Origin of the sequence: Oceaniglobus roseus (genome assembly GCF_002869745.1) — a bacterium.
In the GTDB taxonomy this organism is placed as follows: Bacteria; Pseudomonadota; Alphaproteobacteria; order Rhodobacterales; family Rhodobacteraceae; genus Oceaniglobus; species Oceaniglobus roseus.
In genome coordinates, this window is record NZ_PNOS01000001.1 from 333073 (window position 1) to 377580 (window position 44508).

Sequence of the window (44508 nt, forward strand, 5' to 3'; positions counted from 1 at the left end):
AGAACGACAACATCGTCTACATCGGCGACCTGATCCAGAAGACCGAGGCCGAGATGCTGCGCACCCCGAACTTCGGCCGCAAGTCGCTGAACGAGATCAAGGAAGTGCTCTCGGGCATGGGCCTGCACCTCGGCATGGATGTCGAGGAATGGCCGCCGGAGAACATCGAGGACCTGGCCAAAAAGTTCGAAGACCAGTTCTGATCCCCACCGTAGGATGGGTGATATCACCCATCCTACCCCCGAAGGCCCGGGCAATCCCGCCCCAACAGAGCGGCAGACACGCATCTGACCGCCGTACAAAGCACAATCAGGAGACAATGAAATGCGTCACGCCCGCGGATACCGCCGCCTCAACCGTACTGCCGAGCACCGCAAGGCGCTCTTCGCCAACATGGCCGGCTCGCTGATCGAGCACGAGCAGATCAAGACGACCCTGCCCAAGGCGAAAGAGCTGAAGCGGATCATCGACAAGCTCATCACCCTCGGCAAGCGCGGCGACCTGCACGCCCGCCGCCAGGCCCGCGCCCAGCTGAAGCAGGACGCCCACGCCGCCAAGCTGTTCGACATCCTCGGCCCCCGCTATGCCGAGCGCCAGGGCGGCTACAGCCGCGTCCTGAAGGCGGGCTTCCGCTATGGCGACATGGCGCCCATGGCGATCATCGAGCTGGTCGACCGCGACCCCGACGCGAAGGGCGCCGCCGACAAGGCCCGCCTCGAAGCCGAGGAAGCCGCCGAGTAAGACCGGAACCCCCGCCGCACCGGCGGGGTTTTTCGTTTCCCGGATCCGTCCGATTTCGCGGACGGACGGAAGCGCGGCCCATCCGACCGGCCGCGCTTCACTCCCCGGCCCGGAGCCCCTAGATTGGGACATGGCCGATCTCTTCGACACCCCCTCCGAGACCCCTTCTGGCACGCCGCGCGAAAGCACCGCGCCGCGCCCCCTGGCCGACCGCCTGCGCCCCCGTGCGCTGGATCAGGTCATCGGGCAGGAGAAGGTGCTGGGCCCCGACGCGCCGCTGCGCATCATGCTGGCCTCGGGCACGCTCTCCTCGCTCGTCTTCTGGGGGCCGCCCGGTGTCGGCAAGACCACCATCGCCCGCCTTCTGGCGGACGAGACGGACCTGCATTTCGTCCAGATCAGCGCGATCTTCACCGGCGTGCCGGACCTCAGGAAGGTGTTCGAGGCGGCGAAGCTCCGGCGTGCGAACGGCAAGGGGACATTGCTGTTCGTCGACGAGATCCACCGCTTCAACAAGGCGCAGCAGGACGGCTTCCTGCCGCACATGGAGGATGGCACGATCGTCCTCGTCGGCGCCACCACGGAAAATCCGTCATTCGAGTTGAATGCCGCGCTTCTCTCCCGCGCGCAGGTGCTGGTGCTGGAGCGCCTGTCCATGGCCGACCTCGAACGCCTCGCCCAGCGGGCGGAATCCGAACTCGCCCGCCCGCTCCCGCTCGACGCGCCCGCCCGCGCCGCGTTGCTGGAGATGGCCGACGGCGACGGCCGGGCGCTGCTGAACCTGATCGAGCAGGTGGCGGCCTGGAAGACGGAGGGCAAGCTCGACACCGGGGCGCTCACCACCCGCCTGATGCGGCGCGCCGCGCAGTACGACAAGTCGGGCGATGCGCATTACAACCTGATCTCCGCCCTGCACAAATCCGTCCGCGGCTCGGACCCCGACGCCGCGCTCTACTGGCTCGCGCGGATGCTGGAGGGCGGCGAGGATCCCCGTTACCTCGCCCGCCGCATCCTCCGCATGGCGATCGAGGACATCGGACTTGCCGATCCGCAGGCGCAGACGATCTGCCTGCACGCCTGGGAGACCTACGAACGGCTCGGCTCGCCCGAGGGGGAACTGGCGCTTGGGCAGGCGGTCACCTACCTCGCCCTCGCGCCGAAATCGAACGCCGGCTATGCGGCCTACAAGGCCGCGCGGGCCGCGGCGAAGAAGACCGGCAGCGAACCGCCGCCGAAGCACATCCTGAACGCCCCGACCGCGCTGATGAAGGACCAGGGCTATGGCGCGGGCTACGCCTACGACCACGATGCCGAGGATGCCTTCTCGGGGCAGAACTACTTTCCCGACGGCATGAAGCGCGGCGTCTATTATGTCCCGGTCGAACGGGGCTTCGAGCGCGACCTGAAGAAGCGGCTCGGCTGGTTCGTGTCGCAGCGGGCCAAGCGCGGCGGTTGACATCGCCCGGCAACCGGAGGAAGCACCGGCCATGATCCCGACCCTTCTCCAGATCGCCCTCGGCGGCGGCACGGGCGCAGTGGCGCGCTATCTCGTCGGCCTCGGCGTGACCCGCATCGCCGGGCCCGGCATGCCGCTTGGCGTGATGACGGCCAACATCCTCGGCTCGTTCCTGATCGGCGCCTTCGTGGTCCTGGCCGCGCACAAGTCGCTGACCCACCTCTCGCCCCTGGTCGTCACCGGCTTCCTCGGCGGCTTCACCACCTTCTCGTCCTTCTCGCTCGAAACCGTGACGCTGATCGAACGGGGGCAGACCGGCACCGCCGCGCTTTACGTCCTGCTCTCGGTCGGCGCCTCGCTCGGGGCGCTGTTCCTCGGCCTTCTCGCCGCACGGGGGATCTTCGCATGAGCGGCGTCCAGATGCAGACCGTGGGCCCGGACGAGGGCGACCAGAGGCTCGACCGCTGGTTCCGCAAGCGCTTTCCCCAGGTCAGCCAGGTTCAGATCGAGAAGATGTGCCGCAAGGGCGAGATCCGCGTCGACGGCGGCCGGGTCAAGGCCAACAGCCGCGTCGAGGCGGGGCAGGAGGTGCGCATTCCGCCCCTCCCGGACGAGCGCGGCCCCGCGGTGGACCGCAGCGATACCCGCATCTCGAAGGACGACGCGCGGGTGATGCGCGCCGCGGTGCTGTACCAGGACGAGCACATCATCGCCCTGAACAAGCCCGCGGGCCTGCCTACCCAGGGCGGCAGCAAGCAGCACCGCCATGTCGACGGCCTGTCCGCCGCGCTCCAGGGCGATAACGAGGAGAAGCCGCGCCTCGTCCACCGGCTGGACAAGGACACCTCGGGCGTCCTGCTGCTGGCGCGCACCCGCCTTGCCGCCAAGGGCCTGACCGAGACGCTGCGCCACAGGGGCACGCGCAAGATCTACTGGGCCGCCGTCGCCGGCGTGCCCAGCCCCCGCATGGGCACCGTCAAGTTCGGGCTGGTCAAGGCGCCGGGCCACGGCGCGAAGGGGGAGGGCGAGAAGATGCTCTGCATCCACCCCGCCGAGGTCGACCGCACCGAGGGCGCCAAGCGCGCCGTCACCAACTATGCCGTGCTCTCGGCCCTCGGGCAGCGCACCGCCTGGGTCGCGCTGGTGCCGATCACCGGGCGCACCCACCAGCTGCGCGCCCACATGGCCGAGATGGGCCACCCCATCGTCGGAGACGGCAAGTACGGCGGGTCGGGGCAGGAGAACCTGGGCGACGGCTGGGGCGCGCAACTGGGCGGCGACATCTCGCGGAAGCTGCACCTGCACGCCCGCTCGCTGACCTTCAGGCATCCGGCGACCGACGCCATGATGACCGTAACCGCGCCGCTGCCCGAGCACATGCAGCGCACCTGGGAACAGCTGGAGTGGAACGCCGCCGAGGTGCCCGCCGACCCCTTCGAGGACGAGTTCTGATGGCCGAATGGACTGCAAAGCGCTTCTGGACGGATGTCACGGTCGAGGACGCCGGGACGGGCTGGACGATCCGCCTCGATGGCCGCCCGGTGAAGACGCCGCTGAAGGCCGAGGTCGTCGTGCCGACCCGCCCCCTGGCCGAGGCGATGGCCGATGAATGGCGGGCGCAGGGCGAACGGATCGACCCGCTGTCGATGCCCGTCACCCGCAGCGCGAATGCCGCGCTCGACAAGGTCGCGCCGCAGCGCGCCGCGGTCGAGGAGATGATCGCGGCCTATGCCGGCTCGGACCTGCTGTGCTACCGCGCCGCGACGCCGCTGGCCCTGGCCGAACGGCAGGCGCGGCACTGGACGCCGCTGCTCGACTGGGCGGCCGAGCGGCACGGCGCGCCGCTCGCCATCACCGAGGGCGTGATGCCCGTGGCGCAGCCCGCCGAAAGCCTTGCCGCGCTGGCCCGCGCCATGGAGCCGATGTCGGCGTTCCAGATCGCCGCCTTCCACGATCTCGTCGGCCTCTCCGGCTCCTACGTCCTTGGCCTCGCCGTCGCGGAACGTCACCTGAGCGGAGAGAACGCCTGGAGCCTGTCGCGTCTGGACGAGGACTGGCAGGCGGAACAGTGGGGGCGCGATGAGGAGGCGGAGGAGGCGGCGGCGATCAAGCGCACCGCCTTCCTGCACGCCGAATCGTTCTATCACGGTGCCACGCGGGATTGATCCGGAGGCAGACCGCCTGTTTCGAAGGCGGTTTCCCTGGGTCAGCTGCCTGCATTTTCATCCGCTTCCGTGATCGCTTGCTTGACGTCCCGCGATGAATGGCGCCAAACTTGCCATCGCACGGGGCCGATCCCCTTAATGCAAACCAACACGGCCCGCAGGGGCCGGAAACTGTCCATGGAACGGCAGTCCAATCAGGAAGAGGTAAATATGAAGAGAACGGTATTTCTCGGCGCGCTGGCTCTGAGCGGCCTTGTGGCCGGAGCGGCCGCAGCGGCCACGCTGGACGACGTGAAGGCCCGCGGCAAGGTCAACTGCGGCGTGACCACCGGCCTCGTCGGCTTCGCCGCGCCCGATGCGAACGGCAAGTGGGAAGGCTTCGACGTCGCCATCTGCCGCGCCGTCGCCGCCGCCATCTTCGGCGACCAGGAGAAGGTCGAATTCGTGCCGACCACCGGGCAGACCCGCTTCACCGCGCTGGCCTCGGGCGAGGTCGACCTGCTGGCCCGCAACACGACCAACACCTTCTCACGCGATGTCGACCTGAAGTTCGAGTTCATGCCGACCAACTACTATGACGGCCAGGGCTTCATGATCCCGAAGGCGCTTGGCGTGACCTCGGCCAAGGATCTGGACGGCGCGACCGTCTGCATCCAGACCGGCACCACGACCGAGCTGAACCTCGCGGACTTCTTCCGCGCCAACAACATCAGCTACGAGCCGGTGCCGATCGAGACCAACGCTGAAGCCCAGCAGCAGTACCTGGCCGGCGCCTGTGACGTCTACACCACCGACGCCTCGGGCCTCGCCGCGACCCGCGCCACCTTCGAGAACCCCGGCGACCACGTGATCCTGCCCGAGATCATCTCGAAAGAGCCGCTGGCCCCGCTGGTCCGTCACGGCGACAACGACTGGGGCGATCTGGTCCGCTGGACCGTCTATGCCCTGATCGCCGCCGAGGAATACGGCGTGACCTCCGAGAACGTGAAGGAAATGGCGGCCTCCGCCGGCTCGAACCCCGAGATCAACCGCCTGCTCGGCACCGAGGGCGACCTCGGCGCGATGCTGGGCCTCGGCAAGGACTGGGCCGTGAACGCCATCGCCGCCAACGGCAACTACGGCGAGATCTTCGAGGCCAACATCGGCGAGTCGACCCCGATCGGCCTGGCCCGCGGCCTGAACGCCCAGTGGACCGACGGCGGCCTGATGTACAGCCCGCCGTTCCGGTAAGATCCGAGGGGAAGGGCGCGACACCTCGCGCCCTTTCCGCTTTTACGGCCAAGATCAAAGATTTCCCACCGGGCAAGAGGGCGACAGGCCCCGCAGAGCCGGACAAGCGGGAAACAGGGGAGCGTCCACATGTCATCCGCCACCGATGCCCCACGGGCATCCTTCCGTCTCAGCCAGCTGATATACGACACCCGCTACCGCTCGATCACGATCCAGGTCATCGCCCTGATCCTGCTGATCGCGGCCTTCTGGTGGCTGATCAACAACACGGTCCAGAACCTTGCCATGCTGGGCAAGGACTTCGACTTCAGCTTCCTCGGCGCGCGTGCGGGCTATGACATCAACCAGATGCTCATTCCCTACGACAACTCCATGACCCACGGCCGGGCCGCGCTGGTCGGGATCCTGAACACCCTTCTCGTCGCCTTCATGGGCTGCGTCACCGCCACCGTCATCGGCGTCTTCGTCGGTGTGCTGCGGCTGTCCAAGAACTGGGTCGTCTCGCGCCTGATGGCGGTCTATGTCGAGGGCTTCCGCAACGTGCCGCTGCTGCTGTGGATCGTCCTGATCTTCGCGCTGATGACCGAATCCACGCCCCAGCCCCGCGACTTCCGCGAGGGCGGCAGCGCCTCGCTCCTGTTCGGCGACTCGGTTGCGATCACCAACCGCGGCGTGTTCATCCCGATGCCCACCTGGGGCGACGGCGCGGCGATCCTCGGCATCGTGCTGGTGGTGTCGCTGATCGCCGCCTTCCTCTATCGCCGCTACGCGAAGAAGGTGCTGTTCGACACCGGCCGCCTGCTGCCGATGACCTGGCCGGCCCTGGCCATCGCCATCGTGCCCACCGTGCTTGTCTACCTCGCCTTCTCCTTCACCACCGGCGGCGTCCGGATGCAGCTGATGGGCGCCGAGGCGACCGAGGGCCAGAGCGTCGCCGCCTATGCCGAGGCGAACGGCCCCCTCTCGGTCTGCATGCCCGAGGGCACGATCAAGCTGAACATGCAGCGCATGCTGCGCGCCAACGACATCCGCTATACCGAGAAGGACTTCGCCACCGAAGAGGGCGCCGTCCAGGCCTTCCGCAACGGCGCGTGCAACCTCGTCTCGGTCCCCGCCGCCTCGGTCGCCGCCTTCACCGAGGGCACCGACCTCGCCGTGGCGCCGCTGGCCGAAACCTCGCCCCGCGGCAAGCCGCTGGAGTTCGAGAAGCCGGTGCTCGGCGGCTTCAACTTCGAGGGCGGCGTGCAGGTGAGGAACTCGCTGATCGCGCTGTGGCTGGCCCTGTCGCTCTATACCGGCGCCTTCATCGCCGAGATCGTGCGCGCAGGCATCCTGTCGGTCTCCAAGGGACAGTCGGAAGCCGCCTTCGCCCTGGGCCTGCGGCCCAACCGCACGATGAACCTGATCATCCTGCCCCAGGCGCTGAGGGTCATCATCCCGCCGCTCATCTCGCAGTTCCTGAACCTCACCAAGAACTCGTCGCTCGCCATCGCCGTCGGCTACATGGACGTGCGCGCCACCCTGGGCGGCATCACCATCAACCAGACGGGACGCGAGCTGGAGGGGATGCTGCTTCTGGGCATGTTCTACCTGACGCTCAGCCTCGTCATCTCGGGCGCCATGAACGTCTACAACAGCTCCACCAGACTGAAGGAGCGCTGAGCCATGAGCGACACCCACGCCCAGACCGCAGCCTATGTCCGCGAGTCGATGATCGGCCAGTCGGCCCCGCCCACGGGCCAGTCCGGCGCGATCAGGTGGATGCGGGAGAACCTGTTCTCCGGCGTCACCAACACGATCCTGACCCTGGTCTCGATCTACGTGATCTGGGTCATCGTCAGCCACCTGTTCCCGTGGTTCGCCAACTCGATCTGGCGGGCCGACAGCCTGACCCAGTGCCGCGAGATCCGCGACGCCACGGTGGGCGCCGACGCTCCCGCGGCCTGCTTCGCCGTCATCGTCGACCGCTGGCAGCAGCTGGTCTTCGGCTTCTACCCGCAGGACAAGTACTGGCGCCCGGTGCTGGCGCTGGTGGTCTTCCTTGCCGCCATCGCGCCGATCCTGTTCCAGTCGCTGCCGCGCAAGGCGCTGTGGTTCTCGGCCGCCGCACCCTTCCTCCTGTTCTTCCTGCTCTGGGGCGGTTCGGTCTGGCTGCCGGTCTGCGTGGCCCTCGGCTTCGTCATCGGCGCAGTGGCCTACCGCCTGCTCGTTGCATCGGCTGGCACCCTGACGGCGACCCTCGCCGCCATCGTCCTGCCGCTTCTCTACTGGCTGTTCCTCGCCGGTCCGCTCGACGCCGCGCTGACGGCCGTGGCGCCCGTCGGCCTGGAATACGTCCAGTCGAAGGATTTCGGCGGCTTCACCCTGTCCTTCATCATCGGTGTCGCGGGCATCGCGCTGTCGCTGCCGCTCGGCATCCTGCTGGCCCTCGGGCGGCAGTCGCACCTGTTCATCATCAAGATGATCTCGGTCGGCTTCATCGAGGTCATCCGCGGCGTGCCGCTGATCGTCTGGCTCTTCACCGCCTCGCTGCTCCTGAACTACTTCCTGCCGCCGGGCACCAACTTCGACCTGATGCTGCGCGTCATCATCATGGTCACCCTGTTCTCGGCCGCCTACATCGCCGAGGTCGTGCGCGGCGGCCTCGCCGCCCTGCCGAAGGGCCAGTACGAGGGGGCCGACAGCCTGGGCCTCGACTACTGGCAGTCGATGCGGCTGGTGATCCTGCCGCAGGCGCTGAAGATCTCGATCCCGGGCATCGTCAACACCTTCATCGGCCTGTTCAAGGACACGACTCTGGTGGTGTTCATCGGCCTGCTCGATCCCATCGGCCTCACCAACGCGATCCGCGCCAGCACCGACTGGAACGGCGTCTATTGGGAGCTCTTCATCTTCGTCGGCCTGATGTTCTTCATCGCCTGCTTCAGCATGGGCCGCTATTCGCTTTTCCTGGAGAAGAAGCTCCAGCGTGAACACCGTTAAGGAGACCGCAATGGCCGATATCGCCCAAGCCCCCGCCGTCGACCGCAGCCAGATGAAGGTCTCGGACGAGGTCGCCGTCCAGATCACCGAGATGAACAAGTGGTACGGCACGTTCCACGTGCTTCGCGACATCAACCTCACCGTCTACCGCGGCGAGCGCATCGTCATCTGCGGCCCCTCCGGATCCGGCAAGTCAACGCTGATCCGCTGCATCAACGCGCTGGAGGAGCACCAGGCGGGCAAGATCACCGTCGACGGCACGCTCCTGTCCTCGGACCTGAAGAACATCGACAAGATCCGCTCCGAGGTCGGGATGTGCTTCCAGCACTTCAACCTGTTCCCGCACCTGACCATCCTCGAGAACTGCACCCTCGCCCCGATCTGGGTCCGCAAGATCCCGAAGAAGGAGGCCGAGGAGACGGCGATGCACTTCCTGAACAAGGTCAAGATCCCCGACCAGGCCAACAAGTACCCAGGCCAGCTTTCGGGCGGCCAGCAGCAGCGGGTCGCCATCGCGCGCTCGCTCTGCATGCGGCCGCGGATCATGCTGTTCGACGAGCCGACCTCGGCGCTGGACCCCGAGATGATCAAGGAGGTGCTCGACACCATGATCGAGCTTGCCGAGGAGGGGATGACGATGCTCTGCGTCACGCACGAGATGGGCTTCGCCCAGGCGGTGGCGAACCGGGTGATCTTCATGGACCAGGGCCAGATCGTCGAGCAGAACGAGCCGAAGGAGTTCTTCAACAACCCGAAGAGCGACCGCACCAAGCTGTTCCTGAGCCAGATCCTCGGGCACTGACGCCACAAGGCCAGACCGAACAAGACGCCCGGCCCTGCGCCGGGCGTTTTCATGTCGTGTTCAGGAAACCGGAGTTTGGGAAACTCCGCGCACACCTGCGGAGATGTCATGCCCGGCGGCAACGCCGGGCAGCCCCCGACCGCCCCCCCGGGCGGGGGCCACCCTAAGTGCGTAGCGGAGGCGTTTCAGTTTGCCGGCGTCGCAAGCGACCGGATCAGGCCCGCTTCCCCACGCTCGCAACTCCCAGCACCGACAGCACCTTCGCCTCGATGTCAGCCGCGTTCAGCCCCGCCACCGCGTACATGTCCGTGGGCGACGCCTGATCGATGAAGATGTCCGGCAGCACCATCGAGCGGAACTTCAGCCCCCCGTCGAACACCCCTTCCTCGGCCAGCAGCTGCGCGACGTGCGAGCCGAAGCCGCCGATCGCCCCCTCCTCGATCGTGACAAGCGCCTCGTGCCGCGCCGCCAGATCCAGAATCAGCGCCCGGTCCAGTGGCTTCGCGAACCGCGCATCGGCCACGGTCGGCGTCACGCCCTTCGCCGCCAGCCCCTCGCAGGCGACCTCGACCTCCGAGAGTCGCGTCCCGAACGACAGGATCGCGACGCCGGACCCCTCGCGCACGATCCGCCCCTTGCCGATCTCCAGCGGCACGCCCCGCTCGGGCAGGTCCACGCCGACCCCCTCGCCCCGCGGGAAGCGGAAGGCGATGGGCCCCTCGTCGTGGGCCGCCGCCGTCGCCACCATGTGGACAAGCTCGGCCTCGTCCGCCGCCGCCATCACCACGAAGCCCGGCAGGTTCGACAGGTACGCCACGTCGAAGGCCCCCGCGTGGGTCGCCCCGTCGGCCCCCACCAGCCCCGCGCGGTCGATGGCGAAGCGCACCGGCAGCCGCTGGATCGCCACGTCGTGCACCACCTGGTCGTACCCCCGCTGCAGGAAGGTCGAATACATCGCGCAGAACGGCTTCATCGCCCCGGCGGCAAGTCCGGCGCAGAAGGTCACCCCGTGCTGCTCGGCGATCCCGACGTCGAAGCAGCGCGAGGGATAGCGCTCGGCGAACAGGTTCAGCCCCGTGCCGTCCGGCATCGCCGCCGTCACCGCGACGATCTTGTCGTCGCGCGACGCCTGGTCCAGCAGCGCCTTCGCGAAGACCGAGGTATAGGAGGGCGCGTTGGCCTTCGCCTTCGCCTGCTTCCCCGTCACCACGTCGAACTTGCCGACCCCGTGCCCCTTGTCCGCCGCATCCTCGGCCGGGGCATAGCCCTTGCCCTTCTTCGTGATGGCGTGGATCAGCACCGGCCCGTCCGCCCGCGCCTTCACCGTCCGCAGGACCGCCAGCAGCTGCTCCATGTCGTGCCCGTCGATCGGCCCGAGGTAGGAGAAGCCCAGCTCCTCGAACAGGGTGCCGCCCACGGCCATGCCCTTCAGCATCTCCTTGGCCCGTCGCGCGCCCTCCTGGAACGGCGGAGGCAGGAAGCCGACGGCGCCCTTGGCCAGCGCCTTGAACTCCTGGAACGGCGCGCCGGTATAAAGCCGCGTCAGGTACGACGACATGGCCCCCACCGGCGGCGCGATGCTCATCTCGTTGTCGTTCAGGATCACGATCAGCCGCTTGCCGAGGTGCCCGGCGTTGTTCATCGCCTCGTAGGCCATGCCCGCGCTCATCGCCCCGTCGCCGATCACCGCGATCACGTCGCCGATCCCGTGCTCGGGCGCGCCGCCCAGGTCCCGCGCCACGGCAAACCCCAGGCCCGCCGAGATCGAGGTCGACGAATGCGCCGCCCCGAACGGATCGTAGGGCGACTCCGACCGCTTGGTGAACCCCGACAGCCCGTCCTTCTGGCGGATCGTCAGCATCCGGTCGCGCCGCCCGGTCAGCACCTTGTGCGGATAGCACTGGTGCGAGACGTCCCAGATCAGCCGGTCCTTCGGCGTCTCGAACACCGCGTGCACCGCCACGGTCAGCTCGACCACCCCCAGCCCCGCGCCAAGATGCCCCCCGGTCTGCGAGACCGAGCGGATCACCTCGCCCCGAACCTCGCCCGCCAGCCGCTTCAAGTCCGGATCGGACAGGCCGCGGATGTCGGCGGGGCTTTGGACGCGGTCCAGCAGCGGTGTGGAGTGGTTCTGGGTCATCGCGCCCGCCTCTTCGGCCTGTGCTTCGGTTTCACCCGAGATAGACCAGCCGCCTCGGAGCGACAAGGGAACCGGGCGCCGCCGCGGCGTCGCGGAGCGGCCTAGCGGTCGCGTTCCACGACATAGCGCGCGCAGTCCCGCAGCGCCTCCGCCGCGCCACCGTAAGGGGCCAGCGCGTCGCAGGCCTCCTCGACCAGAGCATGGGCCCGCGCCCGGGCGCCGTCGACCCCCAGCAGCGAGACGAAGGTCGCCTTGCCCGCCGCCGCGTCCTTGCCCAGAGCCTTCCCGGCCGCCGCGGCATCGCCGGTCACGTCCAGCAGGTCGTCGGCGATCTGGAACGCCAGCCCCAGAGCCGTCGCATAGCGGCCGAGCGGCGTGACGTCGCCCCGGCCCAGCCGCGCCCCGGCCTCGCCCGACCAGCGGATCAGCGCACCGGTCTTGCCTGCCTGCAACGCGATGATCTCGTCCAGCGTCAGCGGCGCCGCCGCCGTCTCGGCCGCGATGTCCAGCGCCTGGCCCAGCACCATGCCCTCCGCCCCCGCCGCCATGGCGAGCGAGGCCACGAGGTCCAGCCGCACCGCCGGATCGGCATGGCACGAGGGATCGGACAGCAGCGAGAAGGCCAGCGTCTGCAGGGCATCCCCCGCCAGCACCGCCGTCGCCTCGTCCCACTTCACATGCACCGTCGGCTGGCCGCGCCTGAGCGCGTCGTCGTCCATGCAGGGCAGGTCGTCATGGACCAGCGAATAGGCGTGCAGCGCCTCGATCGCCGCCGCCGCCGTCACCGCGTCGGCCAGTCCCACCCCGTGCAGCGCCGCCCCCTCGGTCACGAGAAACCCGCGCAGCCGCTTGCCGCCGTTGCAGGCCCAGCGCATGCCCTGCACCGCGGGCACCTCCGCCAGCCCGGCCATCGCCGTGTCCAGCCGCCCCTGCACCGCCGCCGCCGATTCCGCCAGACGCGCCGGAAATCCTCCGCTCATCGCACCACGCCCCGCGTCGCCCTTGCCGAAACACTCACCGGCGGTCCGCCCGCTTCGAGCGCCATCCCCAAAGCCGCGCGGCCGCGACCGGCCGGGCAGAAGTTCCGCTCAACGCGCCACACCCTGCTTCTTCTTTGCAAAAATACTCGATGGCCGTCCGCACGCCTCAGGCGCCGTCCAGCGGCGCGGTGCCCACCGGCTGCCCGTCGCGGTCCAGCGTGATGGCGGCGACCTTCTCTTCCGCCTCCTTCAGCTTGTCCTCGCAGCGCTTCTTCAGCGCCGCGCCGCGTTCGTACAGCGCAATCGACTCCTCCAGCGGCACGTCGCCGGATTCGAGCCGTCCGACCACGCGCTCGAGTTCCGCCATGGCCTGCTCGAAGGTCATACCGTCCACGTTCAGATCGCTCATGCGCCCCGCTCCCTCAAGACATCGACATGGGCCGCTACCGCGTCGCCCAGCGCGTCCAGATCATATCCGCCCTCGAGTGTCGAGACGACGCGCCCGCCGCAGAACCGGTCGGCGATGTCGCAAAGCTGCCCGGTCAGCCAGCGGAAGTCCCCGGTCGTCCAGTTGAGGTTGGCCAGCGGATCGTCGGCATGGGCGTCGAATCCGGCCGAGAGGATCAGAAGCTCGGGCCTGAACCGCGCCAGCGCCGGGAACACCGTCCCCTCGTAGACCTGCCGCATCACGCGCGACCCGGTGCCGGGCTCCAGCGGCACGTTCAGCACCGTGTCGTATTCCCCCGTCTCCTCGGGCGCCCCGGTACCGGGATAAAGCGGCATCTGGTGGGACGACACGAACAGGCAGCGCTCCTCGTCCCAGAGCAGGTCCTGCGTGCCGTTGCCGTGGTGCACGTCGAAATCCACCACGGCGACCCGGCCCAGCCCGTGATGGTCCAGCGCCCGCTTTGCCGCGATGGCCGCGTTGCCGAACAGGCAGAAGCCCATGGGCGTCTCGGTTTCCGCATGGTGGCCCGGCGGACGACAGCCGACGAAGGCGTTGCGCGCCCCGCCCGACAGCACCAGGTCCACCGCCGCGACAGAGCCGCCCACGGCCAGCTTCGCCGCCCGGAGCGTGCCCGCCGACATCGAGGTGTCCTCGTCCAGCGTCACCCATCCTTCGGCGGGCGACGCCTTCTCCAGCCGGTCGAGATAGCGCTGCGGATGGCAGCGCAGGATCTCGTCGTCCGACCCCAGCGGCGCCTCGCGGCGGTCCAGATCCTTGTCCTTCAGCGCCTCGCGCACGGCCAGCAGCCGCGCCACCTGTTCGGGGTGGCCGGGCGGATTGACGTGCTTAAGCCCGTCGTCGTGGAAGAAATAGGCGGTAGTCATGGTCTTCGGTCCTTCCGGCGGGGCACACCCGAGTCATATGCGATCCATGCGGCCCCTGCACACCCCCCGGGCGGCCCTCAGACCACGCTGGCGATCTTCCCCGCCGGCGGCGTGTTGCGCGACCGCCCCGAGGTCACCCTGCCGTCGATGATGGTCATGGCGACCCCCGGCAGGTTGCCGAGCTGCACCGATTCGAGCAGCGTCTTCCCGCCGGAATGCTGCGCCTGGTCCATCAGCACGAAGTCCGCGCATCTGCCGACCTCGATCAGCCCGGTGTCAAGCTTGCGCCGCCGCCCGGTGTTGCCGGTGGCAAAGCAGAACGCCACCTCCGCCGGGACGTTGCCGAGCGCCGAGAGCATGGCGATCATCCGCAGGATCCCGAGGGGTTGCACCCCCGACCCCGCGGGCCCGTCCGTGCCGAGGATCAGCTGGTCGAGCTTCCCGAGCTCCCGCGCCGTGTTCAGGGTCAGGAGCGCCGCCCGCTCGTTGCCGTTGTGCACGATCTCAAGCGCCTGCTTGCAGGTCTCGCAGAGGCACCTGATCTGGTCGTCCGGCAGCGCCGAATGCCCGCCGTTGATGTGGCCCACAACGTCCGTCCCGGTCTCCAGCACCATGTCCGCGTCGATCAGCCCCGACCCCGGGATCGACGGCCCCCCGGTGTGGATCGTGCTCTGGATCCCGTACTTCCGCGCCCATCCGGTCATCTGCGCCGCGGTCTTTCCGTCCTTCACCGACCCCAGCCCAATCTCCCCCAGCAGCCGCACGCCCGCGTCGGCCAGTTCCTTGAAATCGTGCTCTTCCATGCCGTGCTCGATCACCGGCGCGCCGGCGTGGACCTTCACGCCGGAGGGGCGGAAATTGTCGTAGAACCGCTGGTACGCGATCGCCATCGCCTTCAGCCCGACAATGTCCTTCGGTCTGCCCGGCACATGCACCTCGCCCGCCGAGATCATCGTCGTGACGCCGCCGTGCAGGGTCGAGTCGATCCAGTTCAGCTGCTGCTGGCGCGAGGTGTAGTCGCCGATCACCGGGTGGACGTGGCTGTCGATCAGCCCCGGCGCCAGCGTGATGCCGTTCGCGTCCACCGTGGTATCGGCCCCCGCGCAGTCCATGTCGGCGAAACGCCCGATTTCGCTGATCTTTCCGCCCACGGCAATGATGCAGTCGGCGTCCAGGATCGGCTGCTCGATCCGGCCCGACAGCAGGAGGCCGATGTTGCGGATCACCAGCTTCTCGGGGGCGCCGGAGGACGGGGCAGGGGTGGGATCGGACATGGTATCTCTCCTTCGGTCAGACGCCCAGATGGCGTGTCAGGATGGACGGATCGGCCCTCAGCGCGTTGCCGATGAACGCCTCGCGCGATTGCCCGTGGTCGAGGAACACGGCACGGTCGGCCATGGACAGGATCGCATCCATCCGTTGCTCGACCAGCACCACGATCAGCCCTTCGGCCTTCATGCGCAGGACCACCTGTCGGATCTCCTCGATCATCGAGGGCTGGAGCCCTTCCGTCGGCTCGTCCAGCAGCAGCACCCGGGGGCGCAGGCAGAGCGCACGCGCGGTGGCCAGCATCTGCTGCTCGCCCCCCGACAGCGTCTCGGCCCGCTGGGAAAGCCGCTCGCGCAACCGCGGGAAGATCGACAGCACCCAGTCCCGCGTCTCCCTGCCCTCGCCGCAGGCCATCAGCCCGACCTCGATGTTCTCGGCCACGGTCAGTTCGGCGAACAGCCGCCGCCCCTGCGGGATGTAGCCCACCCGCTTCTGCGCGATCCGGTGCGCGGGCAGCCGCGTCAAGTCATCCCCGTCGAGCGTGATCGTGCCCTCCGAGACCGGCAGCAGCCCCGTGATCGCGCGCAGGGTCGTCGTCTTCCCGGCCCCGTTGCGCCCCAGAAGGCAGGTGATCTCGCCCGGTTTCGCGGTCATCGACACGCCGAACAGCGTCCTGACCCGGCCATAGGCGGCATGGATCCCCTGCACCTCAAGCATGGGCCGTCCCGAGGTAGGCCGCCTGCACCTCCGGGTTCGCGCGGATCTCGTCGGGCGTGCCCTCGGCCAGCACCTGACCGAAGTTCAGCACCGTGATCCGGTCCGCCGTCTCCATCACCACACCCATGTTGTGTTCGATCAGCAGGATCGTCGTTCCGGTGAGCGAGCGGATCAGGTCCTTGAACTCCGCGATCTCCGTCTCGGCCAGCCCCTGCGTCGGCTCGTCGAGGATGAACAGCCGCGGCGCCTGTGCCAGCCCCATGCCGATCTCGAGGATCCGCTGGTGGCCATAGCTGAGGTCGCCCGCGATCTGCCCCGCACGGTCGGCAAGGCCGACGCGCTCCAGCACCTCGGCCACCTTCGCCTCGGTCTCGGCCGAGGACGACAGGCGCCGCCGCGCCGCGAGCGCCACGTTCTCGTGCACGCTGAGGCCCGCGAAGACCGAGGTGATCTGGAACGTGTAGGCGATCCCGAGCGCGATCCGCCTGTGGGCGGGCAGGGCCGAGATGTCGCGCCCCGCGAAGGTCACGCTCCCCCGCGTCGCCGGGATCCGCCCGCAGAGCATCCCCACGAAGGTCGATTTCCCGGCCCCGTTCGGCCCGATGATCGCGCGGATCTCGCCCTCGGGCAGGTCGAAGTCGATGTCGGTGTTCGCCTGCACCCCGGCATAGGTCTTGGTCAGGCCGCGGGTGCTCAGGATCACGGCAGCCACGGCAGCGCCCTCCTGCGCAACGTCCCGAGGATCCCCTGCGGCAGGAACAGCGTCAGCAGCACCAGCGCCAAGCCCGCGACCAGCATGTAGGCGGTGGTGATCCCGCTGGAGAGGTCGATCAGGTAGAACATGAACACCGCCCCCACGAACGGTCCCAGCGTCGTCCCCGCGCCGCCGAGCAGCACGTAGAGCAGCGGGAAGATCGAATACTGCACGCCCGCGAAGGTCGCCCCGGCATAGCCGAACAGCAGCGCATAGGCCGCTCCCGCCGCGCCCGAAACGACACCCGAGACCACGAAGGCGATCCACTTCAGCCGCTGCACGTCATAGCCCAGCATCGCCGCCCGCGCCTCGTTCTCGCGGATCGCGATCAGCGTGCGCCCGAACGGCGCCCGCACCAGCGCGCCGAGCGCCAGCAGCACCACCGCGAACAGCGCGAGCGCCGCGAAGTACCGCCCCGCGGGCGTGGTCACGTCGAGGCCGAACAGGTTCCGCACCTCCTGCGGCAGGGCGAACCCCTCGTCCCCGCGGGTCCAGGCGCCGAAGTAGAGCACGGTCAGATACCCCGCCTGCGCGAACATCAGCGTCACGATCATGAACCCGACGCCCCGCGTCCTCAGCGCCAGCACCCCCACGGCGCCTGCCACCGCCAGCGCCGCCCCCAGCGCCAGCAGGAAGGCGGGCAGGGCGGGCCAGCCGCCGATCTGCATGCTCAGCGCCAGCCCGTACATGCCGGCCGCGAAGAACAGCGCATGGCCCAGCGACAGCAGGCCCGTGTAGCCGAAGGCGAGGTTGTAGCCCATGGCATAGACCGCCAGCACCATGATCCGGGCCAGGCTGCCCGAGTGGTACTCCGGCAGCACGAAGAAGGCCGCCAGCAGCACCGCGAGCACGCCGAGGTGCAGGGCCGCGTCCTTGCCCGTCATGCGGCCGACTTGCCCATCAGGCCCTGCGGGCGGAACACCAGCACCATGGCGACGGCGAGGGTGGCGAGGATCTTCGCCAGGGTCGGCGAGAAGAAGACCGAGATGATCCCGTCCGACATCCCGATCAGCACCGCCGCGATCACCGTGCCGGGCAGCGAGCCGAGCCCGCCGATGATGACGACGATGAAGCTGAGGAGCAGCGGATCGCCCCCCATCAGGTAATGCGCTTGCTGGATCGGCACGATCAGCACCGCCCCCATAGCCGCCAGCGCCGCGCCCAGCCCGAAGACCAGCGCATAGACCCGTGCCACCGGGATGCCGAAGGCCTGCGCCATGGCGCTGTCTTGCTGCGTCGCCCGCATCACCAGCCCCGCCTTGGTCCGCGTCATCAGCAGCCACAGCGCGGCGAGGATCACCACCGCGGCGGCGATGACGAACAGCTTGTACGAGGTGATCGACAGCCCCCAGGGCCAGTAGAGCGCGAAGCCGCCGTCCCCGAACTCGAACCACGGCAGGGCGATCCGGCTGTTGAACGGCGCCTCCACCGGACGCGCGTCGGGCCCGAAGGTCATCAGCGTCGTCTGCTGGATGATGTAGAGCAGCCCGATCGTCGCCACGATGGTCCGCTCGGGATCGTAGGAGATCCGCTGGAGGATCAGCACGTCCGCCAGCGCCGCGAGCGACCCGACGAGCAGTGGCGCGATCACCAGCGCCGCGACGAAGCCCACGGCCGGATGCGCCCCGAGCGTCGAGGCCACGAACCAGGCGATCACGGCGCCGAGCATGTAGAATTCGCCATGGGCGACGTTCACCACCCGCATCACGCCGAAGACGACCGACAGCCCCATGGCCGTCAGCGCGAGGATCGCCGCCGTCACCGCGCCTTCCAGCGTGGCGAGCATCAGGTGGGGCCCGAATTCCATGCTGCCGTCAGATCCTCGCTCGGCGTCCTGCTCCGACCGTCACCGCGGGCGGCGGGTGAGGAGGCCCCCGGCGGGAATTTTCCGGGCGGAAGACGGAACGGACATGCTCCTCCTTCCAGCTGGAACCCCTCACGGCCGGACGCTGCCTTTCCACCCGTCGCCGCCGGTTCAGAACGATTGCGTCGTGTAGTCCACCTCGTCCGGGTAGAGCGTGTCGTCGATGCTGGTGGTGTGCGCCAGCACCAGCTTTCCGTCCTTCACCTGGCTGATGTACTGGACGCCGAACACCTGGTGGGTCTTGCCGTTGAACACCTTCGGCCCCTGGGGATGGTCCATCCCCTCGGGCATTTCGGTCATCGCCTCCACGGCCTCGATCAGCGCGGCCCGCTGGTCGGGGCCCTGGTAATCGGCGGCCTCCATCCCGGCCTTGATGATGTTGAGCGTCTCCCAGCAGCCGAACATGTGGGCATAGGTCGACACGTCCTTGGCATCGGACACCGAGGCGCCGTTGGCATCCACCCCCACGGCCTCGCGATAGGCCTTGTCGTACTCGCTCTGGTTCTCCTGGGCATAGCGCGGGTTGCCCTCCCAGAAATACGTGCCTTCCAGGAACTCGAGCCCGGGCGAGGTGATGTCCACCGCCTCGAGTGAATCTATGAAGCCGAAAAGCTCGGGGCGGGAGGGTCCGAAGAACTCGCCCAGTTCCTTCACGAAGGTCAGGACGGCCGGGCCGACCATGACGTGATAGACCACCTCGGTCTCCCGCGGGATCTGCGGGAAATACTTGGTGAACGAGGTCTCGGTCGGCGGAATGGCGATCATCGCCACCACCTCGCCGCCCTGCTCGGCGATCGCCTTCGAGAAATAGTCGCGGTGGTCGTGGCCGAAGGCGAAGTCGGGGAAGATCATCGTGACCTTCTTGCCGAGATTGTTCGCCACGAACGGCGCCATCGCCTGCACCTGGCTCTTCACGTCGGTGATGCCGGGCTGCAGGGTGTAGCGGTTCAGCATGCCGGAGGCGACGTGATGCCCCTCGGATACCACGAAATAGGGCAGCTTCAGCTCGCCCGCCCGCGGCGCCGAGCCGATCACGACGTGGGAGAACAGGGTGCCGAAGCCGATGTCGCAGTTCAGCTGCGTCGCGAACTTCTCGACCACCTCGGCGCCGCGCTTGGCGTCGGTGCCGTCGTCCTCGGCCACGATCTCCACCGGGCGTCCGTTGATGCCGCCCGCGTCGTTGATCCGCTTCACCGCCGCCTGGGTCGTGCGGTCGTACCAGCGGCCGTAGGAGGCGCCGATGCCGGTGCGGTGCACCTGGAAGCCGATGCGGATCGGCGCCGAGCTCTGCGCCTGCACGAAGCGGGGCAGGGCCGTCGTGGCCGCCAGGGCCCCGGCGCCAAGGCCGAGGGTCTTCAGCGCCGAGCGGCGGGAATAGTCGGGAGTCAGCAGTCTCTTGCGGGTCATGTCGAACCTCCGTGTCGGCGGCTGGGCCGCGCCTGTCACCGGATCAAGGTTGTATGTACGCCAACGACCTGTCCAGTCTTTTGTATCGGCCGACCCGGTCACACCCCCCGCGGGGCGGCGAGCAGCCACAGTCCCAGAAGCGTATAGGCCACCATGAACAGCGCAAGCGGGATCTGCCCCAGCAGCGCCGCCCGCCGCCCCGGAAACAGGTCGTGCGAGATCCGGTGTGCCATCAGCACCCCCAGCACATGGGCAAGGACGATGGCGCCCGCCTGGCTCAGGAAAATGACCCGCACCGTGTCGCGGGTGTTGAAGAAGCCGGTGGTGACGTAGAACTGTCCGAGCCCCAGCAGGTCGGCCCCGGTCGCCAGCGGATCGCCGAGGGCGATCAGGGCATACTGGCCGTTGACCAGGAACGTGGTCAGAAAATGGGCAACGTGGTAGCCGAAGGCGATCGGCAGGATCGACACGGCGAGGCTGCGGAACGCCGTGCCGAAGGACACCCGCCCCGATTCGGGCGCGAAGCGGCGCACCAGCAGGCAGCCGAGCGTCGTGCAGCCCCAGAACGCCGCGACGAGGCAGCCATTGACGGCAAGCAGGCCCGCGACCGTCGGTCCGACGATCTCGGAGCGGCCCGGGAAGGCCAGCGGGTTGATCCCGATGCGGGCGAGCCACCAGAAGGTGTCGTTCAGCCCGTCGAAGCTGCCCGTCCCCAGCAGCACCAGCAGGAACACCGCGCCCGAGGTCGCGGGAACGGGAGTCTCCAGCGCCCGCCAGCCCGGCAGGCCCAGCCGCGCCTCCCGCTCCAGCTGCACCGGGGCGAGCCGCGCGAACCAGCGCAGCAGCACGGTGAAGCATTCCGCCCGTGCCAGCCACTCGGCCCCGAACAGCGCCACGCCCGCCAGCGTCAGCAGGGCATAGCCCAGAACGACCGTCGCCAGCCGGTCCGGCGCATCCGGGGCGGGATCGGCCAGCGCGAAGGCCATCGCCAGCAGGAACAGCACCACCGCGGGCCACTGTCCCAGCCCTTCCGGCAGCCGCGCGCCGCCCCCCGCCATCAGCCGCGCCGCGCCGTTCCACGGGCTGACCCAGGCCCAGAGGTTGCCCAGCACTCCCTGCGCCGAAACCAGCCCGATCCACCACAGCGTCCAGATGGCCAGCGGCAGGGGATTGGACAGCGGATCGTGCGGCCCGAGGAAGCCCGCGACGACCAGCAGCCCCAGCAGCGCCAGCGATGCGAGGCTCGTCACCGTCCGCGCCGCCCCGAGGTCGGGCAGGGGGAAAAGGCAATGCGGCCGGAACAGCGCCGAAAGCGCGCCGCCCGGCAGCAGCGCGACGATCAGCGCCGTCGCGGCCACCGTGGCGCAGCCCGCGGCGATGTAGATGCCGGTGGGCAGCAGCAGCACGAAGCCCGACTGCGCCGCATGGGCCAGCGCCGCCCCGGGCAGAAGGGCCAAAAGGAGGCACGCGAGGCACAGCGAATTGACGGGGGGGCGCGGTCTGGACATGCTGCGGAGTTGAGACACAGCCGCCGGAGCCGTCAATGTCCCTGCGCCGCCGCACCGTGGTTTTCACCGGGCTCGCCGCCGCGCTGGGCGGCGCGGGCGTCTGGTCTGCCACACGCGCCCGGGCCGCCGTCAGCATCCGCGACGCGCAGGCCGTCCCGGTCGAGGGCGCGCCGGACGAAACGCTGATCTTCGCGCAGCTCGCTGCCGCCCTCGGACCCGACCGTCTTCTGTCGGCCACGCTTGTCGGAGCGGACGAGGTCCGCATCATCTCGGACGGCGCCCTCGTGCTGCCTGCGGGGAGCACGCCGGTCCTGGCCGCGGACGGCGCGCACCTTCGGGCGCGGTTGCGCGGCGGGCTGGCCGAGGGGCAGGTCCTGCCCCTGACCCTCAGCTTCGAGACCGCGGGCCGCGTCACCACCCGCGCCACCGCCGGGGCGCCGTTCCGGCCCGGCGGCGCCGCGGACCTCGGCCTGCTCTCCCTCGGCGGCATCTGCACGACGGGCCCCGGCGAACCCGCGCCGCGGCTGACGCTCTCGGTGACGCCGGCGGACGGGGGATGGCACCTCGCCGTCGCGGCCGAGGACTTCACCTTCACGTCGCCGGACCGGACGCTGGGGCACTATCCGGGGCAGGGCCACGGGCACCTGTATCTCAACGGCCTGAAGCTTCAGCGCATGTACGCCCCCGAAGCACGCATCGGGCAGCTGCCGCCGGGCGACTACGTCGCCTCGGTCACGCTGAACACCAACGATCACCGGGCCTATGTCGTCGAGGACCGACCGGTGGAGGCCCGGGTCTCCTTCGCCGTCCCATCCGGCGCAACCCATGGCTGAAGGAGGTAGGGTTTTGCGATTGACAGGATCGGGTTCCGGTTCTCTAGTTCGCATGTGCACGAACGATCCTGCGGAGGCGCCTTGAGCTATCTCGCACCCGAAACGCTGGAACAGGCCTTGTCGGCGCTGGCCGATCCGGGGCCTATGCGGCTGGTGGCCGGGGGCACCGACGTCTTTCCCGCGCTCGGCGACCGGCCGCTCCGGGGCGGGCTGATCGACCTGACCCGCGTGGCCGAGATGAAGGGCATCGCCGCGCGGGATGGCGGCTGGCGCATCGGCGGCGCCGTCACCTGGCGCGAGATCCTGAAGACCGACCTGCCCCCCTGCTTCGACGGGCTGAAGGCGGCGGCGCGCGAGGTCGGCTCGGTCCAGATCCAGGCCGCCGGAACACTGGCGGGCAACCTCTGCAACGCCTCTCCCGCCGCCGACGGCATTCCGGCGCTGCTGGCGCTCGACGCCGAGGTCGAACTGGCGTCGCGCGACGGGACCCGCCGCCTGCCGCTGGCCGACTTCGTCACCGGCGTGCGGCAGACCGCGCTGCGCCCCGGCGAGATCCTGTCGGCGCTGCACATTCCCGTCCAGCCGGAGGGCGCGCGATCGTCCTTCCTGAAGCTCGGCAGCCGCCGCTACCTCGTCATTTCCATCGTCATGGTCTCGGCCGTTCTCTGGTGCCGCGACGGGCGCATCGCGGGCGCGCGGATCGCCGTCGGCGCCGCCTCGCCGGTGGCGCGGCGCCTGCCCGCGCTTGAAGCCGCGCTCACCGGCCTTGCGCCCGAGGCGCTGGGCGCCGTCACGACGCCCGATCACCTCGCGCCCCTCCAGCCCATCGGCGACGTGCGCGGCTCGGCCGACTACCGCCGCGCCGCGGTAGCCGAGCTCTGCGACCGCGCGCTGAGGAAGGCCCTCCATGGATAAGCGCACCTCCAGCCCGCTCACCGCCTTCCACCTCAACGGCCGCATCGTCGAGGCCGCGCCGCTGCCGGGCGAACGGCTGTCCCACACCCTGCGCGAACGGCTGGGGGCGCGCGAGGTCAAGGTCGGCTGCAACGCCGGGGATTGCGGCGCCTGCACCGTCCTGGTCGACGGCGTGCCGGTCTGCGCCTGCCTGATGCCCGCCCAACAGGCGGCGGGACGGGAGGTGGATACCCTCACCGGCCTGCTGGAGACGCCCGAGGGGCAGCGGCTGATGCGGTCCTTCCAGGACCACCAGGCGGCCCAGTGCGGCATCTGCACGCCGGGGATGGTGGTCTCGGCCGTCGCCCTCCTGCGCGAGACCCCCGCGCCGACCGAGGCGCAGGCGCAGGACGCGCTGGGCGGCGTCCTGTGCCGCTGCACCGGCTATCGCAAGATCGTCGCCGCGGTGGTGGGCGCCGCCGCGCCGCGGATGGGCGAGGGGAAAGTCGGCGACACGATCCGCCGCCTCGACGGCCCCGCCAAGGTCGAGGGGCGGGAACGCTTCGGCGACGACATCGCCGATCCCGACACGCTGGTAATCCGCGTGATCCGCTCGCCCCATCCCCATGCCGCCTTCAGCTTCGGCGACCTCGCCGCGCTGGAACGCCGCCCCGGCATCGCCGCCATCCTCACCGCGGCCGACGTCCCCGGCCTGAACGCCTTCGGGGTGATCCCGGCCTTTGTCGACCAGCCCGTCTTCGCCGAATCCGTCGCCCGCCACCGGGGCGAGGCCGTGGCCGCTGTCGTCGGCACGCCCGAGGCCATGGCCACCTTCGACCCCGCCGACTTCCCCGTGACATGGGAGCCGCGCGAAGCGGTGCTGTCGGTGGAGGAGGCACTGGCGAAAGGCGCGCCGCTGCTGCACGAGACCCGGAAGAGCAACGTGATGACCTCCGGCTTCGTCGCCCGTGGCGATGCCGCCGCCGCCCTGTCCCGCGCCGACGTCGTGGCCGAGGGGCGGTTCCGGAGCGGCTTCGTCGAGCATGCCTATATCGAACCCGAGGCCGGCTTCGCCCGCTTGGTGGGCGAGCGGCTGGAGGTCCACGCCTGCACCCAGGCGCCGGTGATGGACCAGGAGGGGCTGGCCCAGATCCTCGGCTGGCCGAAGGAGCGCATCCGCATCGTCCCGACGGCGGTCGGCGGCGGCTTCGGCTCCAAGCTCGACCTGTCGGTGCAGCCGTTCCTCGCGCTCGCGGCGCTGAAGACGGGCAGGCCGGTGCGCATCACCTATTCGCGGACCGAATCCATGCAGTCGACCACCAAGCGCCATCCCTCCGACCTGACCGTGAGGATCGGCGCGACGAAGGACGGCAGGCTTTGCGGCATGGACTTCCGCGGCGATTTCAACACCGGCGCCTATGCCAGCTGGGGCCCCACCGTGGCGAACCGCGTGCCGGTCCACGCCTCGGGCCCCTACCGCATCGCCGACTACCGGGCCGCGGCGCGGGGCATCCACACCCACAACCCTTCCTCAGGTGCGTTCCGCGGCTTCGGCGTGCCGCAGTCGGCCATCGCGCAGGAATCGCTGTTCGACGACCTGGCCGAGGCGCTGGGCATGGACCCCCTCGACTTCCGCGCCCTGAACGCGCTGCGCGACGGCGAGCCCACGGTCTGTGGACAGGTGTTCGAGCAGGGCGTCGGCATCGCCGCCTGCTTCGACGCGCTGCGCCCGGCGTGGGAGAAGGCCAGGGCCGACTGCGCCGCCTTCAACGCCGCCTCCGCGACGGTGAAGCGCGGCGCGGGGATCGCGGGGGGCTGGTACGGCTGCGGCAACACCTCGCTGCCGAACCCCTCGACCATCAAGGCGGGGATCACGCCCGACGCGCGGCTGGTGCTGCACCAGGGCGCGATGGACATCGGCCAGGGCGCCAACACCGTCATCGCCCAGATCTTCGCCGAGGCGCTGGGACTGCCGCTTGCCCAGGTCTCGCTGGTCGGCCCCGACACCGACGTGACCCCCGACGCGGGCAAGACCTCGGCCAGTCGCCAGACCTTCGTCACCGGCGCCGCCGCGAAGCTGGCGGGGGAGGCGTTGCGGCGCGAGATCCTGAAGCTCTGCAACGCACCCGAAACGGCGGCGATCGCGCTGGATGGCGACGGCCTCCACGTCACCCACGAGGTGCAGCGCCACGACATCGCGCTGGACCGGATGACGCCCGACGCCGAGGGCTATGTGCTGCGGGCCGAGGAGACCTATGACCCGCCCACGAAACCGCTCGACGCGAACGGCCAGGGCCATCCCTATGCCCAGTTCGGCTATGCGGCGCACCTGGCCGTGGTCGAGGTTGACCTGACGCTTGGCACCGTGAAGCCGCTCCGCTTCACCGCCGCCCACGATGTCGGCCGGGCGATCAACCCGCTGCTGGTCGAAGGGCAGGTGGAGGGCGGGATCGCGCAAGGTCTGGGCATGGCGCTGATGGAGGAATACCTGCCGGGCCGGACCGAGAACCTGCACGACTACCTGATCCCGACCATCGGCGACGTGCCCCCGATCGACACCCTGATCGTCGAGGTGCCCGACGCCCACGGCCCCTTCGGCGCCAAGGGCCTGGGGGAGCATGCGCTGATCCCGACCGCCCCGGCGCTCCTGAATGCGATCCGGAATGCCACCGGCGTTCGTATACGCGAGGTGCCCGCAACGCCGTCCCGCGTGAAGGCGGCGCTGGAGGCCGCGGGAGGGGCAACATGAGCGAGGACAAGATCCGCTGCGACGCCTGCCCGGTGATGTGCTACATCTCCGACGGCCGCTCGGGCGCCTGCGACCGCTACGCCAACCACGGCGGCGAACTGGTGCGCCTCGATCCCCTCACCGTGATCGAATCCGGCGCCCCGGCCGTGCCCTTCCTGTCCGACGTGCCGCCCGAGGAATGGGACGGCGACATCCTGAAGCCCGACCGCCCCTTCGTCACCGCCATCGGCGCCGGCACCACCTATCCCGACTACAAGCCCGCGCCCTTCATCGTCAGCCAGATGATCGACGGCGTCGACATGATCACCGTCGTCACCGAGGGCATCTTCTCGTACTGCGGCGTCAAGGTGAAGATCGACACCGACCGCCACATCGGCGAGGAACGGGCGGTGGTCCGCGTCGAGGGAGAGCCCATCGGCCACGTCACCACCGGCGAATACGGCTCGAAGATGCTGAGCCTCGGCGGGGTCGACCACCTGACCGGCGGCTCGAAGAAGGAGGGCCGCGTCACCTGCGACGCGCTGATGGCGCTCTGCAACCGCGAACCGGTCGAGATGACCATCGACGACGGCGTGACGCTGGTGGTGCAGGCGGGCCGCGCGCCGATCATCAACGGCGTGCCCGAGAAGCTGATGCGCGTCGGCTGCGGCTCGGCCACCATCGGCATGTTCGCCCGCCAGTGGGCGCCGCTGCTGGACGAGGTGATCGTCGTCGACGACCACATCACCGGGGTGCTGACGGAACACGAGGCGGGCAAGCAGCTGGGGATGAGGCCCGCGGGCATCCGCGTGACCGGCCGCCGCTCGACCCCAGGGCGCTATTTCCAGGTGGCGAACCCCGGCACCGGCTGGGGCGGCACGGATGTCGAGGATCCGCTGACGATCATCAAGTCGGTGGATCCCAAGGTGGCATGGCCCGGCCTGCGGCTTCTGATGATCTCCACCACCGGCGAACAGTGGGGATATTTCGAGCTCGCCGCCGACCTCACCCCCAGACCCGCCCCGATCCCCGACGCCGTGCGCGCGATTGCCGAGCGCATCGCCGACAACTGCGAACCCTCGCTCTGCTCGGTGCTGTTCATGGGCGGGGCCGGCGGATCGCTGCGCGCGGGCGTGACCGAGAACCCGGTGGGCCTGACCCGGTCGGTGAAGGAGACGTTGACGAAGGTCACGGTCGGCGGCGCCGCGGGCTATGTCTGGCCGGGCGGCGGCATCACGGTGATGGCCGACGTGATGGACATGCCGTCCAACGCCTTCGGATACGTCCCCACCCCGGCCCTCGTCGCCCCCATCGAGTTCACGCTCCGGCGCGAGGACTACAGGGCCATGGGCGGTCACATGGACCGCATCCGCCCGGTCGACGACGTCGTGACCGCCTCGGTGCGCCGGGTGCCCGGGAAGCGCGCGTCATGACCGTCTGCGCCGCGCGCCTGCCGGGAGACCGCCTGCACCTCCAGCACGGCCCCATCGACCTGATCCTCGGTGCGGACGGCGCGCGCGATGCCGCCTTCGCTGCCGCCACCGCCCGCTTCGACGGCCTGCTCGAGGAACTGATGGCCGAGAACGCCCTGCTGCGCGCCTGGGACGGCCCCCGCCCCGAAGGCCCCGTCGCGCGCCGCATGTGGCAGGCCGTGAACCGCTTCCCCGGTCAGGCGACGCCCATGGCCGCCGTGGCCGGCGCCGTCGCGGAGGAGGTGCTGGCCGCCATGACCGCCGCCGCGCCCCTGTTCCGCGCCTGGGTCAACAACGGCGGCGACATCGCGCTGCACCTCGCCCAGGGGCAGAGCTTTCGCATTGCCATGGCCGGGGGCCGCATCGCCGTGACCGCCGGGGATCCCGTGCGCGGCATCGCCACCAGCGGGCGCGGCGGCCGCTCCCTCTCCATGGGCATCGCCGACTCCGTCACCGTCCTGGCGTCCACGGCCGCCCTGGCCGACGCCGCCGCGACGCTGATCGCCAACGCCGTCGACCTGCCCGGCCACCCCGCCATCCGCCGCGCCCCGGCCGACACGGTGAAGGACGACAGCGACCTCGGCAGCCGCCCCGTCGTCACCGGCCTCGGGGCGCTTTCCGCTGCGGAAGTCAGGGAAGCGCTGGACCGCGGCGCCGCCCGTGCGCAGAAGATGCAGGCAGAGGGGCACATCGCCGCCGCCGCGCTGTTCCTGCGGGGACAGTCCCGCACCGTCGGCGCAAGGCACCATATCGAAGCGAAGGAATCCGCCCATGGCTGACGTCGTCATCCGCAAGATCGTCACCTCGGTCGAGGAGATCTTCCACGAGTTCGGCCCCGCCCCCGCGACGCCCCTGAAGCGCGGCGCGATCATGGCCGTCATCGCCAACCCCTTCGCGGGAAAATACGTCGAGGACATCCAGCCCTTCATGGAAGACCTGAAACCCCTCGGCCTCGACATGGCGCGCCGCCTGCTCGACGCCCTCGGCGGCGATCCGAAGACGGTCGAGGGCTACGGCAAGGGCTCCATCGTCGGCGCGGGGGGCGAGCTGGAGCACGGCGCGCTCTGGCACGCCCCGGGCGGCTATTCCATGCGCGAGGTGCTGGGCGGCGCCAAGGCCATCGTGCCCTCGGCGAAGAAGGTGGGCGGACCGGGCACGCGGCTCGACGTGCCGGTGACCCACATCGACGCGTCCTATGTCCGCAGCCACTTCGACAGCATCGAGGTCGGCATCAACGATGCGCCTCGGGCCGACGAACTGGCCTTCATCCTGGTGATGACCACCGGCCCCCGCATCCACCATCGCTCCGGCGGACTGGCCGCGGGCGACATCAAGGGCGAGGACGGGCTGCGCTGAGCCCCGACGACGAAAGGACCGACACCATGGCCGACACCGGCAAGGCTTCCATCCGCAAGATCGCCGTCTTCGTCGAGGAGACGCGGACCGAGATGGGCCGCCCCGTCGATCCGCCCACCCGCAAGGCCGTCGCCGTGGCGGTCATCGCCAACCCCTTCGCGGGCAGCTTTGCCGAGGATCTGACGCCGCTCATGGACATCGGCGCCGAACTCGGCGGCCTCCTCGGGCAGCGCTGCGTCGCCGCGCTCGGCATCGCACCGGCGCAGGCGCAGAGCTATGGCAAGGCGGCGATGGTGGGCGAGAACGGCGAGCTGGAGCACGCCGCGGCGATTTTGCACCCGAAGCTCGGCGCGCCCCTGCGCGCCGCGGTGGAAAAGGGCGCGGCGCTGGTCCCCTCGTCGAAGAAGATGGGCGGGCCGGGGCAGGTGCTGGACGTGCCCCTCGGCCACAAGGACGCGGCCTATGTCCGCAGCCACTTCGACGGGAGCGAGGTGCGCCTGAACGACGCCCCGCGCGCGAACGAGATCATGGTGGCCGTCGCCGTCACCGACAGCGGCCGACCGCTGCCGCGGGTCGGCGGCCTGACCCACGAGGCGGCCGAGGGCCGCGACGGATTGCGCTGAGCAGCGAAAGGACAGGGCTTGGAGAAGGACGACCCGACCGGCAAGGAATGCACCTATGTGCTGGACGACCAGGTGGGATACATCCTGCGCCAGGTCAGCCAGCGCCACGCGGTCATCTTCCAGGCCGCCTCGCCCGATGGCCTGACGCCCACGCAGTTCTCCACCCTCGTGCGGCTGCACCAGACCGGCCCCTGTTCGCAGAACGAGCTGGGCCGCGCGACTGCGATGGACGTGGCCACGATCAAGGGTGTCATCGACCGGCTGAAGGCGAAGGGCTTCGTCAAGCTGACCTCCTATCCCGGCGACCGGCGGCGCACGCTGATCTCGCTCACCCCGCAAAGCGAGGCCATGATCCCCGCCCTGCACGCCGCGGGCCACCGGATCACCGACGAGACGCTGGAGCCTCTGACCGAGGAAGAGCGCGTCAGCTTCCTCGCCCTGCTGCGCAAGCTGGTCTAGGCCGGACGCGGGGTCAGGCCCGTCTTCTGCGGATGTTGTGGAGCGCCATCCGGCTTTCGGGCAGGGCGGGCAGGCTTTGCATGTCGAGCGCCAGCGCCTGCTCGGGCACCTCGAAGGTCACGTCGCGGACGAGCCATTTCAGGGTCTCCTCCATCACCGCGATGGTGAACCACTCGCCGGGGCAGCGGTGTCCGGTCGCGTGATCGCCGCCGCCCTGGGGGATCAGCGTGAACGGATCGCCCGGCCAGTCGCGGAAGCGGTCCGGGCGGAACGTCCCGGGGCTGTCCCAGGTCGCGGGATCGTGGTTGGTTCCGTAGAGGTCCAGAAGCACCCGGCGGCCTTCCGGAATGGCCACCCCCGCGAACGTCGTGTCGCGCCGGGTGAGGGCGGCGGCGGCCGGGAAGAACGGGTAGTGGCGCCGGACCTCCTGCACGAAGGACCTTGCCGCCTCGTCGTCCTCCGCCAGCGCCGCGGCGTGCTGCGGGTGGTGGTGCAGCGCATGGGCGGCGAAGGTGACGAAGGCCGAGATGGCGACGGTGGGCCGCAGGATGTTCAGCAGCTCGACCGCGGCCACCTTCGGCGGCAGCAGGCCGCCCTCCGCATCCTGGGCGGCGGAGACGACGGCAAGCGCCGAGCCTTCGGCGGGGGCAAGCTCGCCCCGGCGGACGGCCTCGACCAGGCCGCGGATCCAGGCGTCGGCCTCGGTCCTGGCGCGGCGCGCCTTCAGGTGGCCCAGACCCGTGGGCGCGGCGTGCTCGAACAGGTCCGACAGCGTCTCGGCCCGCTCGGCGATCTCCTCGGGCGGGAGCGGCACGTCGGCCCAGGCGCAGACCGCCTTCGTCAGCAGGCGTTCCATCTCGTCCTGCACGACGCAGAGGCCCGGCGCGCGCCCCGCCAGATCGTCGAGTTCCCGCCGGACATGGGCGATCAGTCCCTCGACGCGGGAGGGGCCGACAAGATCGAGGAACATGCGCTTGCGCCGCCGGTGCGCCTCGCCGTCCAGCCCCTGCACGCCGCCTTCGCCGAACAGCCCCTTCTCAAGGAACCCCGGCGCCGCGCCGTCGCGTTGCAGGTCCGGCCCGTAGAAGAACCGCGCCGCCTCGGGGCCGGTGACGAAGGTGGTCCGGGTCAGCAGCAGCCGCGCCTCGAAGATCTCGGTGCCGAGATCCCGGGCCGTGCCGCCGATCCAGCCGTAGGGATCGCGGTACAGGCCGAGCGCTGCGTCGAGGGTATGGGGATCTGGGGCATGGGGGTCGGGGGCGGCAGAGGTCATGGGCGGCCATCCTTTCGTTGTCCCTGTCGAAACCGGCAGGCCGGCCGTTCCGTTCCGGTCCTCCCGTCGCCGCGGCAAGGCCTTGCCGCCGATCGGGGCGAACCGGATCGTGGCGAACCGAATCGGGGGTCGCGGTGTTGCACCATTTTAGGGAAGGAGGGTTTCCATGGCGTCCCGGGCAATCTGGAAGGGCCAGCTGCGGCTGTCGCTGGTGTCCATCCCCGTCGAGCTGCATTCCGCGACCAGTTCCGGCGCACGGGTGTCGTTCCGCCAGATCCACGGCCCCTCGGGCAAGCGGGTGCGCTATGAAAAGACGGTGCCCGGCGTCGGCCCGGTGAAGAACGAGGACATCCTCAAGGGCTACGAGTTGGGCGATGACGAGTACATGCTGCTCGAACCCGAGGAGTTGGACGCGATCCGGCTGGAGACGAAGAAGACGCTGGAGCTGGTGCAGTTCGTCGGCTCCTGCGAGATCCCGCCGCTCTATTACGACAAGCCCTATTACGTCGTGCCGACCGACGACCTTGCCGAGGACGCCTATCGCGTCGTCCGCGATGCCCTGCGCCAGTCCGAGAAGGTCGGGCTGGGCCAGTTGACCATGCGCGGCAAGGAATACCTCTGCGCCATCCGTCCCTGCGGGGACGGCCTCTTGCTCGAGACGCTGCACTATGCGGACGAGATCCGGAAGGCGGATCCGCTGTTCTCGGAGATCCAGGACGACAAGACGGACAAGGAACTGCTGTCGGTCGCGACCGAGCTGATCGACCGCAAGACGAAGGCCTTCAACGCGGAGAACTTCGAGGACCACTACGACAGCGCCCTGCGCGACCTGATCGAGCGCAAGCGCAAGAACAAGAAGACGCCGCGCACCAAGACCGGGGACGGCAAGTCCGGCGGCGGATCGGACGACAACGTGGTGGACCTGATGTCGGCGCTGAAGGAGAGCCTGAAGAAGGACGGCGGCCGGAAGAAGCCCGCCTCCCGCGGCGGCGGCAAGAAGTCGGCCTGATGGGACGCCTCGACCGCTATATCGCCAAGCGGGATTTCGGGCGGACGCCCGAGCCGGGCGACGAGGCGGCGGACAGCGCGCTGGCGCTGCGCTATTCGATGCAGAAGCACGACGCCACGCGCACCCATTTCGACCTGCGGCTGGAGTGGGACGGCGCGCTGCTCAGCTGGGCGGTGACGAAGGGTCCGTCGTTGCAGCCCTCGGACAAGCGGCTCGCCGTGCGGACCGAGGATCACCCGCTGTCCTACCTCGGCTTCGAAGGGATCATTCCCGAGGGCAACTACGGCGCCGGAACGGTCATGCTGTTCGACATCGGCCACTGGCAGCCGGTCGGTTCGGTGGCGAAGGGGCTGGAGAAGGGGCACCTGCATTTCGGGCTGCACGGGCGGCGGCTGACCGGCGGCTGGCACCTGATCCGGATGAAGGGCAACCGCAGCGGCGACAAGGGCCGCGACAACTGGCTGATGGTGAAGGAGGAGGACGAAGCGGCGGGCCGCCGCGACCCCGTCGCGCGCTACCGGCGGAGCGTCTCGACCAACCGCACCTTCCGCCAGATCGCCGCCGACAGCGGGCCCGTTCCGGTCGAGCGGTCGGGCAAGCGTCCGGCCTTCCGCAAGGTGCAGCTGGCGACGCTGGTGGACGACGCGCCCGAGGGCGAGGGCTGGTGGCACGAGGTGAAGTTCGACGGCTACCGCGCGCTGGTCGCGCTGGGCAAGGGCGGCCCGCGGATCTTCACCCGCAACGGCCACGACTGGACCGAGAAGTTCGACTCGCTCCTGCCCGCCTTCGAGGCCGTGGACTGCGACTCGGCCCTGATCGACGGAGAGATCGTGGCGGGCGCCGGGCTCGACGGGTTCTCGCGGCTCCAGGACGCGATCAAGGCGGGCGGGCCGTTCCGCTTCTATGCCTTCGACCTGCTGGAGCAGGACGGCCGGCCGCTGACGAAGGAGACCCTGACCGAGCGGCGGAAGCATCTGGAACGGCTGTTCCGCGACGCGCCGCCGCTGGGTCAGGCCGCGCTCTCGCCGATCATCGACGCGGATCCCGAAACGGCGCTGGCCGCGATCTGCAAGGCGGGGGGCGAAGGGATCCTGTCGAAGCGCGCCGACGGCACCTACAGCGGCCGCCGCAGCCGCGACTGGCTGAAGATCAAGTGCGAGCGGCGGGACGAGTTCGTCGTCATCGGCTGGCAGGAGAGCGACAAGCGCGGCCGCCCCTTCGCCTCGCTCGCGCTCGCGGCCCACGACGGGGGGCGGCTGGTCTATGTCGGCAAGGTCGGCACCGGCTTCGACGCCGACGGGATGGAGGACCTGGCCGCGGCGATGTCGGGCCTGGAACGCAGGACCGCCCCGGCCGAGGTCGACGCGGCCGAGGCGCGGGGCGTGACCTGGATCACCCCGAAACTGGTGGCCGAGGTGCGTTATGCCGAGAAGACCGCCGACGACCGCCTGCGCCACGCCGTCTTCATCGCCCTGCGCGAGGACAAGCCGGCCCGCACCGTGAAGCTGGAGGAGGATCGCATGCCGGAGGAACGCCTGGACGTCGCCGGGGTCGGCATCAGCCACCCCGGCCGCGTCGTCTTTCCCGACGCGGGGATCACCAAGGGCGAGGTTGCCCGGTATTACGAGACCATGGCCGACCGCATCCTCGAAACCGCGGCCGACCGGCCCCTGTCACTGGTGCGGCTGCCCGAGGGACTGGAGGGCGAGCGGTTCTTCCAGAAGCATGCGGGCAAGGGATTTCCCCCGGCCATCGGGACGGTGTCGATCCCCGAGAAGGACGGCGGCACGGCCGATTACATGTACGTCTCATCCGCCGCGGGGCTCGTCGGCGCCGTGCAGATGGGCACTCTGGAGTTCCACATCTGGGGCGCCCGGCGCGACGCGCTGGAAAAGCCGGACCGCATGGTCTTCGACCTCGACCCCGACGAAGGGCTCGGCTTTGCCGAGGTCGCCCGCGCGGCACAGGACCTGCGCGACATCCTCGAAACCCTCGACCTGCCGTCCTGGCCACTCGTCACCGGGGGCAAGGGGGTGCACGTGGTGGTGCCGCTGCGCCGGATGGCGGAGTGGGATACGGTCAAGCTGTTCTCGCGCATCCTGGCGACACACCTGGCCGACACCGAACCCGACCGCTTCACCGCGACGATGTCGAAGGCCCGCCGCACGGACCGCATCTTCATCGATTGGCTGCGGAACGAACGTGGCGCGACGGCGATCGCGCCCTTCTCGCTGCGCGCCCGGCCCGGGGCGAGCGTGGCGGTGCCCGTCGGCTGGGAGGAACTGCCGCGGCTGAAGGCGGCGAATGGCTTCGACATCGAGACGGCGCAGGAGCGCGGCTGGGACGACCTGACCCTGCCCCGGCCCGTCGCCCTGTCGCAGGCCCGGGTGACGGCGCTGGAGAAGCTGGTGGGCGGCTGATCCGGCAGGTCGTGGCGCGAAATCTCGGAACCCGGCCCGTCACGGCACGTTCCGACTGCGACGCCAAACGGTCGATGGAGTTCCGATATGCCCGAACATGATGCCGCCCGCCTCGATGATCTCGAAGAGGGCAAGCCCCACGGAGTCGAACTCGACGGCGTGAAGGTGGTGCTCGTGCGCGACGGCGACGCGGTACATGCGCTGGCGGGCACCTGCCCGCACCGGGGTGTGCCGCTGAAGAACGGGATCGTGCACGAGGGCAGCCTGGTCTGCCCGGCGCATCGCGCGCGCTTCGCCCTTGCCACCGGCGCGCTGGAGGCGCCCCCGGCCTGCGAGGCGCTTGCCCGCTACCCGGTTCGCGTCGTGGATGGCGCCGTGCTGGTCACGGTCGAGAGCGACACGCCACAGCATCCGCTGCCCGACTTCGCCGATCGCGGCGAGGACGCGCGCAGTTTCGTCATTGTCGGCAGCGGCGCCGCGGGATGGCGCGCGGCCGAGACGCTGCGCCGCGAAGGTTTCGGCGGGACGATCACCGTGGTCAGCGACGAGGATCGGGGCCCGCTGGACCGGGTCGAGCTGTCCAAGAGCTACCTGAAGGGCGAGGAGACGCCGGACACCCCGGTGACGCGCAAGGCGGAAGACCTGGACCGCGTCGGCGTCACCTGGAAGCGGGACCATGCCCGGGCCATCGACACCGAGGCCGCCGAACTGGTGCTGGCCAACTCGGGCGAGCGGGTCCGCTACGACCGGCTGCTGGTCGCCACGGGCAGCGATGCGCGGCATCTCGGGGTCTCGGGCGAGGGGCTGACTGGGATCCACAGCCTTCGCACCCTTGCCGATGCCGACGCGCTGCGCGCGGACCTCGATACCTGCCGGGCGCGGGGCACCTGCCGCATCGCTATCGTCGGCGGCGGGTTCATCGGGCTGGAGGCCGCCACGGTCCTCGGCAAGAGGGAGGGCGTGGACGTCACCGTGATCCTGAACGAGGACCTGCCGCTGGCGCGGGTGTTCGGCAATGCCGTGGCGCGTCGGCTGCTGTCCGAGCACGAGGAGGCGGGGGTCCGATTCGTGCGCTCCGCCAAGGTGACCGGGTTCACCGGGGACAGCCGGGTGGCCCATGTCTGCCTTGAAAGCGGCGAAAAGGTGGACGCCGACCTCGTGCTTGTGTCGGTGGGCGCGGCCCCGCGCACCAGCTGGCTGCCCTTCGCGCGGGACGACGACGGCGGCATCACGGTGGACGAGACGCTGGCCGTTCCGGGGTTCGGGAACGTGTTCCTGGCCGGCGACATCGCCCGCCTGCCGACCCCCTGGGGCAAGGTCAGGATCGAGCACTGGCGTTTCGCGCAGGAGACCGGCGAACTGGCCGCGCGCAACATGCTGGGGCAGGGGCGCAGCTATGACAGCACGCCGTTCTTCTGGACGATGCAGCAGGCCAAGGGATCCTATGCCTACACCGGCCATGCAACATCCTGGGACACGGTGGACGGAGCGCCGGACGGCAAGAGCTTCGCCCTGCGCTACGTCGAAGACGGGAAGGTCCACGCGCTGTTGTCGCTCGGCTTCCAGGACGACGTGACGCTGATGGAACGCCGCATGGCGGGGCGCGGTCCGGTCGAGGCCTGACGGCCAGGCCGCCACGAGTGCCGTGTGCTGGCGCCATCGCTCGCGAAGCCGGTTGCGGGTTCCGGAGATGCGCGTCCGGGCAGGCTGGCGCAGGACATCCACCATGTTCACAGGTACCCGGCCTGCCGGAAACTGAGTTCGGTCGATTTGCCGACGATCAGGTGGTCGTGCAGGACGATCCCGAGGGTGCCGCAGGCGTCGGCGATCTGCGCGGTCATGGCGATGTCGCTGTCCGAGGGCGTGGGATCGCCCGAGGGATGGTTGTGCACCAGGATCAGCGCCGAGGCGTTGAGCGCCAGTGCCCGTTTCACCACCTCGCGCGGATAGACGGGAACATGGTCGACGGTGCCCTTCGCCTGCTCCTCGTCCGCGATCAGCACGTTCTTGCGGTCGAGGAACAGGATCCGGAACTGCTCCGTCTCGCGGTGGGCCATGGTGGTGTGGCAGTAGTCGAGCAGGGCGTCCCAGCTCGACACCACGGGGCGCTGCATGACCTTCGCACGGGCGATGCGATGGGCCGCGGCCTCGGCGATCTTCAGCTCGACCATCACCGCCTCGCCCACGCCCTGCACCGCCATCAGCTGTTCGGGGCTGGCGGACAGCACCCGGCCCAGATCGCCGAAGGCATCCATCAGGCGACGCGCCAGGGGCTTGACGTCCTGTCGGGGAATGGCGCGGAACAGCAGCAGCTCCAGCAGTTCGTAATCCGGCATCGCCGCCGCCCCACCCTCCATGAACCGGGCACGGAGGCGTTTGCGGTGGTCCTGGATGTAGGACGGCAGCCTGTCGCCGCGGGCGAGCGGCGCTACCGCTTCGGCTTCGTCGAAGAGGGGGAGGGGGCGTTCGTGGAAGGCGTCGGCGTGCTGCATGATGATGAGCATGGCGCGCCGCTGGTAAACGGCGGGTTAAGGAGGAGGGGTGGAGTGCCTCCGGCGGGAGTATCCGGGACGAGGAAGAAGAGGGTGGGGGAGGGCGGTTCGCCGCCGCTGCCGGAACCGCATCGAGGGAGAGGGGGGCCAAGGGGGGGTGAGGGAGGTCCCCGGCCGTCGACGGCGGGGGCGGCCTGCCCGACGGGCGCCGGGGAAATGAAAAAACCGCCGCCCGGGGAGGGGCGGCGGTTCGTGCGATCTGTCGGGCCGGGCGGGCCGTCAGCCCTTCATGCCGTCCCAGAAGGTCTTCACCTTCTTGAAGAAGCCCGAGGATTCCGGGTTGTTGTCCTCGGAGAGCCGGTCGAACTCGCGCAGGAGCTCCTTCTGGCGGGCCGTCAGGTTCACCGGCGTCTCGACGGCGAGCTCGATGTACATGTCGCCGTAGTTGCCGCCGCGGAGTGCGGGCATCCCCTTGCCGCGCAGGCGCATCTGCTTGCCCGACTGGCTGCCCGGCGGGATCTTCACCCGGGACCGGCCGCCGTCGATGTTCGGCACCTCGATGTCGCCACCAAGGGCCGCGGCCACGATCGACACCGGCACGTGGCAGAACAGGTGCTGGTTCTCGCGCTGGAACAGCGGGTGGTCGGCCACCTCGATGAAGATGTAGAGATCGCCCGAGGGCCCGCCCCTGAGCCCGGCCTCGCCTTCGCCGGAAAGACGGATGCGGGTGCCGGTCTCCACCCCCGCGGGGATGTTCACGGAGAGCGAGCGGTCCTTCTCGACCCGGCCCTGGCCATGGCAGACGGGGCAGGGGTTCTTGATGATCTGGCCCGCGCCCGAGCAGGTGGGGCAGGTGCGTTCGACGGTGAAGAAGCCCTGTTGCGCCCGGACCTTGCCCATGCCCGAACAGGTCGGGCAGGTCGAGGGTTCGGAGCCGCCCTCGGCCCCGGTGCCGTGGCAGGTGGAACAGGCGAGCGCCGTCGGGACGTTGATCGTCTTCTGCAGCCCGTTGTACGCCTCTTCGAGGCTGACGCGCAGGTTGTATCGCAGATCCGATCCGCGGGTGGCCCGCTGGCCCCCGCGTCCGCGCCCGCCGCCCATCATGTCGCCGAACAGGTCGTCGAACACGTCGGAGAAGGCCGAGGCGAAGTCGCCTTGGCCGCCGAAGCCGCCGCCCGGCCGTCCGCCGGGGCGCGGGCCGCCGCCCATGCCGCCTTCGAAGGCCGCGTGGCCGTAGCGGTCGTAGGCCGCCTTCTTGTCGGCGTCCTTCAGCACCTCGTAGGCCTCGTTCGCCTCCTTGAACTGGGCTTCGGCGTTCGGATTGTCTGCGTTGCGGTCGGGGTGCAGTTCCTTCGCCTTCTGGCGATACCCCTTCTTGATCTCGTCGGCCGTGGCGGTCTTGGAAACGCCAAGGATGTCGTAGTAATCGCGCTTTGCCATCAGGTTTCGGTCCTTTCGGAACGCAGAAACCGGCCCGAATGATTCAGGCCGGCTTCCGCGGGTTCACAAGAGGCGCTTACGAGGCGCGCTTGTCGTTGCCCAGGTCTTCGAAGTCGGCATCCACGATGTCGTCATCGTCGCCGCCGCGTCCGCCGGCGCTGCCGTCGTCATCGTCGGAATTGCCGGCCTTCGCCTGCTCGGCCTTGTAGATGGCCTCGCCCAGCTTCATCGAAGCCTCGGTCACGTTCTGGATGCCGGACTTGATCTTGCCCGCGTCGTCGCTTTCGAGCTGCTCGTTCAGGTTGGCGATGGCCAGCTCGATCGCTTCGACCGTGGAGGGGTCGACCTTGTCCTTGTGCTCCTCGATGGCCTTTTCGGTCGAGTGGATCAGCGATTCGGCCTGGTTCCGTGCTTCCACCAGCTCGCGCCGCTTCTTGTCGCCCTCGGCGTTCGCCTCGGCGTCCTTGACCATCTTCTCGATGTCCTCGTCCGACAGGCCCCCCGACGCCTGGATCGTGATCTTCTGCTCCTTGTTGGTGCCCTTGTCCTTGGCGCCGACCGACACGATGCCGTTGGCGTCGATGTCGAAGGTCACCTCGATCTGGGGCATGCCGCGGGGGGCAGGCGGGATCTCTTCCAGGTTGAACTGGCCGAGCATCTTGTTGTCGGCCGCCATCTCGCGCTCGCCCTGGAACACCCGGATCGTCACGGCGTTCTGGTTGTCCTCGGCGGTCGAGAAGATCTGGCTCTTCTTCGTCGGGATCGTCGTGTTGCGGTCGATCAGCCGGGTGAACACACCGCCCAGCGTCTCGATCCCGAGCGACAGCGGCGTCACGTCGAGCAGGACCACGTCCTTGACGTCACCCTGCAGAACGCCAGCCTGGATGGCGGCGCCAAGCGCGACGACCTCGTCCGGGTTGACGCCCTTGTGGGGCTCCTTGCCGAAGAACTTGGTCACTTCCTCGATCACCTTGGGCATGCGGGTCATGCCGCCGACGAGGACGACCTCGTCGATGTCGGAGGTCGAGAGACCGGCATCCTTCAGCGCCGCCTTGCAGGGCGCGATCGAGTTCTTGATTAGGTCGCCGACGAGGCTTTCCAGCTTGGCGCGGGTCAGCTTCATAACGAGGTGCAGCGGCTGGCCGCCCTTCGGGTCCATCGAGATGAACGGCTGGTTGATCTCGGTCTGGGAGGATGAGGAGAGCTCGATCTTCGCCTTCTCGGCCGCTTCCTTCAGGCGCTGGAGCGCCATCTTGTCCTTCGTCAGGTCGACGCCGTTGTCCTTCTTGAACTGCTCGGCGAGGTAGTTGACGATCCGCATGTCGAAGTCCTCGCCGCCGAGGAACGTGTCCCCGTTGGTCGATTTCACCTCGAACAGGCCGTCGTCGATCTCCAGGATGGTCACGTCGAAGGTACCGCCGCCAAGGTCGTAGACCGCGATCGTCTTCGTTTCCTTCTTGTCGAGACCATAGGCCAGCGCGGCCGCCGTCGGCTCGTTGATGATGCGCAGCACCTCGAGACCCGCGATCTTGCCGGCGTCCTTGGTCGCCTGGCGCTGGGCGTCGTTGAAGTAGGCGGGGACGGTGATGACCGCCTGCGTCACTTCCTCGCCGAGGTAGGACTCGGCGGTTTCCTTCATCTTGCCGAGGATGAAGGCCGAGATCTGGCTGGGGCTGTACTTCTCGCCCTTGGCCTCGACCCAGGCGTCGCCGTTGCCGCCGTCGACGATGGTGTAGGGCAGGTTCTTCTTGTCCTTCGCCACTTCCGGGTCGTCGGTGCGACGGCCGATCAGGCGCTTGACGGCGAAGATGGTGTTTTCCGAGTTCGTCACGGCCTGCCGCTTGGCGGACTGGCCGACGAGGCGTTCGTCGTCGGTGAAGGCGACGATCGAGGGCGTGGTGCGCGCCCCTTCCGCGTTCTCGATCACGCGGGGCTGGCTGCCGTCCATGATGGCAACGCAGCTGTTCGTGGTTCCAAGGTCGATTCCGATGACTTTGGCCATGCTCAGGTCCTCTCTCAGGCGATGTTCATGCGGGGAGACCCGCGGTGCGGCATATCCCCGGCGATCCCAATGGTTTGCGCCGGGTTCAAGGCCCCCGGCCGGGCGTCTCGGGCGTATATAAGGAGGGGTTCAGACCCCTGCAAGCCGAGGGGATGGAGGAATCTGGCGCAAAATGCGAGTCCTCGCGGGGCGATATCCGGGGACGTACCATGACCGACACACCCACCCTGACCCTGCGCGGGGTCGACCTCTACCGCGGCTGGCTGGCGCCGGAGGCGCAGGCCGCGATGCTGGACGACCTGCGCGCCGTGATCCGCGCGGCGCCGCTGTTCCACCCGGAGACGCGGTGGGGCAAGCGGATGTCGGTCAGGATGACCTCGGCCGGGCGGCTCGGCTGGGTGTCGGACCGGCGCGGCTACCGCTACGAGCCGCGGCATCCCTCGGGCGTGGCCTGGCCGCCGATTCCCGGGTCGGTGCTGGCGATCTGGCGGGCGCTCGGCCCCGCGGGGCGCGATCCGGACTGCTGCCTCGTCAACTTCTACGGCGAGGGCGCGCGGATGGGGCTGCACCAGGACCGCGACGAGGCGTCGTTCGACTGGCCGGTGATCTCGGTCTCGCTCGGCGACGAGGGGCTGTTCCGGATCGGCGGGGTCGGGAAGGGGGGCAGCACCGAAAGCGTCTGGCTGACCTCCGGCGACGTGGTGGTGATGGGCGGCGCGGCGCGGCTGGTGCATCACGGGGTGGACCGGATCCGCTTCGGCTCGTCCCGGCTGCTGCCCCAGGGCGGGCGGGTCAACCTCACGCTGCGCGTGGTGACCTGAGACGCATCGGCGCGCGGGGATCGGGGCGCGGAGCCGGTTTCCTCGAGGAAACCGGTGCATTTTCCTCAAGGAAAATGCGCCCCCCGCGGAAGGGTCCGTGCTTCCGGATGTCGGTTCGGTCAGAACCGGGGTTGCCGAGGGGGAGCCGGTTCTCTCGAGAAAACCGGACCATTTTCCTCGAGGAAAATGGTTCCCCCCGGAGCGCGCGCGGTGCCCGGTTCGGCCGCGGCGCGTCGGGTGCCTCAGGGCGCGGCCAGCGAGCAGCAGCCGGAATAGAGCGTCATCCCGCTGCCGTCGGTGACCAGGAAATCGCCTTCCAGCCCGTAGACCCGGTCGGACATGCCGTCGCTGCAGAGGCCGCGGGACACCACGCCCTCCATCCCCGCGCCGGGCCGGGCATAGGACAGCGCCCAGCGGTCCGTCCGGTTGCGCGAGCGCAGGCGGTCGCCGATGCGAAACTCGTGAGTGGTCTCGCCGATCAGTTCGAAGCTCACCGACCCCTCCCGCACCCTGACGGTCCAGAACGGCTCCGTCCCGCCGCAGTCGAGGGGGGCCGGCAGGTCGTCGAAGGTCTGGTCCGGCAGACGCCGCAGGAAGCTCAGGTTGGCCCACCCGCTTCCCTCGTCGCGGCTCACGAGGCCCCAGGTGCCGGCGGGGTTGATGTCCACCACCTCGACGTTGCGCGCATCCGGGGGCAGCGTTCCCACCAGCGCGGCTGTCGCATCCGGCGCGTCGCGCAGGTTCAGCACGTCGTCCGCCGCCACGCCGGTGACGTTGTAGAGGGCGGGCAGCTCCTGCGCCGCCGCGAGGCCGCCCCAGAGAGCCAGGGCGAGGACCGGCGCGAGCCGCCTCAATGCCGCGCGTTCCAGCTGAGCGAGGCGTGCTTGCGGGTATAGAACTCGCCCATCAGGCCGATCATCAGCAGCGCGATCGAGACGTAGATCGGGTAGGCGACCGAGCTGTTGTGGGGGAAGTAGTTGGCGAAGGTGAAGCCCCGCGCCTGGTCGATGCAGTGGAACAGGGGGTTCCAGTCGAAGAACACCAGCATGTTCGCGTGCAGCTTGTTGGCGACGAACATCTTGCCCGAGGCGATCATGTTCGCCCGGGTGTAGACCATGGCGAGGATGCTCACGAATTGCGGTGCCCAGGGCTTCATCGCCAGCAGGATCATCCCGACGCCGATGCCCGAGAACCAGGCCAGCAGCACCATGCCGAGGGCGCCGTGCCATTCGTGGATCGTGATCGGCCCCCAGATGACGTGGTAGAAGTAGAGCACCGTGCTCATCGACAGCAGCTGGACATAGAGCGTGCTGAGCGCGGCGGAGGAGATCGAGACCGCGGTGGTCATCGGCGCGTGCTTCATCATCGCCGAGGCCGGACCTTCGGAGCCGAGGATCGCCGTCACCGTCCGTGTGTGCACCATGTAGAGGAAGATCCCCGACATGATGTAGAGCAGGAAATCCCCCCGGATGGCCGAGCCGCGCATGCCGAGGACCGAGAACAGCAGGAAGAACGCCAGCACGAAGATGACGGTCTGCAGGATGTTGATCAGGATCGCCATCAGCGCGTTGGCGTGCTGCTTCCTGACGCTGCGCACCGTGTTGTGATAGATCAGTTCGGCGATTCCGACGGCGGTGGTCAGTCTGGTCTGCGGCTGCGCGCGTTCGAACATGTGGTTTCCAAGCTGGTCGAATCGTCGTCCCGGAATTCTACGGGAAAATCTTGCCGTTTTCTTGACCCGCGACCATAAGGAGGAAACCCCTTCAAGACAACTGTCCCGGCCGGGGCGGCACCCAGCACAGGATGATGCGGATGAATTACGAAACATTGACCCGCGTCATGCGCAGATTGGCGCTGGAGGCGGGCGCGAAGATCATGGAGATCTACGACTCCGCCGATTTCGAGGTGAAGTCGAAGTCCGACAACAGCCCCGTCACCGAGGCCGACGAGGCGGCGGACGCCCTGATCTCGGCCGGGCTGCGCGAGGCCTTCCCCGACGTGGCTCTGGTGACGGAGGAGCAGGCGGACTCCCACGGCGAGACGGCCACCACCTTCCTGATCGTCGATCCGCTGGACGGCACCAAGGAGTTCGTGCAGCGGCGCGGCGACTTCACGGTGAACATCGCCTATGTCGTCGACGGCGTGCCGATCCGCGGCGTCGTCTATGCGCCCGCCAAGAAGCGGCTGTTCTACACCGACGCCATGGGCAGGACGGTTGAGGAGACGGGCGATCTGGACCCGGAAACGGCGGGCGAAACGAAGACGATCTCGGTCTCGGAGCCCGACAACGACGCGCTGATGGTGGTGGCCAGCAAGTCGCACCGCGACCAGGCCACCGACGACTACATCGGCAAGTACGCGGTGAAGGACATGACCAGCGCGGGCTCGTCGCTGAAGTTCTGCCTCGTCGCGACGGGCGAGGCCGATCTCTATCCCCGGCTCGGCCGGACGATGGAATGGGACACGGCGGCCGGTCAGGCCGTGCTGCACGGCGCGGGCGGCCACGTGGTGCGCTTCGACGACCACACGCCGCTGGTCTATGGCAAGGCGGGCTTCGCCAACCCGTTCTTCATCGCCTATGCCCCGGGCGTGACGCTGCACTCCGCCTGAGCGCGGTGGAGCCCCTGCGGGTCAGCGTCGTCGTCGTCAGCCGCGGCCGACCCGACGCGCTGTCGCGCTGCCTGACGGGGCTCGCGCAGCTCGACCATCCCGCCTTCGAGGTGATCGTGGTGGCCGACGAGGCCGGGCGACGGGCGGCCGCGGCGCACCCGCTGGCCGCGCAGGTCAAGCTTCTGGCCTGCGGCCGGCCCAACATCTCGGCCGCGCGCAACATCGGCATCGGCGCGGCGGCGGGCGACCTGGTCGCCTTCATTGACGACGACGCGGTGCCCGAGCCTTCGTGGCTGCTCCACCTTGCCGCGCCCTTCGCCGATCCGGACGTGGCCGCGGCGGGGGGCTTCGTGATCGGGCGGAACGGCATCTCGTTCCAGTGGCGCGGCCGGCAGGTGGAGGATACCGGCGCCGCCTTACCCCTGCCGTTCGCAGGCGACGCGCCGGTGGTGCCCGCGCCGCCCCCGGGCGGTGCGATCAAGACCGAGGGCACGAACATGGCCTTGCGCCGCGAGGTGCTGCTGGCGCTCGGCGGCTTCGACGAGGCCTTCGCCTTCTACCTCGACGAGACCGACCTGAACCTGCGCCTTGCCAGGGCCGGGCATCGCACCGCCCTTGTGCCCCTGGCGCAGGTCCACCACGGCTTCGCCCCTTCCGAGCGGCGCCGCGCCGACCGCGCGCCGCTGAGCCTCTTCGACATCGGCGCCTCCTCCGCCGCCTTCTGGGCCC

General features: G+C 69.4%; 41 protein-coding genes (1 of these 41 only partly in view). 24 read left to right on the forward strand and 17 right to left on the reverse strand.

Annotated elements, in window-relative coordinates; genetic code table 11:
- From A7B20_RS01640 to A7B20_RS01685, 10 genes are all read left to right on the forward strand, one after another.
- Positions 1-203 carry the final stretch of a DNA-directed RNA polymerase subunit alpha gene (locus A7B20_RS01640; RefSeq protein ID WP_102106792.1) on the forward strand. It extends 814 nt beyond the left edge of the window, so only the last 203 of its 1017 coding nucleotides appear in the window; the start codon falls outside the window, past its left edge; it ends in the stop codon at positions 201-203.
- A 121-nt stretch (positions 204-324) separates the two neighbouring features.
- A complete protein-coding gene (gene rplQ, locus A7B20_RS01645; protein ID WP_102106793.1) occupies positions 325-741 on the forward strand; it encodes a 50S ribosomal protein L17 in 417 nt (138 codons plus the stop codon).
- Between the two features lie 130 nt (positions 742-871).
- Positions 872-2197 (forward strand): replication-associated recombination protein A, encoded by a 1326-nt coding sequence (locus A7B20_RS01650; RefSeq protein WP_102106794.1) that lies wholly within the window; start codon positions 872-874, stop codon positions 2195-2197.
- A gap of 31 nt (positions 2198-2228) precedes the next feature.
- Positions 2229-2606: a fluoride efflux transporter CrcB gene (gene crcB, locus A7B20_RS01655; protein ID WP_102106795.1), complete on the forward strand. Its 378-nt coding sequence runs from the start codon at positions 2229-2231 to the stop codon at positions 2604-2606.
- A complete protein-coding gene (locus tag A7B20_RS01660) occupies positions 2603-3649 on the forward strand; it encodes an RluA family pseudouridine synthase (protein WP_102106796.1) in 1047 nt (348 codons plus the stop codon). The genes crcB and A7B20_RS01660 overlap by 4 nt, the downstream gene beginning before the upstream one ends.
- Positions 3649-4362: an ATP12 family chaperone protein gene (locus tag A7B20_RS01665; RefSeq protein WP_102106797.1), complete on the forward strand. Its 714-nt coding sequence runs from the start codon at positions 3649-3651 to the stop codon at positions 4360-4362. Before A7B20_RS01660 ends, A7B20_RS01665 begins: the two co-directional genes overlap by 1 nt.
- Before the next feature lie 210 nt (positions 4363-4572).
- A complete protein-coding gene (locus A7B20_RS01670) occupies positions 4573-5592 on the forward strand; it encodes an amino acid ABC transporter substrate-binding protein (RefSeq protein ID WP_102106798.1) in 1020 nt (339 codons plus the stop codon).
- A 129-nt stretch (positions 5593-5721) separates the two neighbouring features.
- Positions 5722-7254 (forward strand): ABC transporter permease subunit, encoded by a 1533-nt coding sequence (locus tag A7B20_RS01675; RefSeq protein WP_102106799.1) that lies wholly within the window; start codon positions 5722-5724, stop codon positions 7252-7254.
- A 3-nt stretch (positions 7255-7257) separates the two neighbouring features.
- Positions 7258-8574, forward strand: a complete 1317-nt coding sequence (locus A7B20_RS01680) for an ABC transporter permease subunit (RefSeq protein ID WP_102106800.1) — start codon at positions 7258-7260, stop codon at positions 8572-8574.
- Positions 8575-8584: 10 nt separating this feature from the next.
- On the forward strand, positions 8585-9376 hold the full coding sequence (locus tag A7B20_RS01685) for an amino acid ABC transporter ATP-binding protein (protein WP_102106801.1): 792 nt from the start codon (positions 8585-8587) through the stop codon (positions 9374-9376).
- Between the two features lie 214 nt (positions 9377-9590).
- On the opposite strand, the gene dxs is transcribed toward A7B20_RS01685, so the two are convergent.
- The 11 genes from dxs to A7B20_RS01740 all read right to left on the reverse strand — a co-directional run bounded on the left by dxs (position 9591) and on the right by A7B20_RS01740 (position 21296).
- Positions 9591-11516: a 1-deoxy-D-xylulose-5-phosphate synthase gene (gene dxs / locus A7B20_RS01690; protein ID WP_102106802.1), complete on the reverse strand. Its 1926-nt coding sequence runs from the start codon at positions 11514-11516 to the stop codon at positions 9591-9593.
- Between the two features lie 101 nt (positions 11517-11617).
- Positions 11618-12496: a polyprenyl synthetase family protein gene (locus A7B20_RS01695; RefSeq protein WP_102106803.1), complete on the reverse strand. Its 879-nt coding sequence runs from the start codon at positions 12494-12496 to the stop codon at positions 11618-11620.
- A gap of 166 nt (positions 12497-12662) precedes the next feature.
- Entirely contained in the window at positions 12663-12905 is a 243-nt protein-coding gene (locus A7B20_RS01700) for an exodeoxyribonuclease VII small subunit (protein ID WP_102106804.1), read from the reverse strand.
- Positions 12902-13828: a histone deacetylase family protein gene (locus A7B20_RS01705; protein ID WP_102106805.1), complete on the reverse strand. Its 927-nt coding sequence runs from the start codon at positions 13826-13828 to the stop codon at positions 12902-12904. The genes A7B20_RS01700 and A7B20_RS01705 overlap by 4 nt, the downstream gene beginning before the upstream one ends.
- Positions 13829-13905: 77 nt before the next feature.
- Complete coding sequence (locus A7B20_RS01710) at positions 13906-15102, reverse strand: amidohydrolase family protein (protein ID WP_102106806.1); 1197 nt, start codon at positions 15100-15102, stop codon at positions 13906-13908.
- Positions 15103-15118: 16 nt separating this feature from the next.
- Positions 15119-15814, reverse strand: coding sequence for an ABC transporter ATP-binding protein (locus tag A7B20_RS01715; RefSeq protein WP_102106807.1), 696 nt, complete (start codon positions 15812-15814; stop codon positions 15119-15121).
- Positions 15807-16517 (reverse strand): ABC transporter ATP-binding protein, encoded by a 711-nt coding sequence (locus A7B20_RS01720; protein ID WP_102106852.1) that lies wholly within the window; start codon positions 16515-16517, stop codon positions 15807-15809. The genes A7B20_RS01715 and A7B20_RS01720 overlap by 8 nt, the downstream gene beginning before the upstream one ends.
- The gene (locus tag A7B20_RS01725) at positions 16514-17452 is read right to left on the reverse strand and encodes a branched-chain amino acid ABC transporter permease (RefSeq protein WP_102106808.1); all 939 of its coding nucleotides are present in this window, start codon (positions 17450-17452) and stop codon (positions 16514-16516) included. Before A7B20_RS01725 ends, A7B20_RS01720 begins: the two co-directional genes overlap by 4 nt.
- Complete coding sequence (locus A7B20_RS01730) at positions 17449-18375, reverse strand: branched-chain amino acid ABC transporter permease (RefSeq protein ID WP_102106809.1); 927 nt, start codon at positions 18373-18375, stop codon at positions 17449-17451. Before A7B20_RS01730 ends, A7B20_RS01725 begins: the two co-directional genes overlap by 4 nt.
- Positions 18376-18543: 168 nt before the next feature.
- A complete protein-coding gene (locus tag A7B20_RS01735; protein ID WP_102106810.1) occupies positions 18544-19839 on the reverse strand; it encodes an ABC transporter substrate-binding protein in 1296 nt (431 codons plus the stop codon).
- A 98-nt stretch (positions 19840-19937) separates the two neighbouring features.
- Positions 19938-21296 carry a hypothetical protein gene (locus A7B20_RS01740; RefSeq protein ID WP_102106811.1) on the reverse strand — a complete coding sequence of 453 codons (1359 nt, stop codon included), beginning with the start codon at positions 21294-21296 and terminating at the stop codon, positions 19938-19940.
- An 86-nt stretch (positions 21297-21382) separates the two neighbouring features.
- Between A7B20_RS01740 and A7B20_RS01745 the strand changes: the two genes are divergently transcribed.
- The 8 genes from A7B20_RS01745 to A7B20_RS01780 all read left to right on the forward strand — a co-directional run bounded on the left by A7B20_RS01745 (position 21383) and on the right by A7B20_RS01780 (position 29712).
- Positions 21383-22180, forward strand: a complete 798-nt coding sequence (locus A7B20_RS01745) for a copper chaperone PCu(A)C (RefSeq protein ID WP_102106812.1) — start codon at positions 21383-21385, stop codon at positions 22178-22180.
- An 81-nt stretch (positions 22181-22261) separates the two neighbouring features.
- Entirely contained in the window at positions 22262-23095 is an 834-nt protein-coding gene (locus A7B20_RS01750; RefSeq protein WP_102106813.1) for an FAD binding domain-containing protein, read from the forward strand.
- Positions 23088-25823 (forward strand): molybdopterin-dependent oxidoreductase, encoded by a 2736-nt coding sequence (locus tag A7B20_RS01755; protein ID WP_102106814.1) that lies wholly within the window; start codon positions 23088-23090, stop codon positions 25821-25823. Before A7B20_RS01750 ends, A7B20_RS01755 begins: the two co-directional genes overlap by 8 nt.
- Complete coding sequence (locus A7B20_RS01760) at positions 25820-27235, forward strand: 6-hydroxynicotinate reductase (RefSeq protein WP_102106815.1); 1416 nt, start codon at positions 25820-25822, stop codon at positions 27233-27235. Before A7B20_RS01755 ends, A7B20_RS01760 begins: the two co-directional genes overlap by 4 nt.
- Entirely contained in the window at positions 27232-28053 is an 822-nt protein-coding gene (locus tag A7B20_RS01765) for a hypothetical protein (RefSeq protein WP_102106816.1), read from the forward strand. The genes A7B20_RS01760 and A7B20_RS01765 overlap by 4 nt, the downstream gene beginning before the upstream one ends.
- Positions 28046-28630, forward strand: a complete 585-nt coding sequence (locus A7B20_RS01770) for an amino acid synthesis family protein (protein WP_102106817.1) — start codon at positions 28046-28048, stop codon at positions 28628-28630. Before A7B20_RS01765 ends, A7B20_RS01770 begins: the two co-directional genes overlap by 8 nt.
- Positions 28631-28656: 26 nt before the next feature.
- Entirely contained in the window at positions 28657-29253 is a 597-nt protein-coding gene (locus tag A7B20_RS01775) for an amino acid synthesis family protein (protein ID WP_102106818.1), read from the forward strand.
- A gap of 18 nt (positions 29254-29271) precedes the next feature.
- On the forward strand, positions 29272-29712 hold the full coding sequence (locus tag A7B20_RS01780) for a MarR family winged helix-turn-helix transcriptional regulator (RefSeq protein ID WP_102106819.1): 441 nt from the start codon (positions 29272-29274) through the stop codon (positions 29710-29712).
- A 13-nt stretch (positions 29713-29725) separates the two neighbouring features.
- On the opposite strand, the gene A7B20_RS01785 is transcribed toward A7B20_RS01780, so the two are convergent.
- Complete coding sequence (locus A7B20_RS01785) at positions 29726-30985, reverse strand: cytochrome P450 (protein WP_102106820.1); 1260 nt, start codon at positions 30983-30985, stop codon at positions 29726-29728.
- A 166-nt stretch (positions 30986-31151) separates the two neighbouring features.
- Between A7B20_RS01785 and ku the strand changes: the two genes are divergently transcribed.
- The 3 genes from ku (at position 31152) to A7B20_RS01800 (ending at position 36037) form a co-directional block, all read left to right on the forward strand.
- Positions 31152-31994, forward strand: a complete 843-nt coding sequence (gene ku, locus A7B20_RS01790) for a non-homologous end joining protein Ku (RefSeq protein ID WP_102106821.1) — start codon at positions 31152-31154, stop codon at positions 31992-31994.
- Positions 31994-34414 carry a DNA ligase D gene (gene ligD / locus A7B20_RS01795; protein ID WP_102106822.1) on the forward strand — a complete coding sequence of 807 codons (2421 nt, stop codon included), beginning with the start codon at positions 31994-31996 and terminating at the stop codon, positions 34412-34414. Before ku ends, ligD begins: the two co-directional genes overlap by 1 nt.
- An 87-nt stretch (positions 34415-34501) precedes the next feature.
- On the forward strand, positions 34502-36037 hold the full coding sequence (locus A7B20_RS01800; protein WP_102106823.1) for an FAD-dependent oxidoreductase: 1536 nt from the start codon (positions 34502-34504) through the stop codon (positions 36035-36037).
- Positions 36038-36144: 107 nt separating this feature from the next.
- Here the strand turns inward: A7B20_RS01800 and radC are convergent, their stop codons facing one another.
- The 3 genes from radC to dnaK all read right to left on the reverse strand — a co-directional run bounded on the left by radC (position 36145) and on the right by dnaK (position 40348).
- Positions 36145-36906 carry a RadC family protein gene (radC, locus tag A7B20_RS01805; protein ID WP_102106853.1) on the reverse strand — a complete coding sequence of 254 codons (762 nt, stop codon included), beginning with the start codon at positions 36904-36906 and terminating at the stop codon, positions 36145-36147.
- 279 nt (positions 36907-37185) lie between these two features.
- A complete protein-coding gene (gene dnaJ / locus A7B20_RS01810) occupies positions 37186-38346 on the reverse strand; it encodes a molecular chaperone DnaJ (protein ID WP_102106824.1) in 1161 nt (386 codons plus the stop codon).
- Between the two features lie 76 nt (positions 38347-38422).
- Complete coding sequence (gene dnaK, locus A7B20_RS01815; RefSeq protein ID WP_102106825.1) at positions 38423-40348, reverse strand: molecular chaperone DnaK; 1926 nt, start codon at positions 40346-40348, stop codon at positions 38423-38425.
- A 209-nt stretch (positions 40349-40557) separates the two neighbouring features.
- Here dnaK and A7B20_RS01820 point away from each other — a divergent pair, with 209 nt between their 5' ends.
- Positions 40558-41169, forward strand: coding sequence for an alpha-ketoglutarate-dependent dioxygenase AlkB family protein (locus tag A7B20_RS01820; protein ID WP_102106826.1), 612 nt, complete (start codon positions 40558-40560; stop codon positions 41167-41169).
- 242 nt (positions 41170-41411) lie between these two features.
- Here the strand turns inward: A7B20_RS01820 and A7B20_RS01825 are convergent, their stop codons facing one another.
- Both A7B20_RS01825 and A7B20_RS01830 read right to left on the reverse strand, forming a co-directional pair.
- Positions 41412-42023, reverse strand: coding sequence for a peptide-binding protein (locus A7B20_RS01825; RefSeq protein ID WP_102106827.1), 612 nt, complete (start codon positions 42021-42023; stop codon positions 41412-41414).
- Entirely contained in the window at positions 42020-42841 is an 822-nt protein-coding gene (locus A7B20_RS01830) for an ABC transporter permease (protein ID WP_102106828.1), read from the reverse strand. The genes A7B20_RS01825 and A7B20_RS01830 overlap by 4 nt, the downstream gene beginning before the upstream one ends.
- 140 nt (positions 42842-42981) lie before the next feature.
- On the opposite strand from A7B20_RS01830, the gene cysQ reads away from it, so the two are divergent.
- Both cysQ and A7B20_RS01840 read left to right on the forward strand, forming a co-directional pair.
- The gene (cysQ, locus tag A7B20_RS01835; RefSeq protein WP_102106829.1) at positions 42982-43779 is read left to right on the forward strand and encodes a 3'(2'),5'-bisphosphate nucleotidase CysQ; all 798 of its coding nucleotides are present in this window, start codon (positions 42982-42984) and stop codon (positions 43777-43779) included.
- A gap of 5 nt (positions 43780-43784) precedes the next feature.
- A partial coding sequence (locus A7B20_RS01840; protein WP_157937576.1) for a glycosyltransferase family 2 protein occupies positions 43785-44508 on the forward strand: 724 nt, incomplete at its 3' end.

Excerpts from the sequence above, each read along its gene's own strand:
- A7B20_RS01745 (WP_102106812.1), top strand. The coding sequence starts at position 21,383 with ATGTCCCTGCGCCGCCGCACCGTGGTTTTCACCGGGCTCGCCGCCGCG.
- A7B20_RS01670 (WP_102106798.1), top strand. The coding sequence starts at position 4,573 with ATGAAGAGAACGGTATTTCTCGGCGCGCTGGCTCTGAGCGGCCTTGTG.
- dnaK (WP_102106825.1), bottom strand. The coding sequence starts at position 40,348 with ATGGCCAAAGTCATCGGAATCGACCTTGGAACCACGAACAGCTGCGTT.
- A7B20_RS01820 (WP_102106826.1), top strand. The coding sequence starts at position 40,558 with ATGACCGACACACCCACCCTGACCCTGCGCGGGGTCGACCTCTACCGC.
- A7B20_RS01675 (WP_102106799.1), top strand. The coding sequence starts at position 5,722 with ATGTCATCCGCCACCGATGCCCCACGGGCATCCTTCCGTCTCAGCCAG.
- dxs (WP_102106802.1), bottom strand. The coding sequence starts at position 11,516 with ATGACCCAGAACCACTCCACACCGCTGCTGGACCGCGTCCAAAGCCCC.
- crcB (WP_102106795.1), top strand. The coding sequence starts at position 2,229 with ATGATCCCGACCCTTCTCCAGATCGCCCTCGGCGGCGGCACGGGCGCA.
- radC (WP_102106853.1), bottom strand. The coding sequence starts at position 36,906 with ATGCAGCACGCCGACGCCTTCCACGAACGCCCCCTCCCCCTCTTCGAC.
- A7B20_RS01765 (WP_102106816.1), top strand. The coding sequence starts at position 27,232 with ATGACCGTCTGCGCCGCGCGCCTGCCGGGAGACCGCCTGCACCTCCAG.
- A7B20_RS01775 (WP_102106818.1), top strand. The coding sequence starts at position 28,657 with ATGGCCGACACCGGCAAGGCTTCCATCCGCAAGATCGCCGTCTTCGTC.
- A7B20_RS01650 (WP_102106794.1), top strand. The coding sequence starts at position 872 with ATGGCCGATCTCTTCGACACCCCCTCCGAGACCCCTTCTGGCACGCCG.
- A7B20_RS01760 (WP_102106815.1), top strand. The coding sequence starts at position 25,820 with ATGAGCGAGGACAAGATCCGCTGCGACGCCTGCCCGGTGATGTGCTAC.
- A7B20_RS01680 (WP_102106800.1), top strand. The coding sequence starts at position 7,258 with ATGAGCGACACCCACGCCCAGACCGCAGCCTATGTCCGCGAGTCGATG.
- A7B20_RS01785 (WP_102106820.1), bottom strand. The coding sequence starts at position 30,985 with ATGACCTCTGCCGCCCCCGACCCCCATGCCCCAGATCCCCATACCCTC.
- A7B20_RS01730 (WP_102106809.1), bottom strand. The coding sequence starts at position 18,375 with ATGGAATTCGGGCCCCACCTGATGCTCGCCACGCTGGAAGGCGCGGTG.
- A7B20_RS01830 (WP_102106828.1), bottom strand. The coding sequence starts at position 42,841 with ATGTTCGAACGCGCGCAGCCGCAGACCAGACTGACCACCGCCGTCGGA.
- A7B20_RS01800 (WP_102106823.1), top strand. The coding sequence starts at position 34,502 with ATGCCCGAACATGATGCCGCCCGCCTCGATGATCTCGAAGAGGGCAAG.
- A7B20_RS01725 (WP_102106808.1), bottom strand. The coding sequence starts at position 17,452 with ATGACGGGCAAGGACGCGGCCCTGCACCTCGGCGTGCTCGCGGTGCTG.
- A7B20_RS01685 (WP_102106801.1), top strand. The coding sequence starts at position 8,585 with ATGGCCGATATCGCCCAAGCCCCCGCCGTCGACCGCAGCCAGATGAAG.
- A7B20_RS01660 (WP_102106796.1), top strand. The coding sequence starts at position 2,603 with ATGAGCGGCGTCCAGATGCAGACCGTGGGCCCGGACGAGGGCGACCAG.
- A7B20_RS01755 (WP_102106814.1), top strand. The coding sequence starts at position 23,088 with ATGGATAAGCGCACCTCCAGCCCGCTCACCGCCTTCCACCTCAACGGC.
- A7B20_RS01710 (WP_102106806.1), bottom strand. The coding sequence starts at position 15,102 with ATGTCCGATCCCACCCCTGCCCCGTCCTCCGGCGCCCCCGAGAAGCTG.
- rplQ (WP_102106793.1), top strand. The coding sequence starts at position 325 with ATGCGTCACGCCCGCGGATACCGCCGCCTCAACCGTACTGCCGAGCAC.
- A7B20_RS01705 (WP_102106805.1), bottom strand. The coding sequence starts at position 13,828 with ATGACTACCGCCTATTTCTTCCACGACGACGGGCTTAAGCACGTCAAT.
- A7B20_RS01665 (WP_102106797.1), top strand. The coding sequence starts at position 3,649 with ATGGCCGAATGGACTGCAAAGCGCTTCTGGACGGATGTCACGGTCGAG.
- A7B20_RS01700 (WP_102106804.1), bottom strand. The coding sequence starts at position 12,905 with ATGAGCGATCTGAACGTGGACGGTATGACCTTCGAGCAGGCCATGGCG.
- ligD (WP_102106822.1), top strand. The coding sequence starts at position 31,994 with ATGGGACGCCTCGACCGCTATATCGCCAAGCGGGATTTCGGGCGGACG.
- dnaJ (WP_102106824.1), bottom strand. The coding sequence starts at position 38,346 with ATGGCAAAGCGCGATTACTACGACATCCTTGGCGTTTCCAAGACCGCC.
- cysQ (WP_102106829.1), top strand. The coding sequence starts at position 42,982 with ATGAATTACGAAACATTGACCCGCGTCATGCGCAGATTGGCGCTGGAG.
- A7B20_RS01715 (WP_102106807.1), bottom strand. The coding sequence starts at position 15,814 with ATGCTTGAGGTGCAGGGGATCCATGCCGCCTATGGCCGGGTCAGGACG.
- A7B20_RS01770 (WP_102106817.1), top strand. The coding sequence starts at position 28,046 with ATGGCTGACGTCGTCATCCGCAAGATCGTCACCTCGGTCGAGGAGATC.
- A7B20_RS01735 (WP_102106810.1), bottom strand. The coding sequence starts at position 19,839 with ATGACCCGCAAGAGACTGCTGACTCCCGACTATTCCCGCCGCTCGGCG.
- A7B20_RS01695 (WP_102106803.1), bottom strand. The coding sequence starts at position 12,496 with ATGAGCGGAGGATTTCCGGCGCGTCTGGCGGAATCGGCGGCGGCGGTG.
- ku (WP_102106821.1), top strand. The coding sequence starts at position 31,152 with ATGGCGTCCCGGGCAATCTGGAAGGGCCAGCTGCGGCTGTCGCTGGTG.